The organism is Sinorhizobium saheli (assembly GCF_001651875.1).
Taxonomy (GTDB): Bacteria; Pseudomonadota; Alphaproteobacteria; order Rhizobiales; family Rhizobiaceae; genus Sinorhizobium; species Sinorhizobium saheli.
The window spans coordinates 57672-112617 of sequence record NZ_LNQB01000099.1; the positions used below are offsets into that span (position 1 = coordinate 57672).

Consider the following 54946-nt stretch of genomic DNA (forward strand, 5'->3'; position numbering starts at 1 on the left):
GCCGTCAAGCCGGCCGAGGCGATGCCGCTCAAGGGAAAGCTCTCCTTCGGCATCTACGACCCGACCATGTACACGGCGATGGATTTCCCGACCGACGAGGACCTCAAGGTCGTCGGCGCCAGGATCGAGGCCTGCGAGCATCAGGTGGTGCGCCCCGACCCGGACGAGGTGCTGGCCGAGAACAAGGACACGCTCACCGACGCCTTCTGGAACGATCCCACCGGCACAGACACGTCGAAGCTCTTTGCGACCAGGATCGAGATCACATGCTGAACGCCTGCAGGATCGGCCGTCCGCTCGCCGCCGCGCTCGTCTTGACGGCGCTTTCCGCGACGCTTGCCATGGCCCAGTCGCCGCTCGGCATCGGCACGGCCGAGCCCTCCGTCCAGCCGACCGGCCTTCTCGGCGGCTTCTTCGCCTGGGTCAACATGGAGCAGCAGGGTTTCTACCGCGCGCTGACCGGCGCGCTCAAGGGCATGCGCGAGAATCCCTGGCAGCTCTGGTCGCTGATCGGCCTCTCCTTCACCTACGGCGTCTTCCACGCCGCCGGCCCCGGCCACGGCAAGGCGGTCATCTCCTCCTACATGATCGCCAACGAGACCGAGCTCAGGAGGGGCGTGCTGCTGTCGTTCCTCTCCTCGATGCTCCAGGGCGTCGTCGCCATCCTCTTGATCGGCGCCGTCTATCTGGTGCTGCGCGGTTCCTCGATCAGCATGACGAGCGCCACCCGCTCGCTCGAAATCGCAAGCTACGGGCTGATCGCCGCCTTCGGCGGCTGGCTGCTCTTCCGCAAGCTGAGGTCGATGATGCGACCGGCAGCCGCCCGCATCGACGGGCACGCTCATCATCATGGTGACCACGATCACGGCCATCACCATCACGGCCATCGGCACGACCACCACCACGCGCATGGTCCCGGCGAGGTCTGCGCCACCTGCGGCCACGCCCATGCGCCCGATCCGCAAATGCTGAAGGGCGATCGTTTTGCGTTGAGCGAAGCCTGGTCGGCGATCATCGCCGTCGGCCTGCGCCCCTGCTCCGGCGCGTTGATCGTGCTCTCCTTCGCGCTTCTGAACGGGCTCTATCTCGGCGGCGTGCTCTCGGTCTTCGCCATGTCGATCGGCACCGCGATCACCGTGTCGATCCTCGCGACCATCGCCGTCACCGCCAAGGGCGTCGCCGTGCGCTATGCCTCGAGCAACTCGGCCGCGGCGCGCATCTCGAACGGCATCGAGATCGCCGGGGCGGTGTTGGTTCTGGTTTTGGGGCTGGTTCTGCTGGGCGCTGCTCTGCAGAGCTGAAATCGCGCGGTGCTGCCGCGCGCGCGGGCTATGCCGCGCCGACTGAAGTTCCCTCTCCCCGTCAGAACGGGGAGAGGGTTAGGGTGAGGGGCAATCCTCGACAGCGTCCCAGATCTCCACCCTTCCGAATCGGCCAGATCACAGCCCCTTCCGCCGCTGATGGCGGGCGCGCAGCCAGAAGATCAGGAAGAAGCCGAGCACGAAGAGCGCGCCGAAGCCTGCGGCGAGCCAGGGCGAGATGGCCCCGAGCTCGAGCATGATCGACGGCAGCACGAAAAAGCCGATCCCTACCACCAGGAGAATGACGGCGGCTGCGATCGCCGGGGACCTTTCCTTTTTCTCGGGCACATTCACTCCTTTGCGGCAAGCTCGGCACGAATCTCCTCGAGGCGCCGCTTCTGGCGGCCCCCGCCGTCGAAATTGTCGGGCGAGAGCCAGCGCTCGAAGGCCGCCTTGATGAGCGGCCACTCGCCATCGATCATCGAGAACCAGGCCGTATCACGATTGGCGCGTTTTGAAATCATGTGCTGGCGAAAAATACCCTCGAAGGTGAAGCCGAGACGCTGCGCCGCTTTCCGGCTCGGCTCGTTCTCGCTGTGGCACTTCCATTCGTAGCGCCGATAGCCGAGCTCCTCGAACACATGCCTCGCCATCAGATAATGCGCTTCCGTCGACAAGGGCGAGCGTGCCATCGCCGGCCCGTGAGCGACCCCGCCGACTTCGACGACGCCATTGGCCGGGTCCGCGCGCATGTAGTTCGCCAGGCCGACGACCTTGCCGACCGCCTTGTCCCGAAAGACCTCCGTGATCCAGCCGGACTTCTGTTGAACCGCGGCGAGCCAGGCGTCGAAATCCTCGATTCCGGCGAAATCGTCCTGGGTGAAATATTTCAGGAGAGGATTGATCGCCATGCCGCCGAAGGCATCGTTCCAGAGCGCCTCGAGATGCTTCGCCCGGTCATAGGGCTCCAGCACGACATATCGGCCCTCAATGAGCACCGGCTTCGGCGCCGGGCATCCCTTCCAATCGGCAAGATCGCGCATCGACTTCTCCCGCGTTTCCATGCGCTCCCGCAATAGAACGGACACGGGATCGTGACAAATTCAAACTCGTGATCGAACCCATGAGCGGAACCGATGAGCGAACCGATCGAACCGCAGCCCTGCGTTCCTCAGACCGGAACCTTCGCCGCTGAGACGGTCGCCTCGATGTGGTCGACGAGCGCATCCGCGAGGCCCAGCCTGCCGGCGAGCAGGTCGAGATAGCCGCGCTCCGCCCGGCCGTCCGGCTCGATCGCAAGGCGCGATGCGGTGTAGATCTCGACGCGCTCCTCCTCGGTCTTCGCGGCGGCGATGATGGCGTCGAGGTCGATCGGATTGGCGAGTTCGGATTGGAGAAAGGCGGCCGCATCCGACGAGAGGCCGGAGACGGACAGCTTGTCCATGATGCGGCGGCGCTCCGTGTCGTCGATGTGGCCATCGGCGCGCGCGGCTGCGATCATCGCCCGCACGAGCACGAGCGCGAAGTCGTCGCTGACGGCATGCGGCGCCGCAAAACCGGATTCGGCCGGTGGCGGCGGAAGCTGCGCCGGGGTCTGCGCGGCAGGCCCGGAGGCGGGCGTCTGGCCGGCCTGGTAATTCTTGTAGGCCTGGTAGCCGAGGCCGGCAACCGCGGCGAGGCCGCCGAGGACGGCGGCATTGCCGGCGAGCTTGCGGCCCGATTTGGTGCCGAGAAGCACGGCGGCGATCGCCCCCGTCGCCAGCGGATTGTCCTTCGCGAGCCTGGTCACCTGGTCCGCGCGACCGCGCACCGTGCCGCCGGCGCCGGGCACCTGCGACCCCAGGAACTGATCCAGCAATTTCTTCGCGTCGAACATCGGCCTCGCTCCTTTTGCATGCGCAACGGGGAGGCATGGCACGGCCTCCGCTCATCCGCTCGTTAGTTGGCGGATTGAGACATAGGAACGGCGCGGCCGAAATACAAATGCATGGCGACCTCGGGAAAGCCAGTCTTGGGATCAGCGTTGCATGCGGCCGTTTCAGGCCTTGAGCGCAAAGGCCTCAGCCGCAAGCCTGGTGATGCCGGCCCAATCGCCCTTGGCGACGAGTTCCTTCGGCGCCACCCAGGAACCACCGACGCAGACGACGTTCGGCAGCGACAGGTAGTCACGCGCATTGGCGAGCGAGATGCCGCCGGTCGGGCAGAACAGCGTGCCCGCCAGCGGCGAGGCAAGCGATTTCAGATAGGCGGCGCCGCCCGCCTGCTCCGCCGGGAAGAATTTCAGCACCTCGTAGCCTTCCTCGCGCAGCCCCATCACTTCGCTGGCGGTTGCCGCGCCGGGCAGCAGCGGCACCTCATGATCATTGGCGACGTCGATCAGCTCCTGCGTCGTGCCGGGGCTGACGATGAACTGCGACCCGGCTTCAACCGCCGCTTCGAACTGCGCGGCGTTGAGGATGGTTCCGGCACCGGCAACGGCACCCTCCACCTCGTTTGCCACCGCGCGGATCGCTTCCAGTGCTGCGGGGGTGCGCAGCGTCACCTCGATCGCCTTCAGGCCGCCGGCAACCAGCGCCCGCGCGAGCGGTACGGCGGTCGCGGCATCATCGATCACCAGCACCGGAACGACCGGTTGCAGCTTGAGGATGGGAAGAAGCCTGTCGGATTTGGCGCTCATGCCGATCGTCCTTTTAAAACGATTGAATAATGGACCTCCGCATACCCCGCCAGCCAGACATTGTCGAGCCCCCGAAAGGCGCGCTCGGGGTCCTGCAACTAATAATATGATCCAGCGCAATGACGCGGCTTCTACAATACGATAGGCTTGTGACGGTCGACCTCTCGGAATGGCGGGACATGCATGGCGAAGGAGATAGAGCGCAAGTTCCTGGTCGCAACCGACGGCTGGCGACAGAATGCGGATAAGGGCATCCGGCTGCGCCAGGCCTATATCGTCACCATGGATGACCGCTCGCTGCGCGTCCGCATCCACGGCAACAAACGGGCGCGCCTGACCATCAAGATCGGCAAATCCTCCCTCGTGCGCAACGAATACGAATATGACCTGCCGATCGACGACGCGCGCGAATTGCTGACGCAGGCAGTCGGCATCGTCATCGAGAAGCGGCGTTACCGCGTGCCGTACAAGGGCTTCACCTGGGAGGTCGATGTCTACGAGGGGGCGCTCGAAGGCCTCGTCGTCGCCGAGGTTGAAATGAAGCGGGAAACGGATCTGCCTGACCTGCCGGCATGGCTCGGGCGCGAGATCACCGGCGACCGCCGCTATTCCAACCAGTCGCTTGCAACCGAGGGGCTGCTGGAAACGCAACCATGACCTATGCGTTCGATCCGGGTCGCCCCTTCACCGAGGATTTTCATGCCGTCGGTGCCGCGCAGATCCGGTGCGCCATGGCGGTGCTGAGCGAGCAGCCGGCGGGTGTGCACGAGGCGATCCACGACGCGCGCAAGAGCTTCAAGCGGTTGCGCTCGCTCTACCGGCTCGTTGCTGTCGACGCACCCGGCTTCCGGAAACAGGAAAACGCCCGCATCCGCTCCATGGCGCGCAATCTCTCGACCGTCCGCGACGCGGCCGCCCTCGTCGAGAACGCCAACTACCTGCGCCTGCATGCGGCAAGCGAGGAGCAACAGGTGGCGCTCGACAAGGTCTCATCGATCCTCACGGCGCGGCGGGACCGGATCGCCGAGGAGGAAACCGATCTCGACGGCAAGATCGCGTCGACCATATTGAGCTGCGAAGAGGCGCTCGCGGCACTCGCCCGTCTCGCCTTCGACGACGGCCGGCGGAAAACCGCGCGCCGCCTGGAGAAGGGATGGCGGCGAACACTGAAGCGGGCGACGGCCTCTATCGCCGCTTGCGAGGCGAGCACCGACGCCGCGGCCTTCCACCAATTGCGCAAGCGAACCCAGGATTACCGCATGCAACTGGCCTTGCTGCGGGCGGCATGGCCTTCGGCGATGCAGGCAAAGAGAGCGCAGGCGCGGGAGCTCGTCGACCTGCTTGGCCATCTGAACGACCTTGCGACGATGACATCGCTCGTCAACGAGCAACCGGAACTCGCCGGCAACAGCCAGAACCAGGCCCACCTCCTCTCCGCCGTCATCGCCCGGCAGGAGGAACTGCGGCGGGAAGCCCTCAAACGGGCAGAGGCGGTCTTCCTTGACCGTCCGAAGCACGAAAGCCGGACGATCGGGCTGCTGTGGCTCGAGGCCGGTCGGTAGAAGAGGAATGTGATCGGATTGCCCCTCATCCGCCTGCCGGCCCTTCTCCCCGTTTTGACGGTGAGAAGGGACGATGCCGCATCGCATCCCTCCCCTCTCCGCGTGGGGCGCAGGGAGGAGCGGCAAGCTCTGAAGTCCCCTCTCCCCGCCCGCTGGGAGAGGGCTAGGGTGAGGGGCTATTTAAGGTGAGGAGCAATTTCACGTGAGGCGGGTGGGCCGTCACGCACGACGCCGCAATTGCGCCAAACGCCCGAAAGCTGTATGTGCCTGCCGCATGACCGACATGCTGAAGACACCCCGCGCAGAGACGCGAGGCCCGTTCCTGGTGGCCGCGCTCTATCATTTCGTTTCCTTCCCGCGCTTCGCCGATTTCCGCGAGCCGCTGCAGGCGGTATGCGACGCGAACGGCGTCAGGGGCACGCTGCTCGTCGCGCATGAAGGGATCAACGGCACGATCGCCGGCACCGACGAGGGCATAGCGGCGGTGCTGGCGTTCTTGCGCGCGCAGCCGGAATTCGCTCGCCTCGAGCACAAGGAGAGCCGCGCCTCGGCCATGCCCTTCCTGCGCATGAAGGTGCGGCTGAAGAAGGAAATCGTCACCATGGGCGTCGAGAACATCGACCCCAATCGCGTGGTCGGCACCTATGTCGAGCCGAAGGACTGGAACGCGCTGATCTCCGATCCGGAGACGCTGGTCATCGATACGCGCAACGACTACGAGACGGCGATCGGCCTCTTCCGCGGCGCCGTCGATCCGAAGACCAGGACCTTCCGGGAGTTTCCCGACTGGGTGCGCAGCAATGGCGGCCTGCACGACAAACCGAGGATCGCCATGTACTGCACCGGCGGCATCCGCTGCGAGAAGGCGACGGCCTTCATGAAGGAGCAGGGTTTTGACGAGGTCTATCACCTGAAGGGCGGCATCCTCAAATATCTCGAAGAGATCCCGGCGGAGGAGAGCCTCTGGGACGGCGCCTGCTTCGTTTTCGACGAGCGCGTCTCCGTCACCCACGGGCTCCAGGAAGGCGAGCACACGCTCTGCCACGCCTGCCGCCAGCCGCTGACGCCGGAGGACCTTCTTTCACCGCTCCACGAGGAAGGCGTCTCCTGCGTCCACTGCCACGCGACGCGCACGGAAGAGGACCGCGAGCGCTATCGCGAACGGCAGAAGCAGATCACGCTGGCCAGGAAGCGTGGCGAGCGGCATCTGGGAAGCTGAAGCGGTGCTCCAGTGCCCCTCATCCGCCTGCCGGCACCTTCTCCCCGCAAGCGGGGCGAAGGGGCTCGCCGCGGGCGCCCAACCCCGTCAAAACGGGGAGGGCTGGATAAGGGGCAAAGTCTCGTCCGGGACTGCCTCAGTAGATAAAGCTTACTCCGGCAGCGTCTCGTATTCGTCCAGGTCAAGCGCGGACCTGTCCCAAAGGGGGCGGCTGCGGGTGAAGACCGCGTTCGTCGGCTCGAACAGCGACATGTCGTCAAGCGTGCCGGCATAAATCGTCCAACGGTCGGCACCGGACGAGAAGATCTGACTGCCGCAGGTGTGGCAGAAGGGGCGGACCGTCACATTGCCGTTTTCGGCGAGCTTCTCGTAGGCGCGGAGCTCGCCGGTGACGTCGACGTCTTCGCGCGAGAAGATCATGTAGCAGCAGTGGCCGGTACCCGTCGCCCGCTGGCAATCGCGGCAATGGCAGAAGCCGGAATAGAGCGGCGGCCGCTTCGCCTCGTACCGCACCGCCCCGCAGAGACATCCACCCTTCATGCGCTTTCCTCCCTGAAAGAGGCGGAAAATAACGCTGCGTGTCGGTCGATCAAGCGAGGCCGCGCCGATGTGTTGACGCGCGATGAATCTTTCCCGGCTGCGTCTTGAACAGCACCACGGATGTAGTCCCCTGAGCCTGCCGGCACCTTCTCCCCGTTTTGATGGGGAGAAGGGACTGGCGGCAACGACCTGGGCGGTGATTACCAGCTCGGGATGAGCGCACCCTTGAAGGTCTCGACGATGAAGGCCTTCACCTTGTCGTCGTGGTAGGCTTCGACGAGCGTCTTGACCCAGGGCTTGTCCTTGTCCTCCGCCCGCACCGCAATGACGTTGGCGTAGGGAGACTTCTCGCTTTCGATGGCGATGGCGTCCTCTTTTGGATGAAGGTCGGCTTCGAGCGCGTAGTTGGTGTTGATCACGGCGGCGTCGACGTCGGCGAGGGAGCGCGGAAGCTGGGCGGCATCGAGCTCGGCGAACTGGATGTTCTTCGGGTTTTCGGTCACATCGGCCGGGGTGGCCTTCAACCCGACATCCGGATTGACCTTGATGAGGCCCTTCGAGGCGAGGACCAGGAGCGCGCGGCCGCCATTGGTCGGGTCGTTCGGAATGGCGACCGTCGCGCCGTCCGTGAGTTCGTCGAGGCTCTTCACCTTGTCCGAATAGACACCCATCGGCGTGGTGATCGTCAGGCCGACGCTGACGATATTGAAGCCGCGATCCGCGATCTGGTTGTCGAGATAGGGCTGATGCTGGAAGGAGTTGGCGTTGATGTCGCCATCGGCCAGTGCCTGGTTCGGAACCACGTAGTCGGAGAATTCGACGATCTCGATATCGAGCCCCTTGGGAGCGGCGATTTCCTTCACCTTCTCCATGATCTGGGCATGCTCACCCGGGGTTACGCCGACCTTGATCGTCTCCGCCAGCGCCGGGCCGGCAGCCAGAGCGGCGAGGGCCGCCGCTAGAATGAGCTTTCTCATGGACATCTCCTTGTTGCTGTTTGCTGTCTTTGGGAGGATCAGGTCTTGCGGCTGCGCTTGTCGAAGCGACGCGCCAACCGGTCGCCGGCGCTCTGAACGAGCTGCACGAGCACGATGAGAACCACGACGACGATGAGCATCACGTCCGGCCGGAAGCGCTGGTAGCCGTAGCGGATGCCGAGGTCGCCGAGGCCGCCGCCGCCGACCGCTCCGACCATGGCCGAATAGCCGATCAGGCTGACGACGGTCATCGTCAGTGCCAGCGTCAGTGCCGGCCGCGATTCGGCGAGCAGCACCTTGGAAACGATCTGCATCGGGGTCGCGCCCATGGCGCGCGCCGCCTCGATCAGCCCCTTGTCGACATCCCGGATCGCCGCCTCGACGAGCCGGGCGACGAAGGGAATGGTAGCGATCGTCAGCGGCACGATCGCCGCCTTGGTGCCGATCGAGGTGCCGGTGACGAGCCGGGTGAAGGGGATGATGGCGACGACGAGAATGATGAACGGGGTAGACCGCGCCGCATTGACCGCGAGGCCGACGACCCGATTGACATTGGGCGCCGGAAACAATTCCCCCTTGCCGCTGGTGGCGAGGAAGATGCCGATCGGCAGACCGACCAGCGAGCCGACGAGGCCGGCGACCGCGACCATGAACAGCGTGTCGAGGGTTGCCTTGCCGATGAGCATGAGAAGATCAGGCGACATGGCCGAGCACCTCCGTGACGAGTCCGTTCTCGGCGAAGAAGCGCTCCGCCTTCCCCGATGTCTCGGCATCGCCGCCATAGGCGACCACCAGGGAGCCATAGGGCCTGCCGCCGATCTCGTCGATCGTGCCGGCGATGATGTTGACCTCGGCGCCGATCGACTTGATGAGCTGCGAGATCAGCGGCCGCTCGGCCGCCGCGCCGAAGAAGGTGAGGCGCACGACGACGCGATCGCCGGCAGCCGCCTCGGGCTTCAGCCCCCTCGCGATCGCCTCCGGCAGTTTCGAGCCCGGCAGTCCCGAAAGCAGCGCCCGCGTGGTCCCGTGCCGCGGATGGGTGAAGACGTCGAAGGTGTGCCCCCGCTCGATGATTTCGCCCCTGTCGATCACCGCGACGTCGGAAGTGACCGCCTTCACCACCTCCATCTCATGGGTGATGAGCAGCACCGTCAGTCCGAGCTCGGCGTTGATGCGCCTGAGGAGCGCCAGGATCGCCTGCGTCGTCTCCGGGTCGAGTGCCGAGGTCGCCTCGTCGGAGAGCAACAGTTTCGGCTCGGTCGCAAGCGCCCGCGCAATGCCGACGCGCTGCTTCTGGCCGCCGGAAAGCTCGGCCGGGTAGCGGCCGTGCTTGTCGGCAAGCCCGACGAGATCGAGAAGCGGCCGCACCCGCGCCTCGATCGCGCCGCGGTCCATGCCGGCGATCTCGAGCGGCAGCGCGACATTGCCGAAGACGGTGCGGGAGGAAAGCAGGTTGAAGTGCTGGAAGATCATGCCGACCGAGCGGCGCAGGCTGCGCAGTCCCGCCTCGTCGAGCGCGCCGACGTCGACGCCATCGACGAGCACCCTGCCGCTCGAAGGCTTCTCGAGGCCGTTGACGAGCCGGATCAGCGTCGACTTGCCGGCCCCCGAGCGGCCGATGATGCCGGTGATCGAGCCGCGCGCGACGGTCAGGCTGACATTGTCGAGCGCGGTGAAAGCTCCGTTCGCACCGGAGGCGGCAAAGCGCTTGGAAACGCTTTCGAAGACGACGGCAGCGTCTTTGGGCGAAATCTCGGCAACAGGATTGGTCATTGTCCGGCCGCTCCCCGAGGAAGGGATCTGCGCGATGGAAGGATACATGATGCTCTCGGATGTTCGAAATTGCGACCTTTGCGCGTCTGATAAGACGCGCGGCGCGGTAAGGCGTCGTCCGGTCAAGCCGACATTCGACAACGCATTCGGAACGGTGAGCAGCTCTCTAGCATCGGGCAACCGGTGGGATCAACGCCTCCACGGCATGGCAGGCATGCGATGGAACATGCCACTCTTATGGACGGCAACGCGCTCGCTTCACAGGTAGATTTTTCCGAGCCGGCGGCCTCGGCTAAAAAAGTCTACCCTTCTTGTGTAGAACGAGCCGGCGAACGGCGAAAGACGTCGCCTCTCTGCTCAGCCCCGCTTGTGGTTGCCCTTGGGAAACCGCTCCGCCAGCTCCTTGTACCAGTAGCCGCTCTTCTTGATCGTCCGGACCTGCGTCTCGTAGTCGACATGGACGATGCCGAAGCGCATGCGGTAGCCTTCCGCCCATTCGAAATTGTCCATCAGGCTCCAGGCAAAATAGCCGCGCATCGGATAGCCCTTGGCGATGAGGTCCGCGGTCACGGCCAGATGCTCCGAGAGGTAGTCGAGCCGCGGCTGGTCGTCGACGGTGCCGTTCTCGACGCCCATGTTGTAGCAAGCGCCGTTCTCGGTGATGTAGCAGTCGGGGAACTCGTAGCGGGCATTGAGCGTCTCGACCAGGGTGCCGAGCGCCGGCGCATGGACTTCCCAGCCGATATCCGTCTTCACCTCGCTCACCGGCTCGGCGTTGACCGTTGCCGGGTATTCGGCGCCCGGGTCAGGATCGGCTGAGACGCGCATCGGCGTGTAATAATTGAGCCCCCACCAGTCGAGCGGCTGGGCGATCGTCGCCATGTCGCCGTCCTCGATGAGCGGCATGCGGTCGCCGAGCGCGGAAAGGAATCCCTCCGGATATTCGCCCTTGAAGATCGGGCCGAAGAAGACGCCGTTGTGGAAATCGAAGGCGCGCCCGGCGGCGGCCTTGTCCTCGGCGCTGTCGCTGCCCGGATAGATGGAATGGGCGTTGATGACGATGCCGACCGGCAGGTCCGGCCGCTCCGAGCGGATCGCCGCGACGCCGAGGCCATGGGCGAGGTTGGTGAAATGGAGCGCCGCAAGCGCCGCGTCCATGTGGCGCTCGCCCGGCGCATGGACGCCGTAGAGATGGCCGAGCCAGACCGAGCACCAGGGCTCGTTGAAGGTCGCAACCGCGTCGAGGCGGTCGCCGAGGCGCGCGATCGCCGTCTTCGCATAGCGCTGGTAGGCGTAAGCGGTCGTCCGCGCCGTCCAGCCGCCTTCGCCCATCAGCGCCAGCGGCAGGTCCCAATGATAGAGCGTTGCAAAGGCCTTGATGCCGCGGGCCTTCAGGCCGTCGACGAGGCGGTCGTAGAAGTCGAGCCCCTTCTCGTTGATCGGCCCGGTGCCCTCCGGGATGATCCGCGGCCAGGCGATCGAGAAGCGGTAGGCCTCGACGCCGAGGCTCTCAATGAGGTCCAGATCCTGGTTGAGGCGATTGTAATGGTCGCAGGCGACGTCGCCGTTGTGGCGCCCGAAGACGCGGCCGGGCATGTTGGAGAAGGCGTCCCAGATGGAGGGCTTGCGTCCGTCCGCCTTGCTGGCGCCCTCGATCTGGAAGGATGCAGTGGCCACGCCGAAAACAAAACCGCCGGGAAAGCGCTCTGCGAGTTTTTTGGCTTCGATCATCGTTCAGCCCTTCGTCATCTGGGCAGCCGGCCTAGAGGGTTCGGCTGGATTCATCGCAGGAAGCCGGACGATCGAAGCCCGGCTCTCGTCGAGAGAGTGGCCTAAGACGGCGACGGCGAATGTCAACGAAAAAGGGCGACGCGCGCGCCGCCCTCCCCGGACATATGCCTCCAGGCGTCAGACCTTGATCCAGGCGCCGTTGCGCTGCGAGGATCGCACGCAGGCATCGACGAAGACCATGCCCTTCATACCGTCGTCAATCGTCGGATATGTGACGGCTTCGTCGACCTTTGCGCCGTCGCGCTTGGCGTAGATCGCCCGCGCCGCCTCGCTGTAGATATTGGCGAAGCCTTCGAGATAGCCTTCCGGATGACCGGACGGGATGCGCGACACGCGCGCCGCCGCCGGTGACGCCCCGGCGCCGGCGCGCGTCAGCAGCCGCTTCGGCTCGCCGAAGGGCGTGTACCAGAGGTAGTTCGGCTCCTTCTGTGTCCATTCGAGGCCGCCCTCGGTGCCGTAGACGCGCAGCATCAGCCCGTTCTCGTTGCCGGGCGCCACCTGGCTGCACCAGAGCATGCCCTTGGCGCGCGCCCCGTCCTTTTCCTTGAAGCGCAGCATCACATGGGCATTGTCGTCGAGCTGGCGCCCGCTGACGAAGCTGTCGAGGTCGGCGGAAAGCTCGTCCAGTTCGAGGCCGGAGACGAAGCAGCCGAGATTATAGGCATGCGTCCCGATATCCCCGGTCGAGCCGCCGGCGCCGGAGCGGGCCGGGTCGGTCCGCCACGACGCCTGCTTCTGGCCGGACTGCTCGATATTCTCGGTCAGCCAGTCCTGCGGATATTCCATCTGCACTAGGCGTACGGCGCCGATGTCGCCGTTGGCGATCATCTCGCGCGCCTGCCTGACCATCGGATAGCCGGTGTAATTGTGCGTCAGCACGAAGAGCGCATCGCTCTCGTCGGCCGCCTTCTTGAGCTTCTTCGCGTCGGCGAGCGTCGAGGTCAGCGGCTTGTCGCAGATGACATGGATGCCGCGCTTCAGGAATTCCTTCGCCGCGGCATAGTGGACATGGTTCGGCGTGACGATCGCCACCGCCTCGATGCCATTCTTGAGCTTCGCCTCGCGGATCGCCATTTCCTTGAAATCCGAATAGACGCGCGACGGATCGAGCCCGAGCTCGCGGCCCGAGGCCGCGGCCTTCTCCGGCGTCGACGACAGGGCGCCGGCGACCAGCTCGTAATGGTCGTCGAGCCGCGCGGCGATCCGGTGCACCGCGCCGATGAAGGCGCCGGAGCCCCCGCCCACCATCCCGAGCCGGATGCGCTTCTGCCGAGTTTCCGTGCTGCTTCCCTCAATTGCCATATGGTTTCTCTCCTGAAATCGATCTGGTGCTCGGAGACTAAGGCCCCCTCTGCCCTGCCGGGCATCTCCCCCACAAGGGGGGAGAGAATCGCGGCGCTGCCGCATGCCAAAGCCCCTCCCCCTTGTGGGGAGGGGTTGGGGAGGGGTCTTGCCCTAGATCCCCAACATCCGCCGGTTCGCCGCCTCGTCCGTGCCCGCGCCGGCGAAATCGTCGAAGGCCTTTTCGGTGACGCGGATGATGTGAGCCTTGACGAAATCGGCGCCCTCGCGCGCGCCGTCTTCCGGATGTTTCAGGCAGCATTCCCACTCGACCACGGCCCAGCCGGCAAAATCGTTCGCCGCCATCTTCGAGAACACGGCGCCGAAATCCACCTGGCCGTCGCCGAGCGAGCGGAAGCGTCCGGCGCGGTTCACCCAGTTCTGGTAGCCGCCATAGACACCCTGCCGTCCGGTAGGGTTGAACTCCGCATCCTTGACGTGGAACATCCGGATGCGGTTCCTGTAGATGTCGATGTTATCGAGATAATCGAGGCACTGCAGCACGTAGTGCGAAGGGTCGTAGAGCATGCAGGCGCGGGCGTGATTGCCGGCGCGCTCGAGGAACATCTCGTAGGTGATGCCGTCATGCAGGTCCTCGCCCGGATGGATCTCGTAGCAGACGTCGACGCCGCAATCCTCGGCATGGTCGAGGATCGGCTTCCAGCGGCGGGCAAGCTCGTCGAAGGCGGTTTCCACCAGCCCCGACGGGCGTTGCGGCCAGGGATAGACGAAGGGCCAGGCGAGCGCGCCGGAGAAGCTCGCCATCGCATCGAGGCCGAGATTCTTGGAAGCCGTCAGCGCCAGCTTCACCTGCTCCACCGCCCATTGCTGGCGCGCCTTCGGATTGCCGCGCACTTCCGGCGCCGCGAACCCGTCGAAGGCCTCGTCATAGGCCGGATGCACGGCAACGAGCTGGCCCTGCAGATGCGTCGAGAGCTCGGTGATCTCGACGCCGTTGTCACGCGCCTGGCCGGCGATCTCGTCGCAATAGGCCTTCGATTCCGCCGCCTTCTTGAGGTCGAAGAGCCGGCCGTCCCAGCTCGGCACCTGCACGCCCTTGTAGCCGCAATCGGCTGCCCATCTGGTGATCGAGTCCCAGGAGTTGAACGGCGCCGTATCGTCGGCGAACTGCGCAAGAAAAAGCGCCGGTCCCTTGATCGTCTTCATGCGGATTTCCTCCCTGATGGATCGGTGTCTTCTGATACCGGCCGTCGGCCGACGAAGGATTTTTGCGCGCCTTGCCCCGCAAATTCGCGATGAGTCATATACCTGCAACGTTGCAGGAGCGAGAAGCTAACAGATTCTCCGCGATGGGCAACCACCTTCTGCGGCGTCGCGAAGAGACTTTGCCAATCGCGGCAAACCGGAAGGGTTCGCCGCGCGACGAAACCCGGAGAGGGGCGGGCCATCGCGCGCCGCCCCCTCGCCGGATATTGCCTGCCGTCAGACGTAGCGGTTGACGACGTTTTCCAGGAACTCCTGCCGGCCGGATTTCGGCTGCGGATTGAGGTCGGCCTTCCTGACCCAGGCCTCGATCTCCTCCAGCGAGAAGCCGCCGTCGAGCATCTTCTTCGCCTCCGGCACGTTCCAGCCGGCATAGCGTTTCTCGAGCGGAGCGGAGAGTGCCTTGTCCTCGATCATCTTCGCCGCCGCCTTGAGGCCGCGCGCACAGCAATCCATGCCGCCGATATGGCCGATCAGCAGGTCCTCCGGATCGATCGACTGGCGACGCAGCTTCGCGTCGAAATTGGTGCCGCCGGTCTTGAAGCCGCCGCCGGAAAGCACGTGGTAATAGGCGAGCGCCATTTCCGGAACGTTGTTCGGGAACTGGTCGGTGTCCCAACCGGACTGGTAGTCGTTGCGGTTCATGTCGATCGAGCCGAAGATGCCGAGGGCGTTGGCGAGCGCCAGCTCGTGCTCGAAGGAGTGGCCGGCGAGGATCGCGTGGCCCTGCTCGATATTGACCTTCACCTCGTTTTCGAGCCCGTACTTCCTGAGGAAGCCGTAGACCGTCGCGACGTCGAAATCATACTGGTGCTTGGTCGGCTCCTGCGGCTTCGGCTCGATGAGGATCGCTCCCTTGAAGCCGATCTTGTGCTTGTACTCGACGACGAGATTGACGAAGCGGCCGAGCTGGTCGAGCTCGCGCGTCATGTCGGTGTTGAGCAGCGTCTCATAGCCTTCGCGCCCACCCCAGAGCACGTAGTTCTCGCCGCCGAGCCGCTGCGTCGCGTCGATGCAGGTCTTCACGGTCGCCGCCGCAAAGGCAAAGACGTCCGGATCCGGATTGGTCGCGGCACCGCCCATGTAGCGGCGGTTCGAGAAGAGGTTTGCCGTGCCCCAGAGCAGCTTGACGCCGGTCTTGGCCTGCTTCTCCGCAAAGTAGTCGACGATCTCGTTGAGGTTGCTGGTGTTCTCGGCGAAGTTCCGGCCTTCCGGGCGCACATCCGCGTCGTGGAAGCAGTAGAACGGCACGCCGAGAAGCTGGAAGAATTCGAAGGCGACGTCCGCCTTCAGCTTCGCCGCGTCCATCGTGTCCTTGAACCAGGGGCGCTCGAAGGTCTGCCCGCCGAACGGGTCGCCGCCCGGCCAGACGAAGGTATGCCAATAGGCGACGGCGAAGCGAAGGTGATCCTCCATCCGCTTGCCGAGGACGATCTCGTCCGGATCGTAGTGACGGAAGGCGAGCGGATTGGTGCTCTCCGGCCCCTCATACTTGATCTTGGCGATATCGCCGAAAAAACCCGTGCTCACGGCTGTCTCCTCTCATGGATCTCAGATTGCCGGCACCGTCTCGCGGGCACGGCCGTTTGGTCGAAAGTAATCGATTTCATTTTGGCGTTTCGGGCGCCTGCGGATCGGAAGCGGGTCACATCGTCGCCCCCTTGATGGCCGGATAAAGCCGGCGATAGCGCTGGTAGGCATCCTCATAGGCCGGCACCAGCGAGACCTCCGGCATTATCGTCTCCGCCGTTGCCGGCGCGGTGCAGGTCGCGACCGGGTCGGCGCCGGTGGTCGCGATGAGGCCGAGGCGCGCGGCACCGAAGGCCGCGCCGAAATCGCCGTCGGCCGGCAGGTCGACGGCGAGGTTCAGCGCCGTCCCGATCGACTTCAGCCAGTAGCGCGAGCGGGACCCGCCGCCGATCGCGGTGACGCGTTCGAGCCGCGTGCCGGCGGCACGGAGCGCCTCGAGGCTGTCGCGGATCGCGAAGGCAACGCCTTCGAGCACCGCCTGCGTCAGCACCAGGCGCGAGCTTTCATGGCCGAGACCGGCAAAGACACCGCGGATCGCCGCGTCGTTATGCGGCGTGCGCTCGCCGGAGAGATAGGGAAGGAACGTCACCGGACCCGGCGCCTTCAGCGTTTCGCCGAGTTCGGCGGTCAGGTCCGCAGCGCTTTTGCCGGTAATGCCCGAGTGCCAGTTGAGCGCATCCGTCGCCGAGAGGATCACGCCCATCTGGTGCCAGGTGTCAGGCAGCGCGTGACAGAACGCATGGACGGCGCTTTCCGGATTGGGAAGATAGGTGGCGTTGGCGGCAAACAGCACGCCGGAGGTGCCGAGCGAGACGAAGGCCTGCCCCTCGCCGACCGTGCCCATACCGCAGGCCGAGGCCGCATTGTCGCCGGCGCCGCCGGCGACGACGACGCCGTCAGCCATGCCCCAGCCGCGGGCGAGCTCCGCCCTGAGCGTGCCCGCCCTCTCGGTCCCTTCGACGAGAGCCGGCATCTGCCGTTCGTCGAGATGGGTGGCGGCAAGCAGGCTTTCCGACCATCGGCGCTTGCCCGTATCGAGCCAGGAGGTGCCGGCGGAATCCGACATTTCCGAAATATGCTCGCCGGTCAGCCACAGGCGCAGATAGTCCTTGGGCAGGAGCACCCAGCGCACCCTGGCAAAGATCTCCGGCTCGTTTTCGCGCACCCAGGCGAGCTTCGGCGCGGTGAAGCCGGGAAAGACGATGTTGCCGGTCAGCGCCCGGAATTGCGGATCGCCGTCAAGCGCCGCCGCCTGGCGGAAGCTGCGGGTATCGTTCCAGAGGATGCAGGGCCGAAGCACCGCATCTTCCTGATCGAGCAATGTCGCGCCGTGCATCTGGCCGGAGAGGCCGATGCCGCGAACCGCGGCAAGTGCGCCGGGATGCTCTGCCTTGAGGCCGTTGACCGCCTCTTCCGCCGCGCGGACCCAGTCGGCCGGGTCCTGCTCCGAGCAGCCGGGATGCGGGCGCGAGACCTCGAGCGCGGCGGAAGCGGAACCGATGATCGCCTGCCCGTCATCGATCAGCATCGCCTTGACGCCGGACGTGCCGAGATCCAGTCCGAGATACATGTCGTGCCTCCTATGCCTGCTCGACCGGCAGGTTGTCCTTGAGGAAAATGTCGATGCGGATGCGTTCCTGCGCCGCGATCACGGAAAGCCCGTCGGCCTTGGCTTTCAGGACACGGATCGCGCTCCTGACCTCGTGCCCGGCATTCTGGTTGAGCAGCGCATCGATCGTGCCGGTAACGAGCGCGGCGCGGCTGTGCGGCGTCAGTTCATGCGCGATCGCACAGATCGCCTTGGCCCTGCCGGCCTTTTCGAGCGCCGAGACGAGGCCGCGATTGCCGGCGCCGAGACTGTAGATGCCGGCGAGATCGCGATGCTTGTCGAGGAGCGTGTCGACCAGCGTCTCGACGAGTGCCGGATTGTCCTGCCCCTCGACCACCGGCAGAATCCGGCGCCCGGGGAAATCCTCGCTCATCACCGCGCGGAATCCTTCCAGCCGCTCGCAATGGTCGCGCACCAGCATGGAGCCCGCGAGCACCGCCACCGGTCCCTCGCGCCCGCCGAGGAAGCGTCCCATCAGGCTGCCCGCGGTCCGCCCGGCGGCTATGTTGTCGACGCCGGCGAAATGGTCGCGTTCCGAGCCCGGCAGATCGGAAACCAGCGTGACGACGGCAATGCCGTCTTCGCGAAGCCGCTTCACAGCCTCGGCCACCTCGGGCGCCTCGACGGCGACCACCGCCACGCCGGCGGGCCGTTGCTCGCGCGCGTCGAGAAGCGCTGCGGCGAGCGCCGGCGCGTCGAAGGCCGGAACCGAAAGGATCGTGATATCCGTCCGCTCGGCTGCGGAACGGGCCATCGCCGCCCGCACCTCGGCCTCGAGGCCGCGCATGAACGAGTTTTCGCCGGCGGGCAGAATGAAGATCAGCGGATAGGTGCGCCCCTTGGCGAGATTGGCCGCCGCAACATCGCGAACATAGCCGAGCGCGGCGATCGCCCGTTCCACCTTGTCGCGCGTGACGGACCTGACGCCGGGTCGGTTGTTCAGGACCCTGTCGACGGTCGCCAGGCTGACGCCCGCCTCGGCGGCTATATCGTGGACTGTGGGTCGCATCTCTTCCTCCCGCCAAACCCCTTAGAGGAATTTTTGATGTACGTAAATCAAAAATCCTTGGACGACGGACGTAAGCGGCGAATTCGAGGAAACGCCAGCCGTGCAAGGCGGCTCGGAATCCGTGGCGGGAAGTGTCTGCCGTGCGAGGAGAGGGGACTGAGGCGGTGCCGCGAGTCCCTTCGCCCCGCCTGCGGGGAGAAGGTGGCCGGCAGGCCGGATGAGGGGCCAAAACGCCTGGAGCGGATGCGCTCACATGCGTTCGCGCCACCGCTTTATCTGCTTGTTTTTACCGCATCTGTGCGACGTCAGGTGATTCCACCTGGCTGCGAAATGCTAGTGCCCGCCGCCTTCGGGGCCGGCGCCCTGCGGCTTGCTGATCATCAGCACGCCGAGGATCATCGCCAGGAACAGCGCGGTCAAGAGCACGAACACGTCGCTGAAGGACATGATCGACGCCTGCTGCTGAGCCATTGCCGCCAGTTGCTTGACGGCGGCGGTCGCTCCGTCGAGGCCGTGGGCGGTGAAGTTCGCGGCCATGGTGTCGAGCCGCTCGACCGCCTCCGGGTTCCCCCATTGGACGTGCTCGGCAAGGCGGGCGTAGTGGAAATCCTGGCGCTGCGTCAGGATCGTGTTGATGATCGCGAGACCGACGGCGCCGCCGAGATTGCGGGTGAGGTTGTAGAGGCCCGAGGCATTGCGGATGCGCGCCGGCGGCAGCGTACCGAGCGCGATGTTGTTGATCGGCACCATGCACAGCATCAGCGAGCAGCCACGCAGGATCTGCGGCACGAACAGTTCCCAGAAGTCCCAGTCCGCCGTCAGTTCGCCCATCATCCAGGTGCCTGCGGCAAAGCCGCCGAAACCGATCGTCATCATCACGCGCGGATCGAGACGGCCGGCGAGAAAGCCCGCGACCGGTGCCGTGAGGAACATGGCGAGGCCCGAGACGAACATGGTCTCGCCGATCATCAGCGCATCGTAGCCGCGGATGCGCCCGAGATAGAGCGGGTAGAGATAGGTAAGCCCATAGAGCCCGATGCCCATGACGAAGGAGAACAGCGAGCCGAAGGTGAAGTTGCGATTGGCGAAGGCCTTGAGGTCCACCACCGGAAACTCGACCGTGAACGCCCGATAGAAGAACACGATCGCCGCGAGCGCGGAGGCAACCGCCCCGATGACGATGTGCTCGTCATTGAACCAGTCGTTCGCGTTTCCCTCCTCGAGCACGTATTCGAGCGCTCCGAGAAAGATCGCCATGGAGAACAGGCCCCACCAGTCGAACTTCTTGATGAGCCCGAGTTCCGGCTTGTCGAAGTCGATGAAGGTCCAGGTCAGCGTCGCGACGATGATGCCGGGAATGACGTTGACGAGGAACAGCCAGTGCCAGGAGAAGGCGTGGCTGAGATAGCCGCCGACCGTCGGGCCGATGGTCGGCGCGAGCGTCGCGATGAGGCCGATGATCGGCGAAACGACGTTGCGCTTCGACGGCGGAAAGATCGTGAAGGCGGCGGCGAAGACCGACGGAATCATGCCGCCGCCGATGAAGCCCTGGATCGCCCGGTAGACGATCATCTGGTCGATATTGGTGGCAGTGGCGGCAAGCGCGCTGGAGGCGGTGAAGCCGGCGGCCGCGACGGAAAAGAGCACCCGGGTGGAGACGATGCGTGCAAGCGTCCCCGAGAGCGGGATCATGATGACCTCGGCGATCAGATAGGCGGTCTGCACCCAGGGGATCTCGTCCGATCCGGCAGACAGGCCCGCCTGGATCTCGGCAAGCGAGGCCGAGACGATCTGGATGTCGAGGATCGCCATGAACATGCCGACGACCATCGCGAAGAAGGCGATGAGCCGGCGCGGGTCCATCCGCTCTTCGGTGTGGGAGGAGCTCGGCGCGATTGCGCCCGCCGTTGCCGTTGCGGCCATGTCCGCCACTCCTGATCGCCCGAGGCGGGTCCTGTTACTGCGCCGCGGCGAGCGTCGACTGTTCCGGTGCGGTGCGGGTGTCGACGTCGACGACGACGCTCAAGCCGGCCCTCAGATGCCCTTCCGCCAGTACCTTCGGCGGAAGCGTGATGCGGACCGGCACGCGCTGCGTGACCTTGGTGAAGTTGCCGGTGGCGTTTTCCGCCGGCAGCAGCGAGAAGACCGAGCCGGAGGCCGGCGCGATCGATGCGACGGTGCCTTCGATCGGATGATCCTCATAGGCATCGACATGGATCTGGACCTTGGAGCCTGGAACCAGATGCGCGATCTGCGTCTCCTTGAAATTGGCGTCGATGTAGAGCTGGCTGACCGGCACGAGGGCGGCAAGGCGCTGGCCGGGCGATACGAGATCGCCGACCTGGACCGCGACATTGCCGATGACGCCGTCATAGGGCGCCCGCAGCACCGTGAAGCCGAGATCGCGGTTCGCCTTGTCGCGCGCAAGCTCGAGCGAGCGGATCGCGCTCTCCGCCTCCGTCCGTTGCGCCTCCAGCACGGTGATGTTCGACCGGGCCGCGGCGATGTTGGCCTCGGCGCCGGCGAGGTTCGCGCGCGCCTGGTCGAGCGCCACCTCAGCGCTGTCGCGCGAGGCGTCCGTGCCGAAGGCCTTCGACTGAAGGTCGCTGGCGCGCTTCTGCGTGAGCTCCGCACCGCGGACGGTCGCCTCATAGGCCTCCTTCTGCGCCTCGGCCTGGGTGAGGCTCGCCTTCGCCCCGGCGATCTGCGCGTCGAAGCGGCTGAGCGCCAGCTTCTGCGTGGCGATCTGTGCCTCCGCCTGTTCGGCCGCGATGCGATAGTCGCCGTCCTCGAGGGTGACGAGCGGGTCGCCGGCCTTCACCTGCTGGTTGGCGACGACGTCGACCTTGGCGACATAGCCCGAGACCTTCGGCGAGATGGTGGCGATGTCGCCCTCGATATAAGCGTCGTCGGTCGACACCATGAACCGGCCGTTGGTCCACCAGTCGTAGCCGTACCAGCCGGCGGCACTCAGGAGCGCCAGCCCGAGAACGGGAAGGATCGGCTTGCGGCGCTTCTTCTGCGGGGCGGCGACGTCCGCCGCCGCAGGTTCCGCAACCGCGGGTGCCTCGTCCGTCGGGCTTCTCGCTTCCGTCCTTGGAACGTCCACGACTTCGAAGTCGTTATCGACAGGACGGACACGAGCGGCGCTGGAGGTGCTGGTGTGGGACATGGGATACCGTTTCGGGTTAAATTAGTAGATTGAACTGAACCGTTCGGTTCGATTGCCCTTGACGTAATCCCTTTTGCGTCGCATATCAAGAGGCAATCGAACCGGTCAGTTCGATTTGTCGATCACGATCATGATTTGATCGAACAAGGGGATTAACGCGGCCCCTCCCCTCGCGCCCCCTTGCTTTTTGTTAAAATCGATCGCGTTTATGATCCGGAGGGTAGGCTTCCTTTGATGCGATCAAAGAGTGGAAATGTCCGGGCGGCCATGACGTCAGTGAAAAGCGCGGCGCAGGAAAAGACCCTGCAGGATCAGGAGCAGCATTCCTCTGGCGGACGGCGCGCCGCCGGTGAGGATCCGGTGAAGCGCGAGCAGATCCTCGAGGGCGCCAAGCGCGTCTTCATGCGCAGCAATTTCGATGCGGCCAGCATGAACGACATCACGCGTGAGGCCGGCGTGTCGAAGGGCACCCTCTACGTCTATTTCGAGAACAAGGAAGACCTGTTCGAGGCGCTCATCGCCCGCGAGCGCAACCGCATCGTCAGCAGCATCAAGCAGTCGCTGAACGACGTCGAGCCGATCGAGGAAGCACTTCACGATTTCGCCGTCACGCTCGTGACCAGTATCACCTCCGACTACACGATCCGCGCCATGCGCACCGTGCTCGGCGTGATCGACCGCATGCCGAAGCTCGCGCAACGGTTTTTCCTGGCGACGCCGGAAAACGGCTACACGGTGCTCAAGGCCTATCTCGAGCAACGGGTGGCGGCAGGCACGCTCTCGATCGAGGATACGGAACTGGCGGCGAAGCAATTCATCGAGCTCTGCATGGCCGGGCTCTTCAAGGGCCGGCTGTTCGGCATGTGCGACGCGGTGCCGGCCGCACAGATCGAAAAGAACGTGCGCTCCGCCATCCGCGTCTTCATGGCCGCCTACGGGCCCGCGCGCTGAATCGGAACCGACGGCGTGGCGGTACCCCCGCCGCGTCGGAACTCCTGACGCCGGGAAAGCCCGAGGATCCACGTGCAGGAATTCGGCGATGCGCAGCGCTATGTCTCTGTAATCGAGCAACGGCGATCAAACGCGTCCGCCTCGAAGCTCGTATCAGCTGGTTCGCCACCACGGGAGTACGGAATGAGTGCCATCGGACGCGCGATCTGGTTCATTGAAAGCCATTTCGCCAGAGATATTTCGCTGGAGCAGATTGCCGATGCCGCCGGGCTGTCGCGCTATCATTTGTCGCGCGTCTTCGGCCTTGCGACCGGTCGTTCGATCAGCGCCTATATTCGCGGGCGCCGACTGAGCGGGGCGGCACTCCTCCTCGCCGACGGCGACTCGACCATTCTCGAGGTGGCCCTCGATGCCGGCTACGGCTCGCACGAGGCCTTCACCCGTGCCTTTCGCGAGCAATTCGGCGTGACGCCGGACTCCATCCGCAAGCAAGGGCATGTTCGCAACATCGAGCTGATGGAGCCCATCAGAATGGACGACACGCGCAACCTGAAAATCGACCCGCCCCGTTTCGAGGACGGCCCCGCGCTCCTGCTTGCCGGGCTTGAGGAGACCTACGCCTATAATCGCACGGAGGGCATCCCCTCCCTCTGGCAGCGCTTCAACACCCACTTCGGCAATATTCCGGGCCAACGCGGCGACGTCGCCTACGGCGTCTGCAGCCAGGCGGATGCGGCAGCCGGGAGCTTCCGATACATGGCCGCCGTCGAAGTCGAGGATGCGGATTCGCTGCCGAACGGATTTTCGACGTTGAAGCTGCCGAAGCAGCGCTACGCGGTGTTCCTGCACCGAGGCCATATCTCGGCGATTTCCGTGACGGCGCAGCACATCTTCGGATCGTGGCTTCCGCAATCCGGCCTCGAGCACGGCCAGACGCCCGACCTCATCGAGCGCTACGACGACCGGTTCGACCCGGAGTCGGGGATGGGCGTCGTCGAGCTGTGGATCCCCATAAAAGAGTGACGCTCGACGCCGCAACGCCGCCGCGAAAGATGCGGCGGCGCTTGCGACTTTCACAACTATCCCTAAATACTGCGGCGATCTTGCGCGACGACGCGCCCGGAGCGAATCCCCGCTCTGTTTACGGTTTAGGAAAGGAAAAGATCGCCGATGCAGGAAATCCTCACGCTTGCCCAAAGCCCCGAGGCTTGGATCGCCCTGATCACCCTCGTCGTCATGGAAGTCGTGCTCGGCATCGACAACCTGATCTTCATTTCGATCCTCACCAACAAACTGCCTGCCGAACATCGCGTCGGCGCCCGCCGCATCGGCATCGGCCTCGCGCTGATCATGCGCCTGGCGCTGCTCGGCACCATCGCCTGGATCGTGCAGCTGACCCAGCCGGTCTTCGAGGCCTTCGGCCATGGCTTTTCCTGGAAGGACATGATCTTGATTGCCGGCGGCCTCTTCCTCGTCTGGAAGGCGACGAAGGAAATCCATCACAATGTCGATCCCGCCGATCACGAAGGGGATTTTCTCGCGAGTTCGGCGATCAGCGGTTTCACCGCCGCCATCGGCCAGATCCTGCTGCTCGACCTCGTCTTCTCCGTCGACAGCATCATCACCGCCGTCGGCATGACGCCGCACCTGCCGATCATGGTCGCTGCGGTCGTGATTGCCGTCACCGTCATGCTGGTCGCGGCGACCCCGCTTGCCAATTTCATCGAGCGCAACCCGACAATCGTGATGCTGGCACTCGCCTTCCTCCTGATGATCGGCACGACGCTGATCGCCGAAGGCATGGGCTTCCACGTGCCGAAGGGCTACGTCTATGCCGCGATGGCCTTCTCGGCCCTGGTGGAGGGGCTCAACATGATGGCCCGCAACGCGCGCCTGAAGAGGCAGCGGGCAAAGAAGCTGCATTGAGTTGGCACCCGGCTCGGTCCGGCTCGCCGAAAGGCCCGCATTCGCCGGAATGCGGGCCTCTGCTGCGGGAGGCAGGCGAGGATGCGAGGCCCGGACGGGTCAGGAGCTCGGCTGCCGTTTCGTTGGCCGCGGGAAGAAACCGGAAAAATCCCCGCGTTCTCCATGTCCGTCGCGTCCGGTTGTCACGAGCCGCATCCTCGGACCGGATAACGCGCCGCCCGCCGCGAGCGTTCCAAGGCGCAACCGCATCCCGATGCTTCGGCAAAGGCGCGTCTCTTCCGCTTTCCGTTGACATGCGGGGCTTTCTATGGTCTCACCCCTGCCGACTGGAATTGCCCGCCGATACCGCTGAAGCGGCGCCCTTGCGGGCCTTTCCTTCCCATAAAATGCGCGCCCGTATGCTGGAGGGCAGTCCGGCAAGGGCCCCAAAGCACGTCAAGACGGGCAACGAACCATGGCAGATTCTGCAGTCCGGGTGCGTATCGCACCTTCCCCCACCGGCGAACCGCATGTCGGCACCGCCTATATCGCGTTGTTCAACTATCTCTTCGCCAGGAAGCACGGCGGCGAATTCATCCTGCGCATCGAGGATACCGACGCGACGCGCTCGACGCCGGAATTCGAGAAGAAGGTGCTCGACGCGCTGAAGTGGTGCGGACTGAAATGGTCCGAAGGCCCCGACATCGGCGGCCCCTACGGGCCCTATCGCCAGAGCGACCGCAAGGACATCTACAAGCCCTTTGTCGAGAAGATCGTCGAGAACGGCCACGGCTTCCGCTGCTTCTGCACGCCCGAGCGGCTGGAACAGATGCGCGAGGCGCAGCGCGCCGCCGGCAAGCCGCCGAAATATGACGGGCTGTGCCTGAGCCTCTCCGCCGAGGAAGTGACGTCGCGCGCCGCCGCCGGCGAGCCGCATGTGGTGCGGATGAAGATCCCGACCGAGGGCTCGTGCAAGTTCCACGACGGCGTCTATGGCGATGTCGAGATCCCGTGGGAAGCGGTCGACATGCAGGTGCTCCTGAAGGCCGACGGCATGCCGACCTACCACATGGCGAACGTCGTCGACGACCACCTGATGAAGATCACCCATGTCGCGCGCGGCGAGGAATGGCTCGCCTCCGTGCCGAAGCACATCCTGATCTACCAGTATCTCGGCCTCGAGCCGCCGAAGTTCATGCACCTGTCGCTGATGCGCAATGCCGACAAGTCGAAACTGTCGAAGCGCAAGAACCCGACCTCGATCTCCTATTACACGGCGCTCGGCTACCTGCCGGAAGCGCTGATGAATTTCCTCGGCCTGTTCTTCATCCAGATCGCCGAGGGCGAGGAGCTCCTGACGATGGACGAGCTCGCGGAAAAGTTCGATCCGGAGAACCTGTCGAAGGCCGGCGCCATCTTCGACATCCAGAAGCTCGACTGGCTGAACGCCCGCTGGATCCGCGAGAAGCTTTCGGAAGACGAATTCGCCGCACGCGTCATCGCCTGGGCGTCGGAGAACGACCGCCTCAAGGAGGGCCTCAAGCTCTCGCAGTCGCGCATCTCGAAGCTCGGCGAACTTCCGGACCTCGGCGCCTTCCTCTTCAAGTCGGACCTGGGCCTGCAGCCCGCCGCCTTCGCCGGGGTGAAGGCATCTCCCGAGGAGATGCTCGAGATCCTCAACACCGTTCAGCCGGATCTCGAAAAGATCTTCGAGTGGAACAAGGAATCGATCGAAGCGGAGTTGCGCGCAAGCGCCGAGCGGATGGGCAGGAAGCTGAAAGCCGTCGTCGGCCCGCTCTTCGTTGCCGTCTCCGGCTCGCAGCGCTCGCTGCCGCTGTTCGATTCGATGGAACTGCTCGGCCGCTCCGTCGTGCGCCAGCGGCTGAAGGTGGCCGCGCAGGTGGTCGCCTCCATGGTTGGCAGCGGAAAGTAAGGACGATACCGATGAACGAGAAGACAACCACCGCCGGCCTTTCCTCCGACGCGACGGAAGTGCGCGCCCAGAAGCTCGACCTCCTGCGCGAGCAGATCGGCGACGTCTATCCCGCGCATTTCCACCGCACGATCACCAATGCCGAACTCGCCGAGAAATACGCCGGGCTCGAGCCGGATACCGACAGCGGCGAGACCGTGACGGTTGCCGGCCGCGTGCATTCCTCGCGCAATTCCGGCATGTTCATGGACATCCATGACGCCTCCGGCAAGATCCAGATCTTCTCGCACAAGGACACGACGCCGGAAGAGGCACGCGCGCTCCTGCCGATGATCGACCTCGGCGACATCATCGGCGTCACCGGCGAGGTGCGCCGCACCAAGCGCGGCGAACTGACCGTGAACGCCAAGGCAATCACCATGCTCTGCAAGTCGCTCCTGCCGATGCCGGAGAAGTATCACGGGCTTGCCGACGTCGAGACGCGCTATCGCAAGCGCTATCTCGACATCATGGTCAACGAGGAATCGAAGCTGCGCTTCCAGCAGCGGAGCCGCATCGTCTCCGGCATTCGCCGCTTCCTCGAGGACGAAGGCTTCATGGAGGTGGAAACGCCGATGCTGCAGCCGATCTACGGCGGCGCTACGGCCGAACCCTTCAAGACCCATCACAACACGCTGAAGCTCGACATGTACCTGCGCATCGCGCCCGAGCTTTATTTGAAGCGGGTACTGGTGTCGGGCCTCACCGACAAGGTCTTCGAGATCAACCGCAACTTCCGCAACGAAGGCGTCTCCACCCGGCACAACCCTGAATTCACTATGATGGAGTGCTACTGGGCCTATGCCGACTACGAGGACATGATGGGCCTCGTCGAACGCATGTTCGAGAGCCTGGCGCAGGCGGTCCACGGCAAGACCGAGTTCGAGTTCGGCGACAAGCAGCTCTCCTTCAAGGGCCCGTTCCCGCGCGTCTCGATGCCGGCCGCCGTCAAGGCGGCGATCGGGGTCGATTTCCTGGCGATCAAGACGGACGAGGAAGCCCGCGAGGCCGCCCGCAATGCCGGCATCGAGGTCGAGAAGGACATGACCTGGGGCGAAGTCCTCGCCTTCATCTTCGAGGAGAAGGTCGAGGCGACGCTGATCCAGCCCGCCCACGTCATCCATTTCCCGAAAGACATCTCGCCCTTCGCCAAGGAGGTCCCCGGTGAGCCGCGGCTCGTCGAGCGCTTCGAGACCTATTGCAACGGCTGGGAGATCGGCAACGCCTTTTCCGAGCTTAACGACCCGGTCGAGCAGCGCGCCCGCATGGTCGAGCAAATGGAGCAGGCCCACGCCCGCGGCGAGAAGGAAAAGACGCTGGACGAGGACTTCCTCGACGCCATGGACCAGGGCATGCCGCCCGCCGGCGGCCTCGGCATCGGCGTCGACCGGCTGATCATGCTCCTCACCAACTCGCCGTCGATCCGCGACGTCATCCTCTTCCCGGCGCGGCGCCACAAGGCTGATTGAGCCGACGGACAGGGCCGCACGCACTTGTCCGCCCCTCCGCGTGAAATTCACCCCTCCCCGCAAGGGAGGGGCTGCTTGGCCGCTCCCTATTCGCCTCACATTGGAGGTTTGCGCCAGGCGCAAGGGGTGGATTTGACAGGCGACCGCAGCACGCATCTAAAGCATTTTGCAATCAGTTGGAGTCACCTGACGTCGCACGAAAGGGGCAAGACAATAAGATAGAGCGGTGGCGCGAACGCATGTGAGCGCATCCCGCTCTATTGCCCCTCGTGTCCCTCGGCGGCCGGCACTCCTTCCTCGCCCGCGGCCATCGTCGGGTCGATGCACATCGAGTGATCGTCCATTTTGGCCATGATCGCCCGCACCTCGCCGAGCCCGAGCCTGACGACCTTGCCGTGGAACATGCCGGCAGCGTTTGCCGTGGCCTCGTTGTAGGAAGCGCGGAACGGTTCATCCATCCCCGGCACGCTCCGCGGACCGGGAGCGAAGAGCACCTCCGCGCCGATCGCCGCGCCGCGCACGCCCGCGCGATCCTCCGGCCCGGCGGCATCGAGCACAACCACCTGGTAGAGGTCAGCCTTCTCCCTGCCGGCGAGCGCGCCGGCGACGCGAAGCGCAGTGCGGACCCGGTCCGGCCCGCCCGCCCTGTCGGTCTTCACATGCATGCGGATCCAGCGCTGGCCCTTATGGTCGAGCTTCAACATGCGCAGCGTCGTGCATTCGAGGCCGGAGGCGGCAGGCGCCGTGAAACGGTTCAAGAGCTTGTCGCGGCCCACATAGACGGCAGCGCCGCCGGAGGCGGCGGAAACCCCGAGCGCCGCGGACAGAAGGATCACCAGCCGCTTCGAGGGGCGCAATTTGCTGAAAATAGCCTTCACGGGGGCGGCTCCGCTATCGTCGTCGGGGTTGCAAGGAGAGCGACCCGACGATAGACGAACGACCTTTCGGAAAGGTTTAAGCGGAAGGCATCCCTGCGGTTGACTTTCGCCCCTACCTTCTCCATTGCGCCGTGCACGAAGGAAAAGGCACTGGGTGCGGACCCGCCGGAGAAAGAAAGTCGCTATGCACAAGGTTATTCTCGATACGGATCCCGGCGTCGACGATGCCATGGCCCTCCTCTTCCTGCACCGTCACCCGGCCATCGACCTCGTCGGCATCACGACGGTTTTCGGCAATGCCTCGATCGAGACGACGACGCGCAACGCACTCTTCCTCAAGCGGTCCTGGAATACCGCGGCACCGGTCGCCAGAGGCATCGGCGAAACGCTCAATCCGGAGCGGACGCATGTCGGCTGGCCAACGGGCATTCACGGCGAGGACGGGCTCGGCAATATCGACGTGCCGGCGGAGATCGATCTGCCCCTCGATCCTCGCCCGGCGCATCGCTTCATCATCGAAACCGTGCGCGCCAATCCCGGCGAAGTGACGCTCGTCGCCGTCGGCCGGATGACCAACCTGGCGCGGGCGCTGCGCGACGATCCGGAAATCGCCGCGCTCGTGAAGGCGGTCGTGATCATGGGCGGCGCCTTCGACGTCCCCGGCAACATCACCCCAGCCGCCGAAGCGAATATCCATGGCGACCCGGAAGCCGCCGACGTCGTGATGACGGCGCCATGGCCCGTGACCGTCATCGGCCTCGACGTGACGATGAAGACGGTGATGACGCGCGCCGCGCTCGCCGACATCGCCGCCCGCGGCGGCGCGCCGGCGAGGCTCCTTGCCGACATCTCGCAATTCTACGTCACCTTCTACGAGCAGCATGTCGATGACGGCATGGTCGTCCACGACAGCTGTGCCTGCGCCTATGTCGTCGCGCCGGAACTGTTCACGACGCGCGGCGGCGCCATCCGCGTGCTCTGCGGCGGCATCGCCGACGGCCAGACCATCCAGAAGCCGGACGGACGCATCTTCCCGCCGAACGCCTGGGACGGACTGCCAAGCCAGAAGGCCTGCACCGACATCGATGCCGAGGCCGTGTTGAAGCTCATCTGCGAGACGCTGGCGGACGGGGATTAAGGGCCTTCCAAGAACGCCTCCCCAACCCCTCCCCACAGGTGGGAGGGGCTTCCCTTGCTGCACCGTCCTCGCTCCATTTCAACCCTTTATGCCCGGCATGAGGGCCGGAACTGGCAGACCATCGCCGCGTGCGCTGAAGCCCCTCCCACCTGTGGGGAGGGGTTGGGGAGGGGTCTTTTGCCCATGAATCCAAACCCGCGCCGCACGAAAAACCTGCGCCCATACTGGCAGACGCGCCCGCACCGGCTATCTTTCTCCGCATGAAGCCGGACACTCTCCTCTATCCAGCCCCCAAGGGTCTCTACTGCGCAAGCGGGGACTTCTACATCGACCCGGTGCAGCCGGTCGACAGGGCGCTCATCACCCACGGCCATTCCGATCATGCGCGCGCCGGACATGGGCATGTGCTCGCGACGCGCGAAACGCTCGACATCATGCGCCTGCGCTACGGCGACGGCTTTTGCGGCGCGGGCGAGATAGCGCAGTTCGGCGAGACGATTGCCATCAACGGCGTGCGGGTCCGGTTCCACCCGGCCGGCCATGTGCTCGGCTCGGCACAGATCGCCGTCGAGGCGGGCGGAACGCGGATCGTCGTCTCCGGCGATTACAAGCGCCGGCCGGACCCGACCTGCCCTCCCTTCGAGCCGGTCGGCTGCGATGTCTTCATCACCGAGGCGACCTTTGGCTTGCCGGTGTTTCACCATCCGGACGACGAAAGGGAAATCGGCCGGCTCCTGATGTCGCTGAAGCAGTTTCCCGAGCGGGCCCACGTCGTCGGTGCCTATGCGCTCGGCAAGGCCCAGCGTCTCATCGCGCTTTTGCGCCGGCAGGGCTACGACGAACCGATCCACATCCACGGCGCACTCGCCAGGCTCTGCGACTATTACCAAAGCGAAGGCATCGACCTCGGCGAGATCCGCCCGGCGACGCTCGGCCCGGGGAGCCGGCAGGATTTCGCCGGCAGCATCGTCCTCGGTCCGCCGGCGGCCTTCGCCGAGCGCTGGGCGCGCCGCTTCGCCGAGCCGCTCGCCGTCTTCGCCTCCGGCTGGATGCTCATCCGCCAGCGGGCGAAGCAGCGCGGCGTGGAACTGCCGCTCGTCATCTCCGACCATTGCGACTGGGCGGAATTGACCGCAACGATCCGCGAAGTCGCGCCGGCAGAAGTGTGGGTGACGCACGGGCGCGAGGAAGCGCTGGTGCGCTGGTGCGCGTTGCAGGGCATTCCGGCACGCCCGCTTCACCTCGTCGGCTACGACGACGAAGGGGAGTGACGGGATGAAGGCCTTTGCCGAACTGCTCGACCGCCTCGTGCTGACGCCGCAACGAAACGCCAAGATCCGGCTGCTCGTCGACTATTTCCGCAGCACCCCCGATCCGAGCCGCGGCTACGCGCTGGCGGCGATCGCCGGCACGCTCACCCTCAACGCGGTGAAGCCGGCGCTCATCCGCGACCTCCTCCTCGAGCGCATGGACGAGGTGCTGTTCCACTATTCCTACGACTATGTCGGCGATCTCGCCGAGACCGTATCGCTCGCCTGGGAGCCATCGCCCGGCGTCGCCGCCGCGGACCTTTCGCTCGGCGAGGTCGTCGAAAGGCTGCAGCAGGCCGGCCGTTCGGACGTGCGATCGCTGATGCGCGACATGCTGGACCGGCTCGACACCTCCGGACGGTTCGCGCTTTTGAAGCTCGTCACCGGGGGCCTCAGGATCGGCGTCTCGGCGCGCCTTGCCAAGCAGGCGCTGGCCGAGATGGGCGGCAAGGATATCGTCGAGATCGAGACGCTCTGGCACGGCCTGGCGCCGCCTTATCTGCCGCTCTTTCTCTGGCTTACCGGCCAGGCGGAGATGCCGGTGCTGACGACGCCCGCCGTCTTCCACTCGGTCATGCTCGCGACACCGGTCGGCGAGGGCGATCTCGAAGGGCTCGACCCGGCCGATTTCGCCGCCGAGTGGAAATGGGACGGCATCCGCGTCCAGCTCGCCAATGTCGGCGGCGTCCGGCGCCTCTATTCGCGCAGCGGCGACGAGATATCCGCGGCGTTTCCGGAAATCATCGAGGCGGCCGACATCGACGGGGTGATCGACGGCGAACTCCTGGTCGGCGGAACGATGCGCAGCAACCGCGCCACCGCCACCTTCGCCGACCTGCAGCAGCGGCTCAACCGCAAGACCGTCAACCGCAGGCTCCTCGAAGACTATCCGGCCTTCATCCGCGGCTACGACATCCTGTTCTCGGGGGAGCGCGACATCCGGTCGGAGCCGTTTCATGTCCGTCGCGCGGCGCTCTCAACCCTGATCGAAGCCGCCTCGCCCCAGCATTTCGACCTGTCGCCCCTCGTCCCCTTCTCGACCTGGGAGGAACTCGACCGCCTGCGCGCGGATCCTCCCGATCCGGTGATCGAGGGCGTGATGCTGAAGCGACTCGATTCGCCCTATCTGGCCGGACGGGCCAAGGGCCCGTGGTTCAAGTGGAAGCGGGCGCCGTTCAACGTCGACGCGGTGCTGATGTATGCGCAGCGAGGCCACGGCAAGCGCTCCAGCTACTATTCCGATTTCACCTTCGGTGTATGGGCGGAAAGCGATGGCGGGACGGCTCTCGTCCCGGTCGGCAAGGCCTACTTCGGCTTCACCGATGCCGAGCTCGAGATCCTCGACCGCTTCGTGCGCGACAATACGGTGGAGCGCTTCGGCCCGGTCAGGGCGGTGCGCGCCGAGCCCGACGCCGGCTTCGTCGTCGAGGTCGCCTTCGAGGGCATCAATCGCTCGACCCGCCACAAGTCGGGCGTGGCCATGCGCTTCCCGCGCATCGCGCGGCTGAGGCCCGACAAGCTGCCGCGCGACGCCGACCGGCTGGAAACGCTGCAGGCGATGATCGAAGCGAAGGCGTAAGACGGAGACAGGCTGCACAAGCTATATCAGCGAAGACGAATGAAGAATTGTTAAGGAGAGTCTGGAATGATCCAGGCTCGTTCGCGGCCGTCCTGCCTCGCCGTGCCCCGTGTCAACAAAGCGTATCAAGCCTGAATGTCCCGACCGTCGCGATTTCTAACTCCCAATTACCTTCCGGCGATCATCGCGACCTTCGTGGTAATCGTCGCCGGAATCCTTGCCGATAATCAGAACCAGCTCGTTTCGGAAGCGCGCATGCGCTCAGAGGTTGCGGATGAGCTCAATCCGATCCGCTCGACCCTCGAGAGCAGCATCAACGGCAATGTCCAGCTTGTCCGCGGCCTCGTCGGCACCATCGCCACCGAACCCGACATGCAGCAGCAGCGCTTTGCCGAGCTGGCGCGCAGCATCTTCAGCGAGCGGTCGCTGCTGCGCAACATCGTGGCGGCCCCCAATCTCGTCGTTTCGATGGTCTACCCGGTCGCCGGCAACGAGAAGGTCATCGGCCTCGACTACCGCGCCAACGACAAGCAGCGCGGCGCCGTCATGCGGGTCGTGATAACGGGGAAGATGGTGCTCGCCGGCCCGGTCGACCTCGTTCAGGGCGGCCGCGGACTGATCGGCCGTTTTCCGGTGACGATCGATCGCGGCGGCAAGAACCGCTTCTGGGGCGTGGTTTCGGCCGTCATCGACGTCGACCGCCTCTATGAGGATGCTGGCCTCGCCTCGCCGACGCTCGGCATCGACATCGCGATTGCCGGTCACGACGGGCTCGGGCGGGACGGCGCCGTCTTCTACGGCGATCCGGCGATCTTCGACAAGGCCCCGGTCCAGATGAGCGTGATGCTGCCCGGCGGCTCCTGGCGGATCGCGGCGATCCCGAAGGGCGGATGGCCGGCAACGGCGCCAAATGCGTGGCAGGTCCGCCTCCTCATAGCGCTCGGCGGCCTGATGATCGTCGCTCCGATGATTGTCGCCGGCCGTCTCACCGCCGAACGGCAGGCGAACATTCGTGCCCTGGAACAGAGCAAGGACCAGCTCCAGGAGCTGTCGCATCGGCTTAGGATCGCGCTCGACACCTCCGAGATCGGCATCTGGGAACTCGATATCGACAGCGGAAGGCTCCTGTGGGACGACCGCATGAAGGAGCTCTACGGCATCGGCAAGTCGGTCCGCGGGATTTACGAGGACTGGAGGGATACGCTCCATCCGGACGATCTCGATCGCGCCGAGGCGGAGTTCGCCGAGGCGCTCGCGACGGGCGGGGCCTACAATACCGAATTCCGAATCCGCCTGCCCGACGGCGACGTCCGTCACATCCGTGCGATCGGCTCGACCTATGTCGGCGCGAACGGCAACCGCAAGATCGTCGGCGTGAACTGGGACGTGACGGGCGACGTCGAAACGCGCGCGACGCTGTCGGAGGCCAAGCGCCTCGCCGAGGCCCACAGCGCCGAACTGGAAGCCGCCCGCCATCGCATGGAGTTCAACGCGCTGCACGATCCGTTGACCGGCCTGCCGAACCGGCGCTACCTGGACCAGGTCCTCGCCGACCGCGGCCGGCATTTCGGCACCCGGGCAAAGCTCAGCATCTTCCATATCGACCTCGATCGCTTCAAGCAGATCAACGACACGATGGGCCATGCGGCCGGCGACGAGATTCTCCGGCACGCGGCAAACCTGCTGCGGGCGAGCGCGCGCCGCGACGATTTCGTCGCCCGGATCGGCGGCGACGAATTCGTCATCATTCGCGCCAGCGGCGGCCCCGACGAGGACGCGGCGCTCGCTTCGCGCGTCATCGAGGCGATGAGCGTCCCGGTGCGCTACAAGGACCAGGAATGCCGCGTCGGCGTCAGCATCGGCATTGCCGCCCAGGCGCGCGTCGCGGAAGACCTCTCCCAGATCCTCGTCAACGCCGATATCGCCCTCTACGAGGCCAAACGGCGCGGCCGCAACCGGCACGAAACCTTCACCGGGGCGCTGAAGACCGCGGTGTTCAAGACCAAGCAGACCGCCGACGAGATCCTGCGCGGCCTCGAGCAGAACGAATTCGTCGCCTATTTCCAGCCGCAGTTCTGCCCGAAGTCGCTCGACATCATCGGCGTCGAGGCGCTGGCGCGGTGGGACCATCCGACCAAGGGCCTGCTCGGGCCGCATGCCTTTCTGAAGACGGCGGAAGACATCAACGTCGTCGCGGCGATCGACCAGAAAATCCTGGAACAGGCGCTTTTCCAGATCTGCCGCTGGGAGGCGAACGGCATTCACATTCCGAAGATCTCGGTCAATCTTTCCTACCCACGCCTGCGGGACGATGGCCTGATCGGGCGGCTGGAGCAGATGTCCATCCCCGAAGGACGGCTCTCCTTCGAGCTGCTCGAATCGATCTCCTTCGACGAGAACGACGTGACGGTGATAGCGAACATCCGGCGCATCAAGGAGCTCGGCATCGATATCGAGATCGACGATTTCGGCACCGGCTACGCCTCGATCCTCAGCCTCCTGAAACTCACGCCGCGCCGGCTGAAGATCGACCGGCAGCTGGTCCTGCCGATCCTCGATTCACCGGCTGAACGGCGGCTGGTGGAGTCGATCATCGACATCGGCACGTCGCTCGGCATCGAGGTAATCGCCGAGGGCGTCGAAACGCTCGAGCATGCCCGCATCCTCAAGGAATTGGATTGCCACGGTCTGCAGGGCTACGCCTTCGCGCGGCCGATGAGCGCCAACGAAATCGCGACTTTCGTCTTCGAGCGGAGGTGGCGCGCCGCCTAGAGCGGGATGCGCTCAAATGCGTTCGCGCCACCGCCCTGTCTGTTTGTTTTTGCCGCATTTGTGCGACGTCAGGTGATTCCCACCTGACTGCAAAATGCTGGAGCTCACGATGATTTGAGGTCGGATCGGCCAAAGATCACGAACGTGATCGTCTCCAAGAGCCTACAGCGCCGCGCGTCTTATCAGACGCGCGAAGGCCGCTGTAACACTTTGAATTGCTGCATGTCTTTGTCCTTGGATCGAGGTCGATTCAAGAAGACATGCAGGCGCGCCGGGCGATGACACCTCTGCCGCCCTTTTTCTTGCCTTCAGGCTTGGCAGCCCTGCGGAAAAAAGTCATAAAAACAGAGGCCTCCCGCCGCTTCGCGGACGATGTGAGCACGTCTGCGATCACCGCCTGGCGGCAGTCTTTCCGGGACCGGAAGTCCCGATCTCCAACACACCCACAAGGGGACAGAACGATCGAATACGCGGAGAAATTGCTTTCTGTTTTCATTCTCGCCCCCTTTGCGGGAAGCCTCATCGCAACCTTCTTTCCGTCCGATCAGCGCGGTGCCACGGCCTGGTTCGCAGGCGCGATCGCGCTTGTCTGTTTCCTGCTGAGCGCCGGCCTCTATCCCTTCGTCGCCACCGGCAACGTGCTCCGTCTCGAACTCGCCTGGGTTCCGGAACTCGGCCTCAGCTTCACCTTGAGGATGGACGGCTTTGCCTGGCTCTTCTCCGCCCTGATCACGGCCATCGGCGTGCTCGTCGTTCTCTACGCCCGTTATTACATGGCCGAGGAGGATCCCGTTCCGCGCTTCTTCGCGCTCTTCCTCGCCTTCATGGGCTCGATGCTCGGCATCGTGCTTTCCGGCAACCTCATCCTGCTTGCGGTCTTCTGGGAAATGACGAGCATCGTCTCCTTCCTGCTGATCGGCTATTGGCATCACAATGCGCACGCGCGCGACGGTGCCCGCATCGCGCTGACCATCACCGGCATGGGAGGGCTGGCGATGCTGGTCGGCCTGGTGATCATCGGCCGGATCGTCGGCAGCTACGATCTCGACGCGGTGCTGGCGTCGGGCGACGCGATCCGCAATCATCCGCTCTACGGCACGGTGCTCATCCTCATCCTCCTCGGCGCATTGACGAAGAGCGCCCAGTTCCCCTTTCACTTCTGGCTGCCGCATGCCATGGCGGCGCCCACACCGGTTTCGGCCTATCTGCACTCGGCGACGATGGTGAAGGCCGGCGTCTTCCTGCTTGCCCGGCTCTGGCCGGTGATGGCGGGGACGGAAGCCTGGTTCTGGATCGTCGGCCTTGCCGGCCTCGCGACGCTGGTGCTCGGCGCCTATTTCGCGATCTTCCAGCAGGACCTGAAGGGCCTGCTCGCCTATTCCACGATCAGCCATCTCGGCCTCATCACGGTCCTCCTGAGCCTCGGCAGCCCCCTTGCCGCCGTCGCCGCCGTCTTCCACATCGTCAATCATGCGACCTTCAAGGCCTCGCTGTTCATGGCGGCCGGCATCATCGACCACGAAAGCGGCACGCGCGACATGCGCCGGCTGAGCGGCCTTTTCCATTACATGCCGATCACCGCCACCCTCGCCATGGTGGCGAGCGCGGCGATGGCCGGCGTGCCGCTGCTCAACGGCTTCCTGTCCAAGGAGATGTTCTTCGCCGAAGCGATCGAGACGCATCTCGTCAATGCGCTCGACACCGCCACGCCCTATGTCTCGACGATCGCCAGCATGTTCGCGGTGACCTATTCGCTCCGCTTCATCCACAGCGCGTTCTTCGGCCCGCCGCCGACGGACCTGCCGAAGAAGCCGCACGAGCCGCCGCGCTGGATGCGCGCCCCGGTCGACTTCCTGGTGCTCGCCTGCCTCGTCGTGGGCATCATCCCCGCCCAGACGATCGGCCCTTTCCTGCACACGGCCGTCGTCTCGATCCTGCGCGACGACACGCCCCAATACAGCCTTGCCGTCTGGCATGGCTTCAACGTCCCGCTGATCATGAGCTTCGTCGCCCTTTCCGGCGGTGTGGGCCTCTATTTCATGATGCGCTCCTATCTCGCGACCGGCATCGAAGGCCCTCCGGTCTTCCGCCTCCTGCAGGGAAAGCGCATCTTCGAGCGCGTGCTGGTGACGCTGTCGTGGAAATGGGCCCGATCGCTGGAGCAGGGGCTTGGAACACGGCACCTGCAGCCGCAGATGCGCCTCCTCGTCTTCATCGCCCTGGCGGCGGGGGCATTGCCGCTCGTCATCGGCGGCTTTCACCTGCCGCCGCTCGTCATCCGCGGCATCGATCCCGCCTTCGCCCTGCTCTGGGCGATCGGCATCGGCTGCGCGGTGGGTTCGGCCTATCAGGCGAAGTTCCATCGCCTCGCCTCGCTGGTGCTCCTCGGCGGCGCCGGGCTCGTCACCTGCATCACCTTCGTCTGGCTCTCCGCCCCCGACCTCGCGGTCACCCAGCTTCTCGTCGAGATCGTCACGACCGTGCTCATCCTGCTCGGATTGCGCTGGCTGCCGAAACGCATCGAGGAGCCGAGAGCCGCCGAGGATATCACGATCAAGACCCGCCTGAGGCGCCTGCGCGACTTCCTGCTCGCGACGGCGGCGGGCGGCGCGATGATGCTCATCGCCTATACGATGATGACGCGGCCGCTGCCCGATACGATCGCCGACTACTTCCTCGCGCGCGCCTACCGGGAAGGCGGCGGCACCAATGTCGTCAACGTCATCCTCGTCGATTTCCGCGGCTTCGACACGCTTGGCGAGATCGCCGTGTTGTGCATCGTCGCGCTGACCGTCTTCGCGCTGCTGCTGCGCTTCCGCCCGCAGGCCGACAGCCTGGAAGCGCCAGAACAGCAGCGGCTGCAGAACGCCTTCGACGACGATCATCCCGAGCGGACCGCGGGCGACAGCGTAGCCGAGTATCTCTTCGTCCCGTCGGTGATCATGCGCTGGATGTTCCCGGTGACCGGCATGCTTGCCGCCTATCTCTTCCTGCGCGGCCATGACCTGCCGGGCGGCGGCTTTGCCGCCGGCATCGCCCTCTCGATCGGCTTCATCCTGCAATACATGTCCGGCGGGACCCGCTGGGTGGAAGAGCGGCTGCGCATCCACCCGCTGCGCTGGATGAGCATCGGCCTCTTGGTGGCGACGGCAACGGGCGTCGGCTCGTGGCTGTTCGGCTATCCGTTCCTCACCTCGCGCGCCGAATACGCGACGCTGCCCGTCATCGGCAAGGTGCCGCTCGCAAGCGCCATCCTCTTCGACCTCGGCGTGTTCTCGCTGGTGCTCGGCGCCACCGTGCTGATGCTCATCGCGCTCGCGCACCAGTCGGTCCGCGCACCGCGGGCTTTCGCCCGGGCCGCGCGCACGGAGAAGGAGGCGGCACGGTAATGGAGCTCATTCTTTCCGCCGGCATCGGGGCGCTCACGGCGTCCGGCGTCTATCTTCTCCTGAGGCCCAGAACCTACCAGGTGATCATCGGGCTGTCGCTCATCTCCTATGCCGTCAATCTCTTCATCTTCGGCATGGGCAGGCTCCGGGTGAACGCGCCGCCCGTCCTCGAACCGGGCGGGATCGGCGATCTTGCGCGCTATACCGACCCCGTTCCGCAAGCGCTGGTGCTGACGGCGATCGTCATCGGTTTCGCCATGACGGCGCTGTTCCTGGTCGTGCTGCTTGCCTCGCGCGGCTTCACCGGCACCGACCATGTCGACGGCAGGGAGCAGCCCAGTGACTGACTGGCTCGACCACCTCATCATCCTGCCGATCCTCGTGCCGCTCGCGGTCGCCGCGATGCTGATCCCGATCAACGAGCGCGAGCGCATGCTGAAAGGCGCGATCGGCTTCGCCTCCACGCTCGTCGTCTTCGTCGTGGCGGTTATCCTGATGCGCTTCGCTGCGGCCGGCCCGGACAGCCTGCCGGGAACGGGTGTCTACCAGCTCGGAAATTGGCCGGCGCCCTTCGGCATCGTGCTCGTTCTCGACCGGCTGTCGGCCTTGATGCTCTGCCTCGCGAGCGGGCTCGCGCTTGCCGCGCAGGTCTATTCCATGGCGCGCTGGCACACGGCCGGACACCACTTCCACTCGCTGTTCCAGCTTCTGGTCGCCGGCCTCAACGGCGCCTTCCTGACCGGCGACCTGTTCAACCTCTTCGTCTTCTTCGAGATGATGCTCGCCGCCTCCTACGGCCTGCTGCTGCATGGCTCGGGCCCGGTGCGGGTAAAGGCGGGGCTGCATTACATCGCCGTCAACCTCGCCGCCTCGGCGCTGTTCCTCATCGGCGTCAGCCTGATCTACGGGGCCACCGGCACGCTCAACATGGCCGATCTCGCGACGAAGATAGCGGGCCTTGCGCCCGACAGCCGAAGGCTCGTCGAGAGCGGCGCGGCGGTGCTCGGCGTCGCTTTCCTCGTCAAGGCCGGCATGTGGCCGCTGAGCTTCTGGTTGCCGACGGCCTATGCGGCTGCGACGCCGCCCGTCGCCGCCGTCTTCGCGGTGCTGACGAAGGTCGGAATCTACGTCATCATCCGCCTGCACCTGCTCCTCTTCGGCGCGGCGGCGGGCACATCTTCCGGTTTCGGCCAGGACTGGCTGATCGTCGGCGGCATGCTGACGATCGCCTTCGGCGGCATCGGCGTCCTCGCCTCGCAGGCGATGGGGCGCCTCGCCGGCTATTCCGTTCTCGTCTCTTCCGGAACGCTGCTCGCCGCCCTCGGCCTCGGCCATCAGGCGATGCTCGCTGGTGCGCTCTTCTATCTGGTGAGCTCGACGCTGACGATCGCCGCCTTCTTCCTGCTCATCGAACTCGTCGAACGCGGTCGCGATGCCGGTGCCGACGTCCTGGCGGTGACGATGGAAGCCTATGGCGATTTCGACGAGGACGAGAAGGAGGAAGAGGTCGGCGCCGCGATACCTGGCACGATGGCGATCCTCGGCCTCTGCTTCTGCCTCTCGGCGGTGCTCCTGTCCGGCCTGCCGCCGCTCTCGGGATTCATCGCCAAGTTCGCGCTGCTGCGCGGCCTTTTCGCCATGCCGGGCAGCGACCTCGCGACAGCGATGTCGGCCGCCGACTGGACCTATGTTGCGCTCCTCATCCTGTCGGGGCTTTCCGCCATGATCGCCATGAACCGCATCGGCATCCGCACCTTCTGGGCCTCCATCGAAGGGACGATCCCGCGCGTCGTCGTGATCGAGATCACGCCGGTCGTGGTTCTCCTCGCCGCCTGCATCTTCCTGAGCCTCGAGGCGGGACCGGCCATGCGCTACATGCAGGCGACCGCCGATGATCTCTTCCAGCCGATCGTCCACAGCGAGCGGGTGCTTTCGGCGCCGCGGGCGGGAGGCCGATAGCCGATGCGCACCTGGTTCCCCTACCCGCTGCTGTCGACGGGCCTCTTTCTCATGTGGCTGCTGCTCAACCAGTCGGTGGCGCCCGGCTCGATCCTCCTCGGGATCGTCGTCAGCACCGGCCTTGCCTGGGTGGCGCTGAAGCTGCAGCCGAGGCGGTCGCATCTCGGCCGTTGGTGGCGGCTCCCCGGCTTCGGCCTCGCCGTCGTCGCCGATATCGCCCGATCGAACCTCGCCGTCGCGCTCATCATCCTGCGCGCGCGCCGGCGCCCGTCCAGGGCCGGTTTCATGACCGTCGACCTCGACCTCGAGGATGAGAACGCGCTGGCGCTGCTTGCCTGCATCGTGACGGCAACGCCTGGCACGGCGTGCCTGGAATTCGATCGCCGCAGCAAGGTGCTGCTCCTCCACGTGCTCGACATCGAGAACGAGGAACTGTGGCGGCGGACGGTCAAGCACTACGAGGCCGAACTGAAGGAGATATTCCAATGATGGGACTTGCGATCGTCTGGTCCGTCCTGCTGGCGCAGATCATGATCGCGCTCGCCATGGCCTTTGCACTCTACCGCATCGCCAGGGGACCGCGCGCCCAGGACCGCATCCTCGGCCTCGACACGCTCTACATCAATGGGATGCTGATGCTCCTGACCTACGGCATACGGACGGCGAACACGCTCTATTTCGAGTCGGCCCTGATCGTCGCCGTGATCGGTTTCGCCTCGACAGTCGCCTTCGCCAAGTTCCTGATGCGCGGCGAGGTGATCGAATGAGCCATCTGACCGACCTGCCGCCCTGGGCCGCGATCGCCGTTTGCGGGCTGATGCTTCTCGGCGCGGCGATAACGCTCGTCGGCTCGCTCGGCCTGCTGCGCCTTCCAAGTTTCTACGAGCGCCTGCATGCCCCGACGATGGCGACCAGCGGCGGCACGATCGTCATCTGCCTGGCATCGATGCTCTGCTTCGCGGTTCTGCAGAGCCGCTGGATCGTCCACGAGTTGCTGATCATCTTCTTCGTCACCGTGACGACGCCGGTGACGCTGATGCTGCTCGGCCAGGCCGCCCTCTACCGCGACCGCTTCGAGGACCGCAAGGACGTTCCCCGCAAGCCGAGACCCGCCCCGGACGAGGGTGCGCTGTAGCTACGCGCCTGCCTGACGGAACCAGAGAGGATCCGGGCGGGACGGCACCCCCTCTGCCCTGCCGGGCAGGCGGTATCGACGCCCGTTATTCCCGCCCGCGGAAGCGGCGCTGATAGGCGGGGTCGTAGAGCGAGCTTTCGCGGAAATCCGACGCTTCCAGCCCCGGCCCGACGAAGATCAGCGCCGTGCGTTCGATCGGTTCGGCGGCCACCTTCTCGGCGATATCGCCGAGCGTGCCGCGCACCACGCGCTCGTCCGGCCAGGACGCCTTGACGACGATCGCCACCGGGCAATCGGCGCCGTAGAGCGGCGTCAGTTCCTCAACGACCCGGTCGAGCGCATGAATCGCGAGGTGGATCGCGAGCGTCGAGCCGGTGGCGCCGAAGGCCGCAAGCGTCTCGCTGTTCGGCATCGGCGAGGCCCGGCCGGAAACGCGCGTCAGCACCAGGGTCTGGGCGACCGCCGGGATCGTCAGCTCGCGGCCGAGCGTCGCCGCCGCGGCGGCAAAGGCGGGCACGCCGGGCGTCATCGTATAGTCGATCCCGTGCTTCTCAAGCCGGCGGATCTGCTCCGCCACCGCACTCCAGACGGAGAGATCGCCCGAATGCAGCCGCGCGACATCCTCGCCGGCTTCCGCGGCGCGCACGTATTCCGCCTCGATCTCGTCGAGCGACATCGGCGCCGTATCGACGATGCGGGCGCCGGGCGGGCAATATTGCAGGAGCTCGGGCGAGACGATCGAACCGGCATAGAGGCAGACGGGGCAACGGCCGATCAGATCCCTGCCCCTGACCGTGATCAGGTCTGCCGCGCCGGGCCCGGCGCCGATGAAATGAACCGTCATAGTCTGTCCTCTCGAGATTCGGTCTTGACCCACGACCATTGCGTGACCGGCATGGCCGGGCGCCATCCCGTCATGGTGCCGACGGGTGCCGCGCGGGCGATGTCGATGCGGATCAGCGAGCCGCCGAGCCGCGCATGACGGGCGATGAGCCCCGCCTCCATCTCCGTCGTCACGGCATTGGCGACGAGCCGCCCGCCCGGCCGGAGCGCGGCGATCGCCGCCTCCATAACGCCCGGCTCGCTGCCGCCGCCGCCGATGAAGATCACGTCCGGCTGCGCAAGCCCCCGCAGCGCGCCTGGCGCCTCGCCTTCGACGACGACGAGCCCCGGCACGCCGAAGCGGGCGGCATTGCGGCCGATTCGCGCCGCGCGCTCCGGCGACGCCTCGATGGCGATCGCCCGCATCGCCGGATCGGCGAGCATCCATTCGATGGCGATCGAGCCCGAGCCGGCGCCGATGTCCCACAGGAGCTCGCCCTTGCGCGGCGCCAGCGCCGAGAGCGTCAGCGCCCGCACCTCGCGCTTGGTGATCTGGCCGTCGTGCTCGAAGAGCTGGTCGTCGAGACCGCTCGCAAGCGGCAGGACGCGCGCGCCCTTGTCGGCAATCACCTCGACGGCACAGACATTGAGCGAATGAACGCTTTCCAACGCAAAGCCGGCAGCGGTGTGGCGCGTGATGCGTTCCCGTTCGCCGCCCAGCGCCTCGAGCACCGTAAGCCGCGACTGACCGAAACCGCTGTCGGACAACAAGGCGGCGAGCGCCCTCGGGCCCTCCTCATCCGATGTCAGCGCCAGCACGCGCGCGTTCGGCTGCAGATGCGGGCGGATGAGGTCGAGCGGTCGACCGTGCAGCGAGGCCGTCGCCACGTCCTGCAGCGCCCAGCCGAGCCGCGAGGCGGCGAGACTGAAGGCGGAGGGCGCCGGGATGGTCCGCATTTCGCGCGCATCGATCCGGCGAGAAAGGGTGGCGCCCACGCCATGGAGAAAAGGGTCGCCGGAGGCGAGCACCACGACGGGAGTGCCCCGCCGCGAAACGATCGCCTCGACGGATTTTTCGAAGGGGCTTTGCCAGGCCTGGCGCTCCCCCGTCATCAACGGCGCCGCGAGCTCGAGATGCCGCGCTCCGCCGAAAACCACCGGTGCCGCCGCGATGAGCCGCTTGGCCTCGTCGCCGAGACCGGCTACACCGTCCTCTCCGATACCGATGACGATGAGCCAGGGAGCGACGATGGCCGGGACGCCGTTCGACATGTCAGCCATGGACAGACCTCGCATCCTCATTCTCGGCGGCACCACCGAGGCGCGCGCGCTTGCCGAACGTCTCGCGGGCGATCGACGCTACGCAGCGGCTATCTCGCTTGCCGGCCGCACGGCCGATCCGCGCCCGCAACCCTTGCCGACACGCATCGGCGGCTTCGGCGGCGCGGAAGGGCTCGCCGCCTTCCTGCGCGCGGAGAAGATCGCTCTCCTCATCGACGCGACGCACCCCTTCGCCGCCCGCATTTCCGTGAACGCCGCCGCGGCGGCGGAGACGACCGGAACGCCGCTTTTCGCGCTCCGGCGCCCCGCCTGGGAGCAGCAAGCCGGCGATCGCTGGACGCCTGTCGAAAGCGTCGCGGAGGCGGTCTCCGCCCTTGGCGAGGCACCGCGCCGCGTCTTCCTCGCAATCGGCCGCCAGGAAGCCTTCCACTTCGAGAGGGCTCCGCAACACAGCTACGTCGTGCGCAGCGTCGATCCGGTGACGCCGCCGCTCGATCTGCCCGATGTCACCGCCATCCTCGCTTCCGGCCCCTTCGCGGAGGCCGACGAGATGAAGCTGCTGGTCGAACACCGCATCGACGTCGTCGTCGCCAAGAACAGCGGCGGAACCGCCACCTACGGCAAGATCGCCGCGGCGCGGCAACTCGGGCTGGAGGTGGTGATGGTCGAGCGCCGCAAGCCTGCCGACGTGCCGTCGGTCGGCAATTGCGACGAGGCGCTCGAACGCATCCATCAATGGCTTTCCCCGAAGGATCGCGGCGTGTAGACGAGGTCCGGCCTGCCGTCACGGGCGATGATGCGCGTCTCCGGCGAGCCGATGATCACGCAGGTCGCCATGTCGGCGCGCTCTGCGTCGGCCTCGCCGAGCGGCATGACCGTGATGCGCTCGTCCGGCCGGCCGGCTGCCCGGCCGAAGATCACCGGCACGCGGGCCGGCAACACCTCCCTGAGGATCGCGAAGGCCTCGCCGAGCTGCCAGGGCCGCGCCTTGCTGATCGGATTGTAGAGGGCGATGACCAGCCCCGCCTCGGCCGCGAGCCTCAGCCGCTTCGTGATGACGTCCCAGGGTTTCAGATTGTCCGACAGCGACATGGCGCAGAAGTCATGGCCGAGCGGCGCGCCGATCCGCGCGGCAACGGCAAGCATGGCCGTGACGCCGGGCGTGATCGTGAGATCGACAGCGCGCCATTCCGCCGGCCCCCTGTCGATCGCCTCGCAGACGGCGGCGGCCATCGCGAAGATGCCGGGATCGCCGCCGGAGACGACGCAGACGTCGACGCCTTCGGCCGCACGGGCAAGCGCCGCCTGGGCGCGGTCCAGTTCCTCGCGGTTGTCGGAGGCGATCCGGCGCTGGTCCGCCCTGAGGTGCAAGCGGTCGAGATAGGGACCATAGCCGAAGAATTCGGTCGCAACCGCGATCGCATCCCGCGCCTCCGGCGTCATCTGTGCCGGATTGCCCGGACCGGTGCCGACGATGAAGAGCTTTCCGGTCATGCTCTCTCCTCGCTGCCGGGCCTGTCCTTCCAACCGGGAACGAGCACCAGCGAGAAATAGGGCGCCTCGTCGTCGGGCTTGTCGCCGAGCGCAACCATCGCCGCGTTCTTCATCGTGCCGCGCTCGACATAGACGGCGGCATCGAGCCGGCCGGCGGCGGCAAGCGCCCGGCGGATCTTCGGCAGATTGCGGCCGACCTTCATGATGACGGCGGCCTGCGTGTCGGAGAGACGGCGCTGAAGCTCGCCCTCGCCCATCGTGCCGGGAAGCACCGAGAGCACGTCGTCGCCCTGCACCAGCGGCAATCCCGCGAGCGACCAGCAGCCGGACATGGCGGTGATGCCCGGAATGACCTCGACGGGGTATCGCCCGGCAAGCCGCACGTGAAGATGCATGTAGGAGCCATAGAAGAGCGGGTCGCCTTCGCTGAGCACCGCGACCGTGCGCCCGGCTTCCAGATGCGCCGCGATCGCCTCGGCGGAGGCATTGTAGAAATCGGTGATCAGGCGCTTGTAGGCCGCCTCGTCCTTGTCGATCTCGGTCGTCACCGGATAGTAGAGCGGCAGTTCGACGAGGCCCGGCTTCAGCAGGCCCTCCACCACGGCGCGGCCGTTGCCGTTGCGCCCCGCCTTGGCGAAAAAGGCGACGACATCCGCCGCGCCCAGCGCCCTGACCGCCTTCACTGTCAAAAGCTCCGGATCGCCGGGACCCGTTCCCACGCCGATCAGCCGGCCGGCTGCAGCCGCGCTCACAGGCCCGGCCTCGCCAGCGAATTCAAAGCCGCGGCGGTCATCGCACTGCCGCCGAGACGGCCGCGGACGATCGCGAAGGGAACGCCGTAGGAATGCTCGGCGAGCGCATCCTTCGATTCCGCCGCGCCGACGAAGCCGACCGGCATGCCGAGGATCGCCGCCGGCTTCGGCGCGCCGTCGCGCAGCATTTCCAAGAGATAGAAGAGCGCCGTCGGCGCATTGCCGATGGCGACGACCGAGCCGGCCATGCGTTCGCCCCAGAGCTTCAGCGCCGCGGCCGAGCGGGTATTGCCGATCTCGGTCGCGATCGCCGCCGTGCGCGGGTCGCGCAGCGTGCAGATCACCTCGTTACCGGCCGGCAGACGCGCCCGCGTCACGCCGTGCGCCACCATCTCCGCGTCGCAGAAGATCGGCGCACCGTTCTTGAGGGCCGCGCGCGCGGCGGAGACGAAATCCGGCGAGAAGACGAATTGCCGCGCCGCCTCGACGGAGCCGCAGGCATGCACCATGCGGACGGCAAGGTCGGCCTCCTCCTCCGAGAAACCGGAAAGATCGGCCTCGGCCCGGATGATCGCGAAGGAACGCTCATAGATGGCGTTGCCGTCGCGGATATAATCATAATCAGGCATTTCTATTCCTGTTCGAACGCTTGAGCGATGCGCGCGGTCCCGAGCCGTGTAAGACAGGAGAGCGCCGATTCGCCAGCGTCTTTGTTTTCCCGCACCAATGCGCCGAGCGCTGCCAGCGCGGACCTTATTCCATTGTCATCCCTGTAGGCGCTCGGCGCGACGGAAGCAGTACCATTTACGACAAGCGCATATCCTGATGGCGCACCGACGAGCGTCAATGGGGAAGCCGCCGGCCTGGCGCATCCCTTGCCGCAGCCGGAGAGATGCATGGCGAGCGAGCCGTCGAGCAGATCGGGCGCGGCCTCGACCAATAGCCTGGCCGTCGCCTTGGTGTCCATCAGCGCCGACGCGCAGGCAAGGCCGGCGCAGGTGGCGATGGGATTGCGCCGATCGTCCGCCGCGACGAGGAAGCCGTACGAGGCCGCGAGGCGTTGCGCCAACGCGGCGGTCTCGCCGGAAAGTCCGAGGACGAAAAGGCCATGCCGCGGCGCGAGGCGCATCTCCCTCGCGCCGAGTTCCTGCGCCTGTCGGACGAACGCGGCCAGACCGGCCGCCTCGGCCTGGGCGAAGGCAAGGCCGAGGCCGAGCACGACGCCGGCAGCGCCGAAATGGTGGATGCCCGCCGGCAGCGGCGGTACGCTTTCGGTGGCCGCCGGCAGGGCGGCACCCGGGTACCAGCGGAGGCGGAGGCGGTCCGCATCGAGATCGCGGCCGCGGGCGGCGGGAGCGAGTGCGCAGAGCTCCGCAAGGATTTCCATGACCGCCGAAACGCATTCTTCCGCTTCCAGGAGAGCGATCGGTCTTGCCGAGCGCGCCGTGCCGCCGACCGAAAGCAGCCAGCGGGCGCCATCCGGGCCATCGAGCGCGCTAAGGCGCAGATCGGCGGCGACATCGCCAAGATGGAAGCGACCGCCGCCATCAATGACGATGGAGAGTTTCGGCGCCAGCCGGAGCGTCGGCTGCGCGCAAGCGATCTGCGCGCTCAATGCGCGCGCGAGCGGCCGGGGATCGGCGATCTCGTCCGGGTCTATTCCGGCCAGCGGCGGCGTCTCGATCGCGACGCCCTCGGCAATGGCAATGCCCGCCTCGCCGATGGCGGCGGCAAGCGCCTGCACGGTCGATGCGGTCAGACCGCGGATCTGCAGGTTGCCGCGCGCGGTGATCTCGATGATGCCGTTGCCGCACGCGGCAGCCGCCGCGGCAAGCGCCTCGATTTCCATCGGCGTCAGGCCGTCGGTCGCGGGCCTCAGCCGCACGAGCAGGCCGTCCCCGGTCTGCATGGGGCTTGCGAGCGACGGGCAGGCGCCGCGTCGCATCGAAGCACCGGTTCCGGCCGGGCCAGGGCTGGGCAGAGCGCAACGCGTCATCGTCTTCGTCATCCTTCTCGGAGCGCCCGCCATGCCCGGCGGGTGCTCCTGCTGGAGCCCATATCACAGGCGCCTGCCTTGAGAGAGATCAAGGATCGGCGGCGGCAGCATCCTGGAGCGGAATGCGCTCCCATGGTTCGCGCCACCGCTCTGCCTGCCTGTTTGCCGCATTATGCGACGTCGGGTGATTCCACCTGACTGCAATGCTAGTCCTCGAAATCGGCGCCCTTGCGCAGCAGATAGATGTCCATGATCCAGCCCATGCGCTCGCGCGCCGCCGCACGTGCCTCGAGGATATCCTCCTTCACCTCGGCAAGCCGCCCGGAAATGACGATCTCGTCCGGCGTTCCGAGATAGGCGCCCCAATAGATCTCCGCGTCCGGATCGTCGATGTTGCGGAAGGCCTGCTCGCCGTCGAGCATGACCACCGCCGTCTCGCTCTTCTGAGGAAAGCTTTCGGCGAGCCGCCGGCCGGTGGTGATCTCGACCGGCTTGCCGACGAGATTGAGCGGTATGCGATGACTGGCGCAAAGCGCCTGCAGGCTGGTGATGCCGGGAACGACCTCGAAATCGAAGGCGACCTGGCCCCGCGCTTTCACCCTTTCGACGATGCGGATCGTGCTGTCGTAGAGCATCGGATCGCCCCAGACGAGGAAGGCGCCGGCCTGCCCGTCCGCAAGCTCGCTCGCAAGCAGCGTCTCGTAGGTCGCGGCGATGCTCGCATGCCAGTCGTCGACGCTCTGGCTGTAGCTGCGCCCCTCGGTCTGGCGAACCGGCACGGCGAACTCGACGGTGCGGCTGTCGCTCCGGGTGACGTAGCGGCCACAGATCTCGCGGCGCACTTCGGCTAGCTCCGTCTTCTTCGCGCCCTTGGTCGGAATGAACAGCACATCGGCACGGTTGAGGGCATTGATGGCCTGGACCGTCATGTGTTCCGGATTGCCCGCGCCGATACCGATGATCAGGATGTGCCGCATGCCTCTCCTCCATCTGCCGGGCGCGTTGCGCCCTCGGGCGATGTCCGTCTTTGACGGATCGAGGTCGCCGGCGCAAGGCCAATCCGCGCCACGAAGCGGAACGTCTGCGTCAGCGACCGTGCTATCGTTCGACCGCGAGCGGCGGGTCTTCCGGGAGCTGCCAATCGATCGGCTCGAATCCCTTCGATTGGAGGAAAGCATTGGCCTTGGAAAAGTGCCGGCAGCCGAAGAAGCCCGAATGGGCCGAAAGCGGTGACGGATGCGCCGCCGTCAGCACCAGATGCCGGGATCGGTCGACGAAGGCCGCCTTCCGCTGCGCGTAGGAGCCCCAGAGCATGAAGACCACCGGCTGCTCCCGCTCGTTGATGGCGCGCACGACCGCGTCGGTGAAACGCTCCCAGCCCCGCCCCTGATGCGAGGCGGCCCGCCCCCGCTCGACGGTCAGCACCGCATTGAGGAGCAGCACGCCCTGGCCGGCCCAGCTTTCCAGGAAGCCGTGGCGCGCCGGCGCAATGCCGAGGTCGTCCCGAAGCTCCTTGTAGATGTTGACGAGCGAGGGCGGTATGCGCATGCCGGGACGCACGCTGAAGCAGAGCCCGTGCGCCTGGCCGTCGCCATGATAGGGATCCTGCCCGAGGATGACGACCCGCACCCGGTCGAGCGGCGTCAGGTCGAGCGCCCGGAAATATTCGCTGCCCCTCGGGAAAATCTGCCGGCCCTGCTCCTTCTCGTCCATGAGGAAGCGCTTGAGGTCGGCCATATAGCTGTGGCGGAACTCCGGCGCCAGCACGGCCTTCCAGGTCTCTTCCAGCCGGATCGTCGCATCCATGGCATGTCTCCCGCTTGTTGCGTGCCTCGGGAATTTAGCCGCGCGAGCGCCCGCCGCAAGCGCTCCCATGACCTTCGCCGTCTCGGTTCACCGTTTTGATGACGCCGCAGGGGAGCATTGTATTTCTTCGGATATAGCGCTAACCAGAACACGGAAGCGTTATATTCTCGAAAATATCACGGACGGAGACAGGCATGGCAAGGGGACGCAGGGATTCGATCAAGGCTTTGGGACTCATGGGTTTGGTGCTGGCGCTCGGCATCACCTTTGCCGGCGCGGCTTTCGCACCGGCCCGGGCGGCGGAACAGGTGACGGTGTTCGCCGCCGCCAGCCTCAAGAACGCGCTCGATGCGGTCAATACCGAATGGGAAAAGGAAACCGGCAGGAAGACGACGGCCTCCTATGCGGCAAGCTCGGCTCTGGCGAAGCAGATCGAACAGGGCGCGCCCGCCGATATCTTCATCTCGGCCGACCTCGCCTGGATGGACTATCTCGCAGAGAGGAAGCTGGTAAAGGGCGACACCCGTTCCAACCTCCTCGGCAATCGCATCGTCCTCGTTTCCGGCCAGCCGGACGCCGAAGCCGTCGAGATCGGGCCGGGCCTCGATCTCGCCCACCTCCTCGGCGACGGGCGCCTGGCGATGGGCGCGGTCGATTCCGTTCCCGCCGGCAAATACGGCAAGGCGGCACTCGAGAAGCTCGGGCTCTGGGCAAGCGTCGCCCCAAAGGTTGCCGGCGCCGAAAGCGTGCGCGCCGCCCTGCTCCTCGTTTCGCGCGGCGAGGCGCCTTACGGCATCGTCTACCGGACCGATGCCGCGGCCGATCCGGGCGTGAAGGTGGTCGGCACATTCCCGGAAGACAGCCACCCTCCGATCGTCTATCCGATCGCCATCACCGCAGAGAGTAGCAATGCCGATGCGGCCGCCTATCTCGATTTCGTCAAATCGCCCCGAGCGGCCGCACTCTTCGAGGCTCAGGGCTTCACGGTGCTGGAATAGGCTCGCATCTTGCAGTAGTCGACATGAGGGGAGCACGAACTTGGAATGGACGGCACTCACCGACGCCGAATGGACGGCCGTGCAACTCAGCCTGCGCGTCGCAACCGTCGCGATGCTCGCGAGCCTGCCGCTTGCGCTTCCTGTCGCCATGGCGCTTGCGCGCGGGCGCTTCTGGGGCAGGTCGGTCCTGAACGGCCTCGTGCACATGCCGCTCATCCTGCCGCCGGTCGTCACCGGCTTCGCGCTCCTCCTCATCTTCGGCCGGCGCGGGCCCATCGGCGCCTTCCTTGCCGAGCATTTCGGGCTCGTCTTTTCCTTCCGCTGGACGGGGGCGGCGCTCGCCTGCGCGGTCATGGGCTTCCCGCTGATGGTGCGCAGCATTCGCCTCTCGATCGAAGCGGTCGACCGCAAGCTCGAGGATGCCGCCGCAACGCTGGGCGCCGGCCCCGGCTGGGTCTTCCTGACCGTGACATTGCCCCTGATCCTGCCCGGCATCCTCGCCGGCATGGTCCTCTCCTTTGCCAAGGCGATGGGCGAGTTCGGGGCGACGATCACCTTCGTCTCCAACATACCCGGCGAGACGCAGACGATCGCCGCCGCGATCTACACCTTCACCCAGGTGCCGGGCGGCGACGCGGGGGCGATGCGCCTCGCCGTGATCTCGATCATCGTCTCGATGACCGCCTTGATGCTGTCGGAGATCCTCGCCGCGGCCGCGGCGCGGCGGACGGTGGCCGCATGAGGCTCGAAGTCGAGGCACGCCACCGCATCGGCTCCTTCACGATCGACGCCGCTTTCGGGTCGGAAGGCGGCGTGACCGCGCTTTTCGGCCGCTCCGGCTCCGGCAAGACCTCGCTCGTCAACATCATTGCCGGGCTGCTCAGACCCGATCGCGGCCGCGTCGTGCTCGACGGCAAGGTGATCGCCGACAGCGAGCGGGGCACCTTCACGCCGGTCCACCGCCGCCGCTTCGGCTACGTGTTCCAGGAAGCCCGGCTTTTCCCGCATTTGAGCGTCCGCCGGAACCTCGCCTATGGACGCTGGTTCGCGGGCATGGCCGGGTCCCGACCGGAATTCGACAGGGTCGTCGCGATGCTCGGCATCGGCCACCTGCTCGAGCGCCGTCCGGGGACGCTCTCGGGCGGCGAGCGCCAGCGTGTCGCCATCGGCCGCGCGCTGCTTGCCGCGCCGCGGCTGCTGCTGATGGACGAACCGCTGGCGGCGCTCGACGACGCCAGAAAGGCCGAAATCCTCCCCTATCTGGAGCGGCTTCGCGACGAGACGAGGATACCGATCGTCTATGTCAGCCATTCCGTCGCGGAGGTCGCGCGCCTGGCGGAGCGTGTCGTCGTCGTCGACAATGGACGGGTCGAGGCCTCCGGCGACGTTGCCGCAATCCTCAGCCAGCCGGCCGCCGCGCTCGCGACCGAACGGCGCGAGACGGGCGCGCTCGTCGAAGGCGTCGTCGAGGGTCAGGACGACCGGCATGACCTGACGCTGGTACGCGCCGGCCGCTGCCTCATCCGCGTCCCACACCTCGTCTCTTCGCCGGGGCATGCCCTCAGGCTCTACATCGCCGCCCGCGACGTCATGCTCGCGACGGCGCGCCCGGAAGCCATCAGCGCCCTCAACGTGCTCGAGGGCACGGTCGTCGATCTCTCGCCGGTCGGAAAGGGCAGCGTCGACGTCCGTGTCGATTGCGGCGGCAACATGATCGTCGCGCGCATCACCGCTCTTTCGCGCGAAACGCTGGCACTCGCACCCGGAAAAACGGTGCACGCCATCATCAAGACCGTCGCCCTCGATTATTAACGCGGCCGCGCGACCAACGATGCAATCGCAGGTTATCGCGCAGAATCGCAGCACCCTCCCTTTAATCCCTAGAGAATTGATATTACGCAAATTTTTGATGCGCGTGCGTGGAGCTGTCGCTGCAAAAACCAGCGGCAGCTCCACGCATAGTAGCAACTTGGTAACCAGTGAAATGCAATAATCACGTGCATATTGCGCATCGAGCGCACTTTCGGTTGCGAGCCAGCCTGGGACGGTGGCGTTTGCAGCGAGTGAACGCGATCGCTGCCGAGCGAATGATTCGATCGGTCCCCCTCAAAGCTCACCAAACAGGAGCCATGACGACTTCTGGGTCCCCCTATTGAGAGAACCAGAATGAAACGATCGTCCATTTCAATACGCGCCAGCCTACTGGCCATTGTTTCTCTGCTGTGCCTCTCGGCAATTACCTTGGCCGGGCGTGAAGCCTTCCATGCCTGGACCAAGCTCGTAGATGCCGGCCAGGTGGAAGTCAGCAACAAGACATCCGATCTCCTGCTTTCCGCAGCCGGGCACTGGGCGGTCGAGCGGGGCATCGTCAATGCGGCACTTGCGGGTAAGGACCCTGCGTCGACAGAGACCAGAGAGGCAATTCAGGAGCGTCGGGCGGACGCCGACGCCGCATTGGCTCAGGCATTACAGCGGATCGAAGAAGCCGATGCCTTCGACGCCAGCGACAGAACGGTGACCAACACAAAGGTGCTGTTGGAGCAGATTATTGACATCCGCCGCCGCGTGGACGCGGAACTCGACAAACCGCTCGCAAGTCGGGACAGCACCCTCTCGGAGCAATGGGTATCGACCATGACGTCGCTCATCATGGCGTCCCAGAATCTGAGGGTCGCCGCGCAATTTCAACCGGACACGATCGAAACGAACATCAGCCAAATTCAGGATGCCAGAGGCGCAATCTGGACCATGAGCGAATATGCCGGACGGGAGCGCGCGCTCCTTGGTCGTGCGGTATCGAGTGGAAAGGGGCTGGATATCGAAACGCTGCAGACGCTCGCCACCTACCGCGGACGCGTCGAGCAATCCTGGCTGGCCGTCGCCCCCTATCTGTCGCGAAAGGATGCCGATTCCGAAGTGATGTCGGCAGCCGCGGCCGTCAATGAAACGTTCTTCGATAGTTTCGAGGCCACACGCAAGGCAGTCTATCAGGCGGGTATTTCAGGCACGCCTTACCCCCTCGACGCCGATAAGTGGATTGCGGAGGCAACCGGCGCGATCGACACCTTGCTTGCCCTGGCGCACAAGACCGGGGAGGCAGCGGACAGGCTGACCGCCGCGTCCGCCGGCGATGCCCATGTCACGATGATCGCAAACGGCGCCGTTCTTCTTGCCGGATTGGCTCTGGCGGGAATGGCGTTCAAGATCGTGCTCGGCGGCGTGCTGCGGCCGATGGCGCGCATCACCGACTGTATGACGGCGCTTGCGAAAGGCGATCTCGGCACCGAAATTCCCTTCACCGAGCGGACGAACGAGATCGGCGAGATGGCCCGGGCCGTCGAGGTGTTCAAAGAGAACGGCATCAAGGTGCGCGAGCTCAACGCCCAGGAAGCGGCGCTGCAGGCAAAAAGCGCCGACCTGCAGTCGAGCATCGGCGAGGTGGTCCAGGCGGCGGTCGCCGGCGACTTCACCCGGCGCATCAGCAAGGACTACGACAATGCCGACCTCAACCGCTTCGCCGCCCAGGTCAACGAGCTGGTGACCTCGGTCGACCGCGGCGTCGCCGAAACCCGACGGGTCATCTCGGCGCTGGCCGAGGGCGATCTCACCCAGTCG

The 54946-nt window shown here is 65.8% G+C and carries 51 protein-coding genes (1 of these 51 running past the window's edge); 25 read left to right on the forward strand and 26 right to left on the reverse strand.

What is annotated here, in order from left to right:
* A protein-coding gene (locus tag ATB98_RS25395) for a DUF1007 family protein (protein ID WP_066878770.1) crosses the window boundary here: on the forward strand, positions 1-273 show its 3' portion. Its footprint begins 372 nt before the window's first position; 273 of the gene's 645 nt are visible here — the last part of the coding sequence; its start codon lies beyond the left edge, outside the window; the stop codon is at positions 271-273.
* Positions 267-1301, forward strand: a complete 1035-nt coding sequence (locus ATB98_RS25400; protein ID WP_066878773.1) for a nickel/cobalt transporter — start codon at positions 267-269, stop codon at positions 1299-1301. The genes ATB98_RS25395 and ATB98_RS25400 overlap by 7 nt, the downstream gene beginning before the upstream one ends.
* Positions 1302-1439: 138 nt before the next feature.
* Here ATB98_RS25400 and ATB98_RS25405 read toward each other — a convergent pair whose 3' ends face one another.
* From ATB98_RS25405 to ATB98_RS25420, 4 genes are all read right to left on the reverse strand, one after another.
* The gene (locus ATB98_RS25405) at positions 1440-1655 is read right to left on the reverse strand and encodes a hypothetical protein (protein ID WP_066878775.1); all 216 of its coding nucleotides are present in this window, start codon (positions 1653-1655) and stop codon (positions 1440-1442) included.
* A complete protein-coding gene (locus ATB98_RS25410) occupies positions 1652-2344 on the reverse strand; it encodes a GNAT family N-acetyltransferase (protein WP_066878874.1) in 693 nt (230 codons plus the stop codon). Before ATB98_RS25410 ends, ATB98_RS25405 begins: the two co-directional genes overlap by 4 nt.
* A gap of 128 nt (positions 2345-2472) precedes the next feature.
* Positions 2473-3177, reverse strand: coding sequence for a tellurite resistance TerB family protein (locus ATB98_RS25415; RefSeq protein WP_066878777.1), 705 nt, complete (start codon positions 3175-3177; stop codon positions 2473-2475).
* Between the two features lie 162 nt (positions 3178-3339).
* Positions 3340-3978 carry a 2-dehydro-3-deoxy-phosphogluconate aldolase gene (locus ATB98_RS25420; RefSeq protein ID WP_066878780.1) on the reverse strand — a complete coding sequence of 213 codons (639 nt, stop codon included), beginning with the start codon at positions 3976-3978 and terminating at the stop codon, positions 3340-3342.
* A 183-nt stretch (positions 3979-4161) separates the two neighbouring features.
* Here ATB98_RS25420 and ATB98_RS25425 point away from each other — a divergent pair, with 183 nt between their 5' ends.
* The 3 genes from ATB98_RS25425 (at position 4162) to trhO (ending at position 6759) form a co-directional block, all read left to right on the forward strand.
* On the forward strand, positions 4162-4635 hold the full coding sequence (locus tag ATB98_RS25425; RefSeq protein WP_066878782.1) for a CYTH domain-containing protein: 474 nt from the start codon (positions 4162-4164) through the stop codon (positions 4633-4635).
* On the forward strand, positions 4632-5540 hold the full coding sequence (locus ATB98_RS25430) for a CHAD domain-containing protein (RefSeq protein ID WP_066878784.1): 909 nt from the start codon (positions 4632-4634) through the stop codon (positions 5538-5540). Before ATB98_RS25425 ends, ATB98_RS25430 begins: the two co-directional genes overlap by 4 nt.
* Before the next feature lie 274 nt (positions 5541-5814).
* Entirely contained in the window at positions 5815-6759 is a 945-nt protein-coding gene (gene trhO / locus ATB98_RS25435; protein ID WP_066878786.1) for an oxygen-dependent tRNA uridine(34) hydroxylase TrhO, read from the forward strand.
* Positions 6760-6909: 150 nt separating this feature from the next.
* Here the strand turns inward: trhO and ATB98_RS25440 are convergent, their stop codons facing one another.
* From ATB98_RS25440 to ATB98_RS25495, 12 genes are all read right to left on the reverse strand, one after another.
* The gene (locus ATB98_RS25440) at positions 6910-7299 is read right to left on the reverse strand and encodes a GFA family protein (RefSeq protein WP_066878789.1); all 390 of its coding nucleotides are present in this window, start codon (positions 7297-7299) and stop codon (positions 6910-6912) included.
* A 200-nt stretch (positions 7300-7499) separates the two neighbouring features.
* Entirely contained in the window at positions 7500-8276 is a 777-nt protein-coding gene (locus ATB98_RS25445; RefSeq protein ID WP_066878791.1) for a MetQ/NlpA family ABC transporter substrate-binding protein, read from the reverse strand.
* Between the two features lie 38 nt (positions 8277-8314).
* The gene (locus ATB98_RS25450) at positions 8315-8980 is read right to left on the reverse strand and encodes a methionine ABC transporter permease (protein ID WP_066878793.1); all 666 of its coding nucleotides are present in this window, start codon (positions 8978-8980) and stop codon (positions 8315-8317) included.
* Positions 8970-10049, reverse strand: coding sequence for a methionine ABC transporter ATP-binding protein (locus ATB98_RS25455; protein WP_066878876.1), 1080 nt, complete (start codon positions 10047-10049; stop codon positions 8970-8972). The genes ATB98_RS25450 and ATB98_RS25455 overlap by 11 nt, the downstream gene beginning before the upstream one ends.
* 357 nt (positions 10050-10406) lie before the next feature.
* Positions 10407-11780 (reverse strand): GH1 family beta-glucosidase, encoded by a 1374-nt coding sequence (locus ATB98_RS25460; RefSeq protein WP_066878795.1) that lies wholly within the window; start codon positions 11778-11780, stop codon positions 10407-10409.
* Positions 11781-11957: 177 nt separating this feature from the next.
* Entirely contained in the window at positions 11958-13142 is a 1185-nt protein-coding gene (locus ATB98_RS25465; RefSeq protein WP_066878797.1) for a Gfo/Idh/MocA family protein, read from the reverse strand.
* 153 nt (positions 13143-13295) lie between these two features.
* Positions 13296-14348 carry a sugar phosphate isomerase/epimerase family protein gene (locus ATB98_RS25470; protein ID WP_066878800.1) on the reverse strand — a complete coding sequence of 351 codons (1053 nt, stop codon included), beginning with the start codon at positions 14346-14348 and terminating at the stop codon, positions 13296-13298.
* 276 nt (positions 14349-14624) lie between these two features.
* A complete protein-coding gene (gene xylA / locus ATB98_RS25475) occupies positions 14625-15935 on the reverse strand; it encodes a xylose isomerase (protein ID WP_066878802.1) in 1311 nt (436 codons plus the stop codon).
* Positions 15936-16050: 115 nt separating this feature from the next.
* Entirely contained in the window at positions 16051-17505 is a 1455-nt protein-coding gene (gene xylB / locus ATB98_RS25480) for a xylulokinase (RefSeq protein ID WP_066878804.1), read from the reverse strand.
* Between the two features lie 10 nt (positions 17506-17515).
* Positions 17516-18553 (reverse strand): LacI family DNA-binding transcriptional regulator, encoded by a 1038-nt coding sequence (locus tag ATB98_RS25485; RefSeq protein WP_066878807.1) that lies wholly within the window; start codon positions 18551-18553, stop codon positions 17516-17518.
* Positions 18554-18886: 333 nt separating this feature from the next.
* On the reverse strand, positions 18887-20476 hold the full coding sequence (locus tag ATB98_RS25490; protein WP_066878809.1) for a DHA2 family efflux MFS transporter permease subunit: 1590 nt from the start codon (positions 20474-20476) through the stop codon (positions 18887-18889).
* Between the two features lie 34 nt (positions 20477-20510).
* Positions 20511-21725 carry an HlyD family secretion protein gene (locus ATB98_RS25495; protein WP_066878812.1) on the reverse strand — a complete coding sequence of 405 codons (1215 nt, stop codon included), beginning with the start codon at positions 21723-21725 and terminating at the stop codon, positions 20511-20513.
* A gap of 267 nt (positions 21726-21992) precedes the next feature.
* On the opposite strand from ATB98_RS25495, the gene ATB98_RS25500 reads away from it, so the two are divergent.
* From ATB98_RS25500 to lysS, 5 genes are all read left to right on the forward strand, one after another.
* Positions 21993-22676 carry a TetR/AcrR family transcriptional regulator gene (locus tag ATB98_RS25500; RefSeq protein WP_066878814.1) on the forward strand — a complete coding sequence of 228 codons (684 nt, stop codon included), beginning with the start codon at positions 21993-21995 and terminating at the stop codon, positions 22674-22676.
* Positions 22677-22859: 183 nt separating this feature from the next.
* Complete coding sequence (locus ATB98_RS25505) at positions 22860-23699, forward strand: AraC family transcriptional regulator (RefSeq protein ID WP_066878816.1); 840 nt, start codon at positions 22860-22862, stop codon at positions 23697-23699.
* 147 nt (positions 23700-23846) lie between these two features.
* The gene (locus ATB98_RS25510) at positions 23847-24602 is read left to right on the forward strand and encodes a TerC family protein (RefSeq protein ID WP_066878817.1); all 756 of its coding nucleotides are present in this window, start codon (positions 23847-23849) and stop codon (positions 24600-24602) included.
* A gap of 454 nt (positions 24603-25056) precedes the next feature.
* Positions 25057-26514: a glutamate--tRNA ligase gene (gltX, locus tag ATB98_RS25515; protein ID WP_066878819.1), complete on the forward strand. Its 1458-nt coding sequence runs from the start codon at positions 25057-25059 to the stop codon at positions 26512-26514.
* An 11-nt stretch (positions 26515-26525) separates the two neighbouring features.
* The gene (lysS, locus tag ATB98_RS25520) at positions 26526-28022 is read left to right on the forward strand and encodes a lysine--tRNA ligase (RefSeq protein ID WP_066878821.1); all 1497 of its coding nucleotides are present in this window, start codon (positions 26526-26528) and stop codon (positions 28020-28022) included.
* 257 nt (positions 28023-28279) lie between these two features.
* Here lysS and ATB98_RS25525 read toward each other — a convergent pair whose 3' ends face one another.
* The gene (locus tag ATB98_RS25525) at positions 28280-28900 is read right to left on the reverse strand and encodes a hypothetical protein (RefSeq protein WP_066878824.1); all 621 of its coding nucleotides are present in this window, start codon (positions 28898-28900) and stop codon (positions 28280-28282) included.
* Positions 28901-29084: 184 nt separating this feature from the next.
* Between ATB98_RS25525 and ATB98_RS25530 the strand changes: the two genes are divergently transcribed.
* The 4 genes from ATB98_RS25530 to ATB98_RS25545 all read left to right on the forward strand — a co-directional run bounded on the left by ATB98_RS25530 (position 29085) and on the right by ATB98_RS25545 (position 35699).
* Entirely contained in the window at positions 29085-30038 is a 954-nt protein-coding gene (locus tag ATB98_RS25530; RefSeq protein WP_066878826.1) for a nucleoside hydrolase, read from the forward strand.
* Positions 30039-30298: 260 nt separating this feature from the next.
* On the forward strand, positions 30299-31309 hold the full coding sequence (locus tag ATB98_RS25535; RefSeq protein WP_066878828.1) for a ligase-associated DNA damage response exonuclease: 1011 nt from the start codon (positions 30299-30301) through the stop codon (positions 31307-31309).
* Positions 31310-31313: 4 nt separating this feature from the next.
* Positions 31314-32927: a cisplatin damage response ATP-dependent DNA ligase gene (locus ATB98_RS25540; protein WP_066878830.1), complete on the forward strand. Its 1614-nt coding sequence runs from the start codon at positions 31314-31316 to the stop codon at positions 32925-32927.
* Between the two features lie 135 nt (positions 32928-33062).
* Positions 33063-35699, forward strand: a complete 2637-nt coding sequence (locus tag ATB98_RS25545; RefSeq protein WP_066878832.1) for a bifunctional diguanylate cyclase/phosphodiesterase — start codon at positions 33063-33065, stop codon at positions 35697-35699.
* 250 nt (positions 35700-35949) lie between these two features.
* Here the strand turns inward: ATB98_RS25545 and ATB98_RS29240 are convergent, their stop codons facing one another.
* Positions 35950-36195, reverse strand: a complete 246-nt coding sequence (locus tag ATB98_RS29240; protein WP_153435684.1) for a hypothetical protein — start codon at positions 36193-36195, stop codon at positions 35950-35952.
* Here ATB98_RS29240 and ATB98_RS25550 point away from each other — a divergent pair.
* From ATB98_RS25550 to mnhG, 6 genes are read left to right on the forward strand one after another with little or no spacing between them, the layout of a single operon-like run.
* On the forward strand, positions 36179-39088 hold the full coding sequence (locus tag ATB98_RS25550; RefSeq protein WP_066878834.1) for a monovalent cation/H+ antiporter subunit A: 2910 nt from the start codon (positions 36179-36181) through the stop codon (positions 39086-39088). The two genes, ATB98_RS29240 and ATB98_RS25550, sit on opposite strands and share 17 nt — an antisense overlap.
* The gene (locus ATB98_RS25555) at positions 39088-39435 is read left to right on the forward strand and encodes a Na+/H+ antiporter subunit C (protein ID WP_066878836.1); all 348 of its coding nucleotides are present in this window, start codon (positions 39088-39090) and stop codon (positions 39433-39435) included. The genes ATB98_RS25550 and ATB98_RS25555 overlap by 1 nt, the downstream gene beginning before the upstream one ends.
* On the forward strand, positions 39404-41047 hold the full coding sequence (locus ATB98_RS25560; protein ID WP_066878838.1) for a monovalent cation/H+ antiporter subunit D: 1644 nt from the start codon (positions 39404-39406) through the stop codon (positions 41045-41047). The genes ATB98_RS25555 and ATB98_RS25560 overlap by 32 nt, the downstream gene beginning before the upstream one ends.
* A gap of 3 nt (positions 41048-41050) precedes the next feature.
* The gene (locus ATB98_RS25565) at positions 41051-41536 is read left to right on the forward strand and encodes a Na+/H+ antiporter subunit E (RefSeq protein ID WP_066878840.1); all 486 of its coding nucleotides are present in this window, start codon (positions 41051-41053) and stop codon (positions 41534-41536) included.
* Positions 41533-41814, forward strand: a complete 282-nt coding sequence (locus ATB98_RS25570; RefSeq protein ID WP_066878842.1) for a K+/H+ antiporter subunit F — start codon at positions 41533-41535, stop codon at positions 41812-41814. Before ATB98_RS25565 ends, ATB98_RS25570 begins: the two co-directional genes overlap by 4 nt.
* Positions 41811-42182, forward strand: coding sequence for a monovalent cation/H(+) antiporter subunit G (mnhG, locus tag ATB98_RS25575; RefSeq protein WP_066878845.1), 372 nt, complete (start codon positions 41811-41813; stop codon positions 42180-42182). The genes ATB98_RS25570 and mnhG overlap by 4 nt, the downstream gene beginning before the upstream one ends.
* Before the next feature lie 85 nt (positions 42183-42267).
* On the opposite strand, the gene cobM is transcribed toward mnhG, so the two are convergent.
* Positions 42268-43026 carry a precorrin-4 C(11)-methyltransferase gene (gene cobM / locus ATB98_RS25580; protein WP_066878846.1) on the reverse strand — a complete coding sequence of 253 codons (759 nt, stop codon included), beginning with the start codon at positions 43024-43026 and terminating at the stop codon, positions 42268-42270.
* Entirely contained in the window at positions 43023-44276 is a 1254-nt protein-coding gene (locus ATB98_RS25585; protein ID WP_066878848.1) for a bifunctional cobalt-precorrin-7 (C(5))-methyltransferase/cobalt-precorrin-6B (C(15))-methyltransferase, read from the reverse strand. The genes cobM and ATB98_RS25585 overlap by 4 nt, the downstream gene beginning before the upstream one ends.
* Here ATB98_RS25585 and ATB98_RS25590 point away from each other — a divergent pair.
* Positions 44254-45051: a cobalt-precorrin-6A reductase gene (locus tag ATB98_RS25590; protein WP_066878850.1), complete on the forward strand. Its 798-nt coding sequence runs from the start codon at positions 44254-44256 to the stop codon at positions 45049-45051. The genes ATB98_RS25585 and ATB98_RS25590 overlap by 23 nt on opposite strands.
* Here the strand turns inward: ATB98_RS25590 and ATB98_RS25595 are convergent.
* From ATB98_RS25595 to ung, 6 genes are all read right to left on the reverse strand, one after another.
* On the reverse strand, positions 45018-45779 hold the full coding sequence (locus ATB98_RS25595; RefSeq protein ID WP_066878852.1) for a precorrin-3B C(17)-methyltransferase: 762 nt from the start codon (positions 45777-45779) through the stop codon (positions 45018-45020). The genes ATB98_RS25590 and ATB98_RS25595 overlap by 34 nt on opposite strands.
* A complete protein-coding gene (locus ATB98_RS25600; protein ID WP_066878854.1) occupies positions 45776-46531 on the reverse strand; it encodes a precorrin-2 C(20)-methyltransferase in 756 nt (251 codons plus the stop codon). The genes ATB98_RS25595 and ATB98_RS25600 overlap by 4 nt, the downstream gene beginning before the upstream one ends.
* Positions 46528-47160, reverse strand: a complete 633-nt coding sequence (locus ATB98_RS25605) for a precorrin-8X methylmutase (protein ID WP_066878855.1) — start codon at positions 47158-47160, stop codon at positions 46528-46530. Before ATB98_RS25605 ends, ATB98_RS25600 begins: the two co-directional genes overlap by 4 nt.
* A 2-nt stretch (positions 47161-47162) precedes the next feature.
* A complete protein-coding gene (gene cobG / locus ATB98_RS25610) occupies positions 47163-48527 on the reverse strand; it encodes a precorrin-3B synthase (protein ID WP_066878878.1) in 1365 nt (454 codons plus the stop codon).
* A 206-nt stretch (positions 48528-48733) separates the two neighbouring features.
* A complete protein-coding gene (gene cobF, locus ATB98_RS25615) occupies positions 48734-49504 on the reverse strand; it encodes a precorrin-6A synthase (deacetylating) (protein WP_066878857.1) in 771 nt (256 codons plus the stop codon).
* Between the two features lie 121 nt (positions 49505-49625).
* Entirely contained in the window at positions 49626-50333 is a 708-nt protein-coding gene (gene ung / locus ATB98_RS25620) for a uracil-DNA glycosylase (protein WP_066878860.1), read from the reverse strand.
* A 194-nt stretch (positions 50334-50527) separates the two neighbouring features.
* Between ung and modA the strand changes: the two genes are divergently transcribed.
* From modA to ATB98_RS30270, 4 genes are all read left to right on the forward strand, one after another.
* On the forward strand, positions 50528-51331 hold the full coding sequence (gene modA, locus ATB98_RS25625; RefSeq protein WP_066878861.1) for a molybdate ABC transporter substrate-binding protein: 804 nt from the start codon (positions 50528-50530) through the stop codon (positions 51329-51331).
* Positions 51332-51371: 40 nt separating this feature from the next.
* Positions 51372-52073, forward strand: a complete 702-nt coding sequence (gene modB / locus ATB98_RS25630) for a molybdate ABC transporter permease subunit (RefSeq protein ID WP_066878863.1) — start codon at positions 51372-51374, stop codon at positions 52071-52073.
* On the forward strand, positions 52070-53143 hold the full coding sequence (gene modC, locus ATB98_RS25635) for a molybdenum ABC transporter ATP-binding protein (RefSeq protein ID WP_066878865.1): 1074 nt from the start codon (positions 52070-52072) through the stop codon (positions 53141-53143). Before modB ends, modC begins: the two co-directional genes overlap by 4 nt.
* A 354-nt stretch (positions 53144-53497) precedes the next feature.
* Positions 53498-54946 (forward strand): nitrate- and nitrite sensing domain-containing protein (locus tag ATB98_RS30270; protein ID WP_234782025.1); only part of this gene is annotated, 1449 nt, incomplete at its 3' end.

Bases quoted from the DNA above. Each gene is read 5' to 3' on its own strand.
- ATB98_RS25485 (WP_066878807.1), bottom strand. From the start codon at position 18,553: ATGCGACCCACAGTCCACGATATAGCCGCCGAGGCGGGCGTCAGCCTG.
- ung (WP_066878860.1), bottom strand. From the start codon at position 50,333: ATGGATGCGACGATCCGGCTGGAAGAGACCTGGAAGGCCGTGCTGGCG.
- modA (WP_066878861.1), top strand. From the start codon at position 50,528: ATGGCAAGGGGACGCAGGGATTCGATCAAGGCTTTGGGACTCATGGGT.
- ATB98_RS25425 (WP_066878782.1), top strand. From the start codon at position 4,162: ATGGCGAAGGAGATAGAGCGCAAGTTCCTGGTCGCAACCGACGGCTGG.
- ATB98_RS25420 (WP_066878780.1), bottom strand. From the start codon at position 3,978: ATGAGCGCCAAATCCGACAGGCTTCTTCCCATCCTCAAGCTGCAACCG.
- modC (WP_066878865.1), top strand. From the start codon at position 52,070: ATGAGGCTCGAAGTCGAGGCACGCCACCGCATCGGCTCCTTCACGATC.
- ATB98_RS25555 (WP_066878836.1), top strand. From the start codon at position 39,088: ATGGAGCTCATTCTTTCCGCCGGCATCGGGGCGCTCACGGCGTCCGGC.
- ATB98_RS25430 (WP_066878784.1), top strand. From the start codon at position 4,632: ATGACCTATGCGTTCGATCCGGGTCGCCCCTTCACCGAGGATTTTCAT.
- ATB98_RS25570 (WP_066878842.1), top strand. From the start codon at position 41,533: ATGATGGGACTTGCGATCGTCTGGTCCGTCCTGCTGGCGCAGATCATG.
- ATB98_RS25415 (WP_066878777.1), bottom strand. From the start codon at position 3,177: ATGTTCGACGCGAAGAAATTGCTGGATCAGTTCCTGGGGTCGCAGGTG.
- mnhG (WP_066878845.1), top strand. From the start codon at position 41,811: ATGAGCCATCTGACCGACCTGCCGCCCTGGGCCGCGATCGCCGTTTGC.
- ATB98_RS25400 (WP_066878773.1), top strand. From the start codon at position 267: ATGCTGAACGCCTGCAGGATCGGCCGTCCGCTCGCCGCCGCGCTCGTC.
- ATB98_RS29240 (WP_153435684.1), bottom strand. From the start codon at position 36,195: ATGAAAACAGAAAGCAATTTCTCCGCGTATTCGATCGTTCTGTCCCCT.
- ATB98_RS25495 (WP_066878812.1), bottom strand. From the start codon at position 21,725: ATGTCCCACACCAGCACCTCCAGCGCCGCTCGTGTCCGTCCTGTCGAT.
- ATB98_RS25455 (WP_066878876.1), bottom strand. From the start codon at position 10,049: ATGACCAATCCTGTTGCCGAGATTTCGCCCAAAGACGCTGCCGTCGTC.
- ATB98_RS25440 (WP_066878789.1), bottom strand. From the start codon at position 7,299: ATGAAGGGTGGATGTCTCTGCGGGGCGGTGCGGTACGAGGCGAAGCGG.
- ATB98_RS25465 (WP_066878797.1), bottom strand. From the start codon at position 13,142: ATGGCAATTGAGGGAAGCAGCACGGAAACTCGGCAGAAGCGCATCCGG.
- ATB98_RS25410 (WP_066878874.1), bottom strand. From the start codon at position 2,344: ATGCGCGATCTTGCCGATTGGAAGGGATGCCCGGCGCCGAAGCCGGTG.
- ATB98_RS25590 (WP_066878850.1), top strand. From the start codon at position 44,254: ATGGCCGGGACGCCGTTCGACATGTCAGCCATGGACAGACCTCGCATC.
- ATB98_RS25505 (WP_066878816.1), top strand. From the start codon at position 22,860: ATGAGTGCCATCGGACGCGCGATCTGGTTCATTGAAAGCCATTTCGCC.
- ATB98_RS25560 (WP_066878838.1), top strand. From the start codon at position 39,404: ATGTCGACGGCAGGGAGCAGCCCAGTGACTGACTGGCTCGACCACCTC.
- cobM (WP_066878846.1), bottom strand. From the start codon at position 43,026: ATGACGGTTCATTTCATCGGCGCCGGGCCCGGCGCGGCAGACCTGATC.
- trhO (WP_066878786.1), top strand. From the start codon at position 5,815: ATGACCGACATGCTGAAGACACCCCGCGCAGAGACGCGAGGCCCGTTC.
- ATB98_RS25605 (WP_066878855.1), bottom strand. From the start codon at position 47,160: ATGCCTGATTATGATTATATCCGCGACGGCAACGCCATCTATGAGCGT.
- xylB (WP_066878804.1), bottom strand. From the start codon at position 17,505: ATGTATCTCGGACTGGATCTCGGCACGTCCGGCGTCAAGGCGATGCTG.
- ATB98_RS25445 (WP_066878791.1), bottom strand. From the start codon at position 8,276: ATGAGAAAGCTCATTCTAGCGGCGGCCCTCGCCGCTCTGGCTGCCGGC.
- lysS (WP_066878821.1), top strand. From the start codon at position 26,526: ATGAACGAGAAGACAACCACCGCCGGCCTTTCCTCCGACGCGACGGAA.
- cobG (WP_066878878.1), bottom strand. From the start codon at position 48,527: ATGACGCGTTGCGCTCTGCCCAGCCCTGGCCCGGCCGGAACCGGTGCT.
- ATB98_RS25545 (WP_066878832.1), top strand. From the start codon at position 33,063: ATGTCCCGACCGTCGCGATTTCTAACTCCCAATTACCTTCCGGCGATC.
- gltX (WP_066878819.1), top strand. From the start codon at position 25,057: ATGGCAGATTCTGCAGTCCGGGTGCGTATCGCACCTTCCCCCACCGGC.
- ATB98_RS25565 (WP_066878840.1), top strand. From the start codon at position 41,051: ATGCGCACCTGGTTCCCCTACCCGCTGCTGTCGACGGGCCTCTTTCTC.
- ATB98_RS25530 (WP_066878826.1), top strand. From the start codon at position 29,085: ATGCACAAGGTTATTCTCGATACGGATCCCGGCGTCGACGATGCCATG.
- ATB98_RS25510 (WP_066878817.1), top strand. From the start codon at position 23,847: ATGCAGGAAATCCTCACGCTTGCCCAAAGCCCCGAGGCTTGGATCGCC.
- ATB98_RS25450 (WP_066878793.1), bottom strand. From the start codon at position 8,980: ATGTCGCCTGATCTTCTCATGCTCATCGGCAAGGCAACCCTCGACACG.
- ATB98_RS25490 (WP_066878809.1), bottom strand. From the start codon at position 20,476: ATGGCCGCAACGGCAACGGCGGGCGCAATCGCGCCGAGCTCCTCCCAC.
- cobF (WP_066878857.1), bottom strand. From the start codon at position 49,504: ATGCGGCACATCCTGATCATCGGTATCGGCGCGGGCAATCCGGAACAC.
- ATB98_RS25540 (WP_066878830.1), top strand. From the start codon at position 31,314: ATGAAGGCCTTTGCCGAACTGCTCGACCGCCTCGTGCTGACGCCGCAA.
- ATB98_RS25460 (WP_066878795.1), bottom strand. From the start codon at position 11,780: ATGATCGAAGCCAAAAAACTCGCAGAGCGCTTTCCCGGCGGTTTTGTT.
- ATB98_RS25500 (WP_066878814.1), top strand. From the start codon at position 21,993: ATGACGTCAGTGAAAAGCGCGGCGCAGGAAAAGACCCTGCAGGATCAG.
- ATB98_RS25595 (WP_066878852.1), bottom strand. From the start codon at position 45,779: ATGACCGGAAAGCTCTTCATCGTCGGCACCGGTCCGGGCAATCCGGCA.
- ATB98_RS25470 (WP_066878800.1), bottom strand. From the start codon at position 14,348: ATGAAGACGATCAAGGGACCGGCGCTTTTTCTTGCGCAGTTCGCCGAC.
- ATB98_RS25585 (WP_066878848.1), bottom strand. From the start codon at position 44,276: ATGTCGAACGGCGTCCCGGCCATCGTCGCTCCCTGGCTCATCGTCATC.
- ATB98_RS25535 (WP_066878828.1), top strand. From the start codon at position 30,299: ATGAAGCCGGACACTCTCCTCTATCCAGCCCCCAAGGGTCTCTACTGC.